A 57671-nucleotide genomic window follows, 5' to 3' on the forward strand; every position below is an offset into this window, starting at 1 on the left:
GCCCCAGCCGACGACGGGACAGGACAAGCGCCGGTTCCGGATCGGCGAGACCCTGTACGACCTGGCCTCACCGCTGCGCGACGGGTACGGGGGCGTCTGGTACTTCGAGGGCCGCCGAAGCAGCGACGGCATGCCTCTGATGGCCCTCGACGGCCGGCCCGAGCGGTGCTCCCTCGCCAACGTGGCTTTCTACCTGGGGCCGTTGTCGCCGGTGCGGCCCGACGACGACGCCACGGTGAGCGGGCCGGCGGGCATCTCGTCGCCCCCGCCGGCGCCGTCGGACGTGGTGGTGCCGCGGACGCTCCCGGTCGCGGCCGTACCGCACGTGCTCCCGACCGCGGCCGTACCGCGGACGCTGCCGGACGATCCGGGGTCGTGGGCGATGGTGGACGTGTCGGAGGCCGGCGTGCTGCCGGACGTGCCGCGGCCGCGGGTGACGTCGGACCTGCAGGACCTGTGGACGGCCTCGGGGCTGCCGGAACAGGAACATGCGCATGCGCAGGAACAGGCGCAGGAACACGCGCGCGACCATGCACAGGACCACGAGCAGTACGACGCGCAGGCACAGGAGCCAAAACCGGTGGATCCGGTGGATCCGGTAGATCCGGTGGGTCCGTCGCACCGGCCGGCCTGGGGCGAACCGTTCGGGCCGCTCGTCCCGTCGGTGCCGACGGCCGGCCCTGCGGGGCCGGTCCGATGAGCGCCGGTCGGTCGAGGGGGCCGACCGGCGCCGGGGGAGAGGGGGACGGGGGGAGCCGGGCATGGGAGTCGAGTGCCGCCTGCCGGTACCAGGACGCGGAACTCTGGTTCTCCCGCCGGTCCTCGCCCCGTGCCGTGGCCATCTGCGCGGCTTGTCCCGTGCTGGCCCAGTGCAGGGCCGCCGTGCTCATACGTGAGAAGGGACTGCCCGAGTGCCATCGAGACGGTGTCATCGCCGGCCTGACCGGTCCTCAGCGCTATGCCCTGGAGCGTCAGGCGGACGGGTCGTGGCCGGGGCCGGCCGCCGATCCCGGGGCGTCCCGCGCACCGGTCGGCGCGCCCCGGGGACAGCCTGCCCGGTGCGGGACCCGGGCGGCCTACCAGCGGCATCTGCGCCTGCGGGAGCCCGTCGACGAGGCCTGCCGCCTCGCCAACGCGCGCAGCGTCGGCCGTTACCGCCGCACCGGCACCACCCGTGCCCGGAACGAAGCCGCCAGGGACCCCGCCGCCGCGAACACCGAGGTCCCGCTGCCGCCGGACAGCGTGCGGTGCCCTTCGGAGGGCTCCCCGGCACCGGTGTCGGCCGCACCTCGCGGCGCCACGCAGGCCCGGCCGGGCACGGCGGACGGATCGGCGTCGGTCCTGGTCGGGGCGGGGACCGGTGCCCGCGACCGGCTGTGGGGCACGGCCGGGACCACCACCCTTACGCCCCGGAAGTGACCTCTCGTCCACCGCCACCGGAGTACTTCATGTCCACATCCCCGACGGGCCGTCCGCCCGAAGAGCCCCTGTCCGATGGCTCCCGGAACCGCCGCTCCCGAGTCGCCCGCCGCGTCGGCCGCATGGCCGCCCTTCGCCGCCTCTTCCGACCGCCAGGCCGAACTGCCCGGCCGGAGACCGTGTTACGACACGGACCTTCCCCGGACCTGGACGACTGCCGCCAGGAGCTGGCCCGCTGGCAGCGCCACGCCGACTCCTTCGAGCGCGAGCTGACCCGCGTCTCCTTCGAACGCGCGCACCTCCTCGCCTGGCTGGCGGCGCTGCACCCGTCGAGCGCGGTCGTCGCGCCGGCCGTCGGCGCCGGGCCGGACGGCACGCACCTGCTGCGACTGGTGGCCGGGGGACGGCAGTTGTCCTGGCGTCTTCCCCCCAGGGACATCCCGCTGTTCGCGCATGTCCCGTACACGGAGCGCGCCACCGGGCACCTGCAACGGGACGGTCCCACCGCTGCGGAACAGGCCGCCCACATCCGCAGTCACACCCGTCTGCTGGCCATCGAGGGAACTCTCTTCGCGGCCCCCGCCGAGAGACGGCCGCAGGCGCGATCGACCGAGCACTGACACCGCTCGGGACGCGCTGCGCGGCCCACCCCGCGAGACTCCGGTCGACAGGCTCGGGAGGCACGTCGGCCGGACCCACAGTGCTCCCCTGCCGGGGGACCTCCAGCAGGGGAGCGCTGTCCCGTCCGCACCGCGCGCTTGCCGCGCGACCGGGCCGGCGGTCCACCTGCGGCCCGGCGGCCTGCGTTCCGGCGGCTCGCCTTCCCCCGCTACAGCCAGCTCGCGAACTCCAACAGCAGTTCCGCGTCACGGGTGCGCCCGACCCGCCGCGCCCGGACCCCCGACTCCACCGCCCGGAACAGCGTCCAGCCGCGCAGCCGCTCCTGGTCGAGCTCCAGCGACTCTGCGAGCCGCTTCACCCGACGCCGGGTCGTCGCCGCCCCGGACGGCGAGGCGATCAGGTCCTCCACCCGGTCGCGGACCAGCCGGGCCAGGTCGAAGGCGCACTCGCCGACCACCGGATCCGGCCCCACCGCCAGCCACGGCATCCGCTCACCCGCCAGCACCTTGCTCTGCCGGAACGTGCCGTGCAGCAGCCGGTGCTCGGGCGGTCCCGCCAGCAGCTCCGCACGGGCGGCGAGCGCCGCGTCCACCAGGACGGCCACCTCGGGCTCCGTCTCGGCGCTCGCCCGCATCGCCCGCGCCTGCCGCCCGGTCCGGTCGGTCACGGACTCGAACGAGTGACCGGCCGGTGGCTCCACCCACAGCCGCCGCAACGTGCCCGCCGCCTCCAGCAGGGCCTTCGCCTCCGCCAGCGACCGCACCGACACATCGGGATGCAGCCGCTCGAGCAGCAGTGCTCCCGCCGTCTGCGGCTCTTCCAGCAACTGGACGGCGCCCAGGCCGTCCCAGTGCGTCAGCGCGGCCCGCTCCGCCTCCGGCCGGAACCGGGGTGGGGCAAGCTTCAGCACGGCGGGCGTCCCGTCCGCGCGCCGCACGAGCACGACCATGCTGCTCCGGCCGCCCGGCACCTGCACCCGATCGACCGTCAACTCGCGCAGGGCGACGGCCTGCCGGGCCGCCTCCGGCAGCTTCTCCAACCAGCCGTCACCGTCCGGTGCCGTCTCACCGAGCGCCCTGACCAGACGCTGCGGCGGTTCGAAAGCCATGCGCGAGTCGTTCCCTTCCTGCTTCGGGTCAAGCCGCCGGTGTACCCGAGGGCGCTGCCGCCGCCGGAGGCGTGGCCGCTGCCGGTACGGACGCCGAGCCCGTGGCCGGATCCGTACCGGTCCGCTCGGCGAGACCAGGGAAGGCTACGCTCCCGCCGCGCCAGCGCACCGCACGGACCGCCGCGTCCCGCAGCGCGCCCGCGGCCTCCCGGCGCCGTGCGTCCCCGGCTGCCCGCACCAGGTCGGAGTACACCCCGGCCACGCGCTCTTCCAGCTCGGTCGCGAGCCGGACCGCCGCCGCGGAGTCCGGCACCGGGAACGGCAGCGCGTATCCGGCGCTCGCGGCGACCGGCTCGGCCCCCAGGTCGCGCACCTCGCGCACCAGCGCGTCCCGGCGCGCCCGGTGCGCGTCGTAGGCCGCCCGCGCCTCGGCGCTCCGTGCCTCGCCGATCCGCCCGCCGACGACCCCGTACCCGTACACGGCGGCGTGTTCGGCGGCCAGCGCCGCCTGGAGTGCCGTCAGCTCCGCGCTCGTGGCCTCACTCATCGCGCCCCCTCCGTCAGCAGATAGGCGTGTGCCGCGCCGGCCGCCGCCACCGAGGCCAGCAACCGGGCCAGTTCGCCCGGGACGTCCAGCAGCTCCGTCGCCCTGCGGTCGGCGAGCGCCCGCTCCGCCGCGGCCAGCCCGGCGAGCGCGTCCGTGTCGGTGACCGGCACGGCGGACGGCGCGGCCGAGGGATCGGCCGGCGGAACCGAGGCGGAGCTCGTCGAGGAAACCGTGGGGGAGGCGGAGGTGGGGGAACCGGTGGCGGAACCGGTGGCGGAGGGGGACGCCTTCGCCGCGCCTCCGAACGCCTCCACGTGCCGTAGGACCTCCGCCCGCAGCGGCCCCAGCCGCCCCGTCAGCGCCGGATGGACGGCGAGCACGGCGTCGTACCGTGCCACCAGCTCGCCGCTCTCCCCGGCCGCACGCGCGCGTGCCCGTTCGGCGACCGACGGGCTGCCGCTCGCGCTCTCCTCGGGCTCCTCCGTACCGGACGAGCAGCCCACGAGCAGCACCGCTCCCGCGGCCGACGCGAGCAGGGATCTTCTGCGCGGCCCCGAGGGGGTTCGCGAGGGGAGGGGCAACGGCACGGCAGGCGTCCTCGGGGGAACTCGTACGGAACTGGCGTCCTGGTGGGCGGCGGGCCCGTGATCACCGTACCCGCGCGGTCGCCCCGTACCACTCAGCGGCACCGCCCCGCGAGGGCCCGCCACCCTCCGTGCACAGGTGGACGGCAACACACCTTGCGACCGGATACCCTTTGACCAGACACGAGCCCCATCCCACAACAGCACACGCGGCCGAGGAGTCACCCGGATGAGCACCACCCAGAGCGAGAGGCTGCGAGAGCTCCTGGAACCGCTCGTCGCCTCCCAGGGACTGGACCTCGAAGAGATCACCGTGGACTCCGTCGGACGCAAGCGGGTGCTGAGCGTCGTCGTCGACTCCGACTCCGGAGCGGACCTGGACCAGATCGCCGATGTGAGCCGCGCGCTCTCGGCGAAGCTCGACGAGACGGACGCGATGGGCGAGGGCGAGTACACCCTCGAGGTCGGCACCCCGGGCGCGGAGCGCGCGCTCACCGAGCACCGCCACTACGTACGTGCCGTCGACCGGCTGGTGCGGTTCCATCTGACCGAGGGCGGCGAGCTGGTCGCCCGCATCCTGACGGTCGACGACGAGGGACTCGATCTCGAGGTCCCCGGCGTGAAGGGCCGCAAGGCCACCACCCGCAGACTCCCCTTCGGCGACATCGACAAGGCCCGCGTGCAGGTCGAGTTCAACCGCAAGGACAAGAGCGACCAGCACGCCAAGAACGAGAACGACGAGAACGAGATGGAAGAGGAGGCGTAGCCGTGGACATCGACATGAGTGCCCTGCGGGGCTTGGTGCGGGAGAAGGAGATCTCCTTCGACCTGCTGGTCGAGGCGATCGAGTCGGCCCTCCTCATCGCCTACCACCGCACCGAGGGAAGCCGCCGTCACGCGCGCGTGGAGCTCAACCGGGAGACCGGACATGTGACCGTGTGGGCGAAGGAGGACCCCGAGGACCTCGAGGAGGGGCAGGAGCCCCGCCCGTTCGACGACACCCCGTCCGACTTCGGCCGGATCGCCGCCACGACGGCCAAGCAGGTGATCCTCCAGCGTCTGCGCGACGCCGAGGACGACGCGACGCTCGGCGAGTACGCCGGCCGTGAGGGCGACATCGTCACCGGTGTGGTCCAGCAGGGGCGCGACCCGAAGAACGTGCTCGTGGACATCGGCAAGCTGGAGGCCATCCTGCCGGTGCAGGAGCAGGTCCCCGGCGAGACGTATCCGCACGGCATGCGCCTGCGGTCGTACGTCGTCCGGGTGGCGAAGGGCATGCGCGGCCCGTCCGTGACGCTCTCCCGCACCCACCCCAATCTGGTGAAGAAGCTCTTCGCCCTGGAGGTGCCGGAGATCGCCGACGGTTCGGTCGAGATCGCCGCCATCGCACGTGAGGCCGGTCATCGCACGAAGATCGCCGTCAGGTCCACCCGTTCGGGTCTGAACGCCAAGGGCGCCTGCATCGGCCCCATGGGCGGCCGGGTGCGCAACGTGATGGGCGAGCTGAACGGCGAGAAGATCGACATCGTCGACTGGTCGGACGACCCGGCCGAGATGGTGGCGAACGCGCTGTCCCCGGCCCGGGTCTCCAAGGTCGAGGTCGTCGACCTCGCGGCCCGCTCCGCGCGCGTGACGGTGCCGGACTACCAGCTGTCGCTGGCGATCGGCAAGGAAGGGCAGAACGCCCGGCTCGCCGCCCGGCTGACCGGCTGGCGCATCGACATCCGTCCGGACATCGAACAGCCCACCGAGTAGCCCGGCGGGTACGTCACCTGCCAGGTCACCCGGCGGCGCCGAGCGCGGAGGAATAGATCTCGGCCTGCCGGGGCTCAGATCACGACAGATGTAACGCGGCAACTGTTCGAATCCTGACCCAAAGGGGTGAGGTCGCCGCGGGGAGGTAGACTTAAGAGTGTCTGGCCGGACGCACACCGGAGCATGCCCTGAACGCACCTGTGTGGGGTGCCGGGAGCGGGCGGCCAAGACGGAGCTGCTGCGCATCGTGGCGATCAAGGACGCATGCGTCCCCGATCCACGCGGTACGCTGCCCGGCCGGGGTGCGTATCTGCATCCCGCCCCGGTCTGTCTCGACCAGGCGGTACGCCGCCGGGCGTTCACGAGGGCGTTGCGAGCCCCGGGAGCGCTCGACACAAAGGCGTTGCGCCAGTACGTCGAGCAGACGACCGTTGCCGAACAGGCAACACCGTAAGAAGGCGTCGCACGGAACCTCCGTGCGGCTCTGGTACCCCGCGAGTTGGAAGTAGGTCGAGATTGCGATGAGCACTCGATGAGCACGCGATGAGTACGCCCATGAAGTAGCGACGGTCCGGACACACCCGGACCTAAAAGGAGCGAAGTGGCTAAGGTCCGGGTATACGAACTCGCCAAGGAGTTCGGGGTTGAGAGCAAGGCCGTCATGGCCAAGCTCCAGGAACTCGGTGAATTCGTCCGTTCGGCGTCTTCGACCATCGAAGCGCCCGTTGTCCGCAAGTTGACAGATGCCTTCCAGGGCGGCGGCAAGCCCGCCCCGCGCAAGGCAGCCCCCAGGCCCGGCGCGCCCTCCCCGGCGCAGGCGGCCCGTCCGGGCCCGGCCGCACCTCGGCCGGCCGCCCCCAAGCCTCCCGCGGCGCAGACGCCCGCGGCTCCGGCGGCTCCCGCCGCCCCGGCCGCCTCGTCGGCCCCCGCGCCGGCGGCCTCCGGTCCGCGTCCGGGCCCCAAGCCCGCGCCGCGTCCGGCCCCGGCCGCCCCGGAGTTCACCGCTCCGCCGGCTGCTCCGGCCGCCCCCGCCGCTCCGGCCCAGTCGTCCGGCCCGCGGCCGGCCTCGCAGGGCCCGCGCCCCGGCGCGCCGCGCCCCGCCGGCCGCCCCGCGCCCGGTCAGGACCGTGGCGACCGCGGTGACCGTGGCGACCGCGGCGATCGTGGTGACCGCGGCCAGCGTCCGGCCGCCGCTCAGGGGCCGCGCCCCGGTGGCGCCGGTGCCCCGCGTCCGGGCGGTGCCCGTCCGTCGGGTCCGCGTCCGGGCAACAACCCCTTCACCTCCGGCGGCAACGCCGGCATGGCGCGCCCGCAGGCGCCCCGTCCGCAGGGCGCCCCGCGTCCCGGCGGCCCCGGTGGCGCTCCCGGCGCCGGTCCCCGTCCGCAGGGCCCCGGTGGCCAGGGCGGCGGTCCTCGTCCGCAGTCTCCGGGCGGCTCCCGTCCGTCTCCGGGCGGCATGCCCCGCCCGCAGGGCGCAGGCCCCGGCGGTCCGCGTCCCGGCGGCGGTCCCCGTCCCAACCCCGGCATGATGCCGCAGCGTCCCGCTGCCGGCCCGCGTCCCGGCGGTGGCCCCGGTGGCCGCGGTCCGGGTGGCGGCGGCGGTGCGGGTCGTCCCGGCGGCGGCGGTCGTCCCGGCGGCGGCGGCGGCTTCGCAGGTCGTCCGGCCGGTCCCGGTGGCGGTGCCCGTCCCGGTGGCGGCGGTTTCGCCGGTCGTCCCGGTGGCGGTGGCCCCGGCGGTGGCGGCGGCTTCGGTGGCGGCGGTGGCCGTCCCGGATTCGGCGGTCGTCCCGGCGGTCCCGGTGGCCGTGGTGGCACGCAGGGCGCCTTCGGTCGTCCCGGTGGTCCCGCGCGTCGCGGTCGCAAGTCGAAGCGTCAGAGGCGCCAGGAGTACGAGGCCATGCAGGCCCCGTCGGTCGGCGGCGTGATGCTGCCTCGCGGCAACGGACAGTCCGTCCGCCTGTCGCGCGGTGCGTCGCTCACCGACTTCGCCGAGAAGATCGGCGCCAACCCCGCGTCGCTCGTCGGCGTGATGATGAACCTCGGCGAGATGGTCACTGCCACGCAGTCCGTCTCCGACGAGACGCTGAAGCTCCTCGCGGACGAGATGAACTTCGTCCTCGAGATCGTCAGCCCCGAGGAGGAGGACCGCGAGCTGCTCGAGTCCTTCGACATCGAGTTCGGCGAGGACGAGGGTGGCGAGGAGTTCCTCGTCGCGCGTCCGCCGGTCGTGACCGTCATGGGTCACGTCGACCACGGTAAGACCCGACTGCTCGACACCATCCGCAAGACGAACGTCATCGCGGGCGAGGCCGGCGGCATCACGCAGCACATCGGTGCGTACCAGGTCGCCACCGAGGTCAACGGTGAAGAGCGCAGGATCACCTTCATCGACACCCCGGGTCACGAGGCGTTCACCGCCATGCGTGCCCGTGGTGCCAAGTCGACCGACATCGCGATCCTCGTGGTGGCGGCCAACGACGGTGTGATGCCCCAGACGATCGAGGCGCTGAACCACGCCAAGGCGGCCGACGTGCCGATCGTGGTCGCGGTCAACAAGATCGACGTCGAGGGCGCGGACCCGACCAAGGTGCGCGGTCAGCTCACCGAGTTCGGTCTGGTGGCCGAGGAGTACGGCGGCGACACGATGTTCGTCGACATCTCCGCCAAGCAGGGCCTCAACATCGAGAGCCTGCTGGAGGCCGTGGTCCTGACCGCGGACGCCTCGCTCGACCTGCGGGCCAACCCGGAGCAGGACGCGCAGGGCATCGCGATCGAGTCCCACCTCGACCGTGGCCGCGGCGCCGTCGCGACCGTCCTGGTTCAGCGAGGCACCCTGCGGGTCGGCGACACCATGGTGGTCGGCGACGCGTACGGCCGTGTCCGCGCGATGCTCGACGACAAGGGCGAGAACGTGGAAGAGGCGGGTCCCTCGACTCCGGTCCTCGTCCTCGGTCTCACCAACGTCCCGGGCGCCGGCGACAACTTCCTCGTCGTCGACGAGGACCGCACGGCCCGTCAGATCGCCGAGAAGCGCGCGGCGCGTGAGCGCAACGCCAACTTCGCCAGGCGTGGAGTCCGGTTCTCCCTGGAGAACCTGGACGAGGCGCTCAAGGCCGGTCTGGTGCAGGAACTCAACCTCATCATCAAGGGCGACGCGTCCGGTTCGGTGGAGGCTCTCGAGTCCTCGCTGCTCCAGCTCGACGTCGGCGAAGAGGTCGACATCCGCGTCCTGCACCGCGGTGTGGGTGCGGTCACCGAGTCGGACATCGACCTGGCGACCGGCTCCGACGCCATCGTCATCGGCTTCAACGTCCGTGCGGCCGGTCGTGCCGCGCAGATGGCGGAGCGCGAGGGCGTCGACGTCCGGTACTACTCGGTGATCTACCAGGCCATCGAGGAGATCGAGGCGGCCCTGAAGGGCATGCTGAAGCCGGAGTACGAGGAGGTCGAGCTCGGCACGGCGGAGATCCGCGAGGTCTTCAAGTCGTCCAAGCTGGGCAACATCGCCGGTGTCCTGGTCCGCTCGGGCGAGGTCAAGCGCAACACCAAGGCGCGCCTCATCCGCGACGGCAAGGTCATCGCGGAGAGCCTCACCATCTCCGGGCTGCGTCGCTTCAAGGACGACGTCACCGAGATCCGCGAAGGCTTCGAGGGCGGTATCAACCTCGGAAACTTCAACGACATCAAGATCGACGACGTCATCGCGACGTACGAGATGCGCGAGAAGCCGAGGGCGTAAGCGCCCAAGGTCCGTACCGGCCGGCGGGGGATCGCTCCCCGCCGGCCGGTACGGCGTCCGGCGGACGCATGAGCGAGGTAAAACCCCGTCGAGCCACCGCCCGGATCGTTGTACCGTTCGTGATGTCCCTGTCCCATGGACGGCAGGGCCATCGATCCCGTACCGGCGGGTGAACCGGTTACACATGTACGTGGGGACTCTGTCCTTCGACCTCCTCCTCGGCGACGTACGGTCGCTGAAGGAGAAGCGCTCCGTCGTCCGTCCGATCGTCGCCGAGCTCCAGCGCAAGTACGCGGTGAGCGCGGCCGAGGTGGACGACCAGGACCTCCACCGCAGGACCAGAATCGGTCTCGCCGTGGTCTCCGGTGACGCGGAGCATCTGACCGATGTACTGGACCGGTGCGAACGGCTGGTCGCCGCCCGCCCCGAAGTGGAGCTGCTGTCGGTCAGACGCCGCTTCCACGGCGAAGACGACTGACCGACCACAGAACGCAAGAGAAGAAGAAAGAACGGGAGACGGACCAGTGGCCGACAACGCGCGTGCCAAGAGGCTGGCGGACCTCATCCAGCAGGTGGTGGCCCAGAAGCTGCAGCGCGGGATCAAGGACCCGCGGCTCGGCTCCCACGTCACCATCACGGACACCCGGGTGACGGGTGACCTCAGGGAGGCGACGGTCTTCTACACGGTGTACGGGGACGACGAGGAGCGGGCGGCCGCGGCCGCCGGGCTGGAGAGCGCCAAGGGCGTCCTGCGCTCCGAGGTGGGCCGCGCGGCGGGCGTGAAGTTCACGCCGACGCTGGCCTTCGTCGCCGACGCCCTGCCGGACAACGCCCGCACCATCGACGACCTCCTCGACAAGGCGCGTGCCGCCGACGAGAAGGTCCGCGAGGTGTCCGCGGGTGCCGGGTACGCCGGCGATGCCGACCCGTACAAGAAGCCCGGTGACGAGGACGAGACGGACGACTCCGCCTGATGAACCGCAAGCAGACCCCGCCCGACGGCCTTGTCATCGTCGACAAGCCGTCGGGCTTCACTTCGCACGACGTCGTGGCGAAGATGCGCGGGATCGCCAGGACCCGCCGCGTCGGCCACGCCGGCACGCTCGACCCGATGGCGACGGGCGTCCTCGTCCTCGGCATCGAGAGGGCGACGAAACTCCTCGGGCACCTGGCGCTCACCGAGAAGGAGTACCTGGGCACGGTCCGGCTGGGCCAGACGACCCTGACCGACGACGCGGAGGGCGAGATCACGGGGTCCACGGATGCCTCGAAGGTCACCCGGGACGCGATCGACGCGGGCGTCGCCAAGCTGAGCGGCGACATCATGCAGGTGCCGTCCAAGGTCAGCGCCATCAAGATCAACGGCGTCCGCTCCTACAAGCGGGCCCGCGACGGCGAGGACTTCGAGATCCCGGCCCGCCCGGTCACCGTCTCCTCCTTCTCCGTGTACGACGTCCGTGACGCGGTCGCCGAGGACGGCACCCCGGTCCTGGACCTGGTCGTGTCCGTCGTCTGCTCCTCCGGCACCTACATCCGGGCCCTCGCCCGCGACCTGGGCGCCGACCTCGGCGTCGGCGGCCACCTCACCGCCCTGCGCCGCACCCGCGTCGGCCCCTACAAGCTGGACGCGGCGAAGACGCTCGACCAGCTCCAGCAGGAGTTCGGCGTGATGCCGATCGCCGAGGCGGCCACCGCCGCGTTCCCCCGCTGGAACGTGGACGCCAAGCGGGCCCAGCTGCTCACCAACGGAGTACGCCTGGAGATGCCCGACGCGTACGTCGGCGCGGGCGCCGTGGCCGTCTTCGATCCCGAGGGCCGGTTCCTGGCCCTGGTCGAGGAGCAGAAGGGCAAGGCGAAGAGCCTGGCCGTGTTCGGCTGAGCGGCGGGAGGCGCGTCGCGTGCTGCTGTCCGGCGGCGCGAGGCGCGTCGTGTGGTGCCCGTGGAGCGGCGAACACGGGGTTGTGCTGCGCCGCCGCTCCACGGTCCCCCCTCGGTTCCCCCACCCCTAGGGTGTATCCAGCGGCCCCCGTTCATTCACCCGTCCGGGCAGGCGCTCGGAGTGAATCCGGGGAGTGCAGGGGGGCGCGTTCGCCTCGTGATCTGTCCCGCTGATCATCCCGCCCCTACCGTCGGACACAGGGCACGCGGGCGCGGCGGGAGGTACCACGATGGCGGGACGAGGCCCGCGGACACCGCGGCACGACTCCCTGCGGGGCGTGACCCGGAACCGCCCGGCGGATCCCCCGGGCCCCCCGGATCCCATGGCTCTTCCGGACGCCCCGGATCCCCGGGACGAGGACTTCGCCCCGGACTTCGCCGCCGGCGTCGGCGTCGACGGTTCGCTCGTCCGGATCCGCGACCTCGCCGGCCGGCCGCGCGGCACCGGGTTCTTCGCCGACCACCATGGCACGGTCGTCACCAGTCACGAGGCCGTCGACGGCCTGTCCCGGCTCGTCGTGTACGCCGCCGGCGACCGCAGCTGCGTCGTGACCGACGAGGCGGTCGCCCCCCTGCCGGGACTCGACCTGGCTCTCGTCCGCACCGAGGGCCTAGGCGGGGTCCCGCTGCCGGTGACCGTGCGGGACGGCGTCGAGACCGGCCGGTACGTCCGGCTGGCCGCCGGCTGCTGGCGCGAGGCGCGGGTGCTGGCCGAGACGTCCGCGACGTACACGGCGACGGACCGCTTCCACCTCCTCGACGACGCTCTGGAGCTGGCGATCGGCACGGCGGGCCGGGACGCGCTGCGGCTCGGCGGTGGCGCGGCCGGGGGACCGGTCCTCGACGCGGAGACCGGCGCGGTCGTCGCCGTCCTCGGCACCGCGCTCCAGTCCGGCCACCGCGACGTCGGCTTCGCGGTGCCGCTGCGACCCCGGATCCGGACGACCGACGCCATTCCGGCGATCGACGATCTCCCGCCGACCGACGACAACTCCGCCGGGCTGCCGCCGAGCGACCACGTGAGCGACGGCGACGCGATGAGAGCGCCGCTCGCGGGAGCGGGTGAGGCTCTGGCGGGTGCGGGTGCGGGTGCGGGTGCGGGTGCGGGTGCGGGTGCGGGTGGCGCTTGCGGTGGTCGCGGTCGTGGCGAAGGCGGCGGTTCTGCGGGGACGGGGGCAGGGGCCTGGGCGGCCGGGATCGGGGCGGGGATTCCGGCCGACGGTCCGCTGGCCGAGCTGCTCGCGCGCAACGCGGCCACCGTGCCCGCCTACGGCGCCGACCTCAACCTGGCCGGTCTCCTCGAGCTCACCGTCACGTCGGTCGGCTCGGACGGCCCGCCCGGAGCGCTCTCCGGCCACTGCGGCCGCACCGCGACCGGCTCCCTCGCAGCCACCGCGGAACCGATCGAACGCGCCTTCCCGGCAGGGGAGTTCGCCGCCTTCGCAACGAGCCCGGCGGCCGTCCTCGGCCTCGTCGGCGCACCGGGCAGCGGCCGTACGACGGAACTCGCCGCCCTCGCTGCGCGCCGCGACCGGGGTGCGCGGCCGGCCCCCACCCTGTGGCTGCGCGGCGCCGACCTGAGGGCCGGGGACGACTCCCTCGCCGACGCGGCCCGCCGCGCACTGAGCCGCGCGGCACGCATCGTGGCGGCCTCGGGTTCGGGCCCGGACTCGGGTTCGGCCCCGGGCTCGGCAGCGGCTCCCGGGAGGGGGCCGGGGGCCGGGCTGTCCGCGGCGTCCGGGGCGGCCGGTCGGTCAGGGGAGGTCAGCCCCTGCGGCCTCGGTGATGTCACCCCCGAGCGGCTCGCCCGCCTCGCCCGGGCCGTCGGACGCCCCCTGCTGCTGCTTCTCGACGGGCCCGAGGAGATGCCCCCGGTCCTCGCGCACCGGCTCGCCGAGTGGACCGAGGGCACGGCCGAATGGTTGCGGGAGACGGGCACGCGGCTGGTGGTGGCGTGTCGGGGGGAGTACTGGGAACGGGCCGGCGCGGAGTTCCCGCCGGAGCTGCTGTACGGGGCCAGGGCGGCCGGGGACCCGCTCCCGCCGTGCGTCCGCCTCGGCGATCTCACCGCCGACGAGGCGCGCGAGGCCCGCGTCCGCTACGCCCTGCCCGAGGGCGCGCTCGCCGCCCCCGACGACCGGCACCCCCTCACCCTCCGCCTCCTCTCCGAGGTCTGTGCCGCCCTCCCCGGTCCGCAGTCCCCGGCGCCCGTCGACCGCGACGACGTCCTGTCCGCGTACCTCGACCTGATGTGCCTGCGGGTCGCGGTCCGTCTCGCCGCCGAGAACGGGCTGCGCGGGACCGCCGTACGCCGTCTCGCGGCGAAGGTCTCCGGCCAGGTGCACGAGGCCGCCCGCCGCAGCCTCGGACCAGGTCAGGGCGAACTGGACCGGGCGTCGTTCGAGGCGGTGTTCCCCTGGGGCCAGGCGCCGGCCCGCCTCGGTGGCGGTGTCGGCTGGGCGTCCGCCGTGCTCACCGAAGGCCTCCTCGTGCCCGCGGGCCGCGGCTACCGCTTCGCCCACGAGGAACTCGCCGACTGGATCCAGGGCATCCACCTCGACCTGGACGAGGCCCTGCGCGCCCTGGTCCACCGCCGTCGCGCGCCCGACGGGGGACATCCGCTGCCCGTCCCGCACCACCGGGTCGGTCCCGTCGTCCAGGCCCTGCTGCTCCTCGCCCGCCAACAGGGCCCGCACCGGCTCGCGCTGCGGCTGCGGGAGTTGGTCCACGCCCTGGACGCCGACCCGGAGTCGTGGTGGGCCGCCCGGCTGCTCACCGAGACCCTGCTGGGCGTCCCGGACGCGACGCCGTACACGGGCGTCCTGCGCCTGCTGGCGGACCTGATCGGCGCGGGGGCCCGGTCGCACGGCCGGTTCGTGGACTTCGGCCCCGCGTTCTGGACCGGGCTCGCCCTCCCCGCCGACGCCCGGCTCGACCTGCTGCGCCGTCTGGTCCTCGCCGACGGCGCCCCGCACGACGCGGACGCGCCCCGCCACCTCGACGCCGTCGCCCGGCTCCTCGCCGCCGACCCCACCGCCGTACAGCCGTGCCTCACCCACTGGTTCGACGACGAGCGGCCGCTGCCCGCGACCCCGCACGCCACGGTGGCGACGGCGGCGCAGGCGCTGCTGCACACCCACCGGCACCGGGGGCTGGACGACCTCACGGAGGCCCTCGTCGACTGTGCGCACCCCCGCGCCGACGAGCTGCTCGCCGTACTGGCGGAGGAGGAGCCGTCGGCGCTGTGCCGGGCCGTCGACCGCTGGTCGCACGACGAGCGGCCGCCCCGGCGGGCCGCGGCGATGACGTACGGACTGCGCGTCGCCCCCCACATCCGGACGGAGGCCGACCACCGGCTGCTGCGCTACGCGGCCCTCGTCCTGCTGGCCCGCCCCGCCGACCACGCCCTGCACGGTGGCGCGCTCGCGCTCCTCGTCCGGGACCCCGAGACCCGTTCCCGGCACCTGCCGCAGGCACTGGAGCGGTTCACGGCGGGGGACCCGCAGCTGCCGCCGAGCGCGCTGCTCGCCGCCCTGGGCACCCATCCCGAGCCGGTCCTGGACGCCTGCCGGTCCCGCCTGCACGGGCCCGACCGCGCGGACACCGGCAGGGTCCTGCGCGCCCTCGCCGACGTCACCACGCCCGCCCTGGCCCAGCGGGTCGCCGCCCTCGTCCGGGAGGCGGTGGAGCGCCGACCGGAGGCCGCCGGGCAGGTGGCCGCGTACGTCGACCGGCGCCTCGACCACGGCCCCGCCTCCCGGGCCGTCCTCCTGCCGCTGGTCACGGGACTGCTGGACGGCGGCGGGCCCGAACAGGTGCGGGCCGCGCTGGCCGGTGTACTGGCCGCCCCCGGCGCCCCGGAGTCCCGCCCGCTGCGTGACGAGCTGCTGGAGCACCTCCTCACCCACGAACGCGCCCCGGAGGTCCTGGACGCCGTACTGCACGGGGCCGCAGGGCGCGAGGGCGAGGATCTGCGGGCTCTCGTCCACCGCACCGGCCTGCTCCTGGTCCGCACCCCCGACGGCGCGACCCGCTTCGACCGCGGTCTGGTCGAGCTGGCCCGGCATGTCCCGGGCTTCGCCGCGCGGGTGGTGGACTGGCTCACGGACGCGCCGGGGGAGTGGGCGGTGGTGGTCGGCCCCAGCGCCCGCCGGACGATCGAGAACCTGGCGGGGGCGCGGGTGCCCGCGTGACGCGCCGTGCCGCGTCGCCAGGGTGGTCCGACCCCTGTGCCCAGACTCCCGTGGTCCGACTCCTGTGCCCAGACTCCCGTGGCTCGATTCCTGTGGTCCGACTCACGTGGGTCGGGTCACAGCCCCCATGCCGATGCGGGCCGGGAGCACCCGGCATGGCACCCTTAGTCCTGCGCAAGAGGCAATGGTAGATACGGACACGGGTTCGAGGAGCGGTCACAGTGCAGCGCTGGCGTGGCTTGGAGGACATCCCCGAGGACTGGGGACGCAGCGTCGTCACCATCGGGTCCTACGACGGGGTGCACCGCGGGCACCAGCTGATCATCCGGCACGCCGTGGACCGGGCCCGTGAACTGGGCGTTCCCGCCGTCGTCGTCACCTTCGACCCGCACCCCAGTGAGGTCGTCCGGCCCGGCAGCCACCCGCCGCTGCTCGCCCCGCACCACCGCCGCGCCGAGCTGATGGCCGAACTGGGTGTGGACGCGCTGCTGATCCTCCCCTTCACCACGGAGTTCTCGAAGCTGTCCCCGGCGGACTTCGTGGTCAAGGTCCTGGTCGACAAGCTGCACGCCAAGGCGGTCGTCGAGGGCCCCAACTTCCGCTTCGGCCACAAGGCGGCGGGCAACGTCGAGTTCCTCACCGAGCAGGGCAAGGTCTACGACTTCGACGTCGAGGTCGTCGACCTGGTGCTCTGCGGTGAGGCGGGCGGCGGGCAGCCGTTCTCCTCGACGCTGACCCGACGGCTGGTCGCCGAGGGCGATGTCGCGGGCGCAGGGGAGATCCTCGGCCGCCCGCACCGGGTCGAGGGGATCGTGGTGCGCGGGGCGCAGCGGGGACGGGAACTCGGTTTCCCGACCGCCAACGTCGAGACCCTGCCCCACACCGCGATCCCGGCGGACGGCGTCTACGCGGGCTGGCTGCACGCGAACGGCGAGGCGATGCCGGCCGCGATCTCCGTCGGCACCAACCCGCAGTTCGACGGGACCGAGCGCACGGTCGAGGCGTACGCCATCGACCGGGTCGGCCTCGACCTCTACGGCCTGCACGTCGCCGTCGACTTCCTCGCCTTCGTGCGCGGCCAGGCGAAGTTCGAGTCGCTGGACGGGCTGTTGGAGCAGATGGCCGAGGACGTGAAGCGCTGCAAGGAGCTGGTGGCGGCGCGCTAGCCGCCCCGCCCCCCGGTAAGACCGACGAACGCCGAAGGGCGGCCGGTGTCCCAGGACACCGGCCGCCCTTCGGCCTTTCACCGTTTCACTGCTGCGGAGGCTGCCCGGGCTGAGGGGCCTGGGGGGCCTGCGGGTAGCCGTAGCCGGCCGGGGGATACCCCGGGTTCTGCTGCTGTGGCGGCTGCGGCTGGGCGTACGGATCCTGCCCCGGCTGGGGTTGCGGCTGCGGATACGGCTGCCCCGGCTGCTGCTGCGGATACGGCTGGCCCTGGGGCTGACCCTGCTGCGGCGGGTACGGCTGCCCGGGGCCGGGCTGAGGCGCCTGCGGGTACGGCTGTCCCGGCTGCTGCGGCGGATACGGCTGCCCGGGCACCGGCTGGCCCGGCGTCTGCTGGCCCGGCATCGGCGGGGCGGCCACCGGCGGCGGGTTGCCGTCGCTGGTCCACAGGCCCTGGCGCTGCTGGTGGCGGATGAAGTCCTCCGCGACCATCGCCGTGAGGTTGAAGTACGCCTCCCGGACCTTCGGCCGCATCATGTCGAGGTCGACCTCGGCGCCCGCGGCCAGGTGCTCGTCGAACGGCACGACGACGACACCGCGGCAGCGGGTCTCGAAGTGCGACACGATGTCGTCGACCTTGATCATCTTTCCGGTCTCGCGCACCCCCGAGATGACGGTGATGGACCGCGAGACGAGCTCGGCGTATCCGTGCGCGGACAGCCAGTCCAGCGTCGTGCTGGCGCTGCTCGCACCGTCCACGGACGGCGTGGAGATGATGATGAGCTGGTCGGCGAGGTCGAGCACCCCGCGCATGGCGCTGTAGAGCAGACCGGTACCGGAGTCGGTGAGGATGATCGGGTACTGGTTGCCGAGCACGTCGATCGCGCGCCGGTAGTCCTCGTCGTTGAAGGTCGTGGACACGGCCGGGTCGACGTCGTTGGCGATGATCTCCAGGCCGGACGGCGCCTGGGAGGTGAACCGCCGGATGTCCATGTACGAGTTGAGGTACGGGATCGCCTGGACGAGGTCACGGATCGTCGCCCCGGTCTCGCGCCGCACCCGGCGGCCGAGCGTGCCGGCGTCCGGGTTGGCGTCGATCGCGAGGATCTTGTCCTGGCGTTCGGTGGCGAGGGTGGAGCCGAGCGCGGTGGTGGTCGTGGTCTTGCCCACGCCGCCCTTGAGGCTGATGACGGCGATCCGGTAGCAGGACAGCACCGGCGTGCGGATCAGCTCCAGCTTGCGCTGCCGCTCGGCCTCCTCCTTCTTGCCACCGAGCTTGAAGCGGGAGGGAGCGGCGGCGGGCCGCCCGCTCTTCGCCTTCTGCCTCTTGTTGTTGAGCAGCCGGTCGGAGGACAGCTCCACGGCGGCGGTGTAACCCAGCGGCGCCGCACCGGGGTTGACCGGCTGCCGCTGATCGTGCTGGATCGGCTGCGGCCAGGCGGCCCCGGCTCGGGGGTCGACGGGCGGCTGGTGCTGCTGGGGCGGCTGCGGACCCTGCGACGCGTCGGGAGCGGGCGCGTGCGGGGCATGCGGTGCCTGCGGATGGGGCTGCGGCTGGGGCTGGGGCTGCCCGGGGAAGCCCTGAGGCGGGCCTTGTGGGGCTCCCTGCGGGAACCCCTGGGAGGCGGCCGCCGGGGGCTGCCCGTCCGCCTGCTGAGGGATGCCGGGCTGCGGGAAGCCGGGGTGCGCCTGCGGCGCCTGCGGCTGTTGCGGCTGCGGCGCCGGGGGCTGAGGGAAGCCGTAGCCGCCGGGGGCGGCTGGTGCGTCGGCGGGCTGGGGGAAGCCGTAGCCGGCGGGTGCGTGGGCGTCGGCGGGCGGCTGGGGTGCCGGAGCGGCCGGTTGCGGCGCGGGGGTGGGTGCTGCGGGTCCCGTGTTCTGTTGGGGGAAGCCGTAGCCGCCGGGGGCGGGTGGCGCGTCGGTGGGGTGGGGGAAGCCGTAGCCGGCGGGTGCGTGGGCGTCGGCGGGCGGCTGGGGTGCCGGAGGAGCCGGTTGCGGCGCAGGGGCGGAGGCCGGAGCGCCACCGGGGTGCGGGAAGCCGTAGCCCGGCTGCGGGGCGGGAGGCTGCTGAGCCGCCGGGGCGGGAGCGGGGGGCTGGGGGAAGCCGTAGCCCGGCTGGGGTGCGGCCGGGGTCGGCTCCGGGGCCGGCGGGTTCCAGCCGACCGGCGCGGGCGGAGCTGCCTGCGGCTGGACGGGCGGGTGAGCGGGCGGCTGTTGGACAGGCGCCGCGGGCGCGGGAGCGTGCGCAGCGGCATCGGCGGGCTGCGGCTGGACCGGCCACTGGGCCGCCGGTGCGGGTGCCGCGGGCTGGTACGACGGCGGCAGCGGAGGCAGCTCGCCCTGCGGGGCCGGCGGAGGAGTCCAGGCGGGCTGCGCCGGGGGAGCGGGGTGAACGGCGTCCTGGGGCACGCTGTCCTGCGCCTCGGCGGGGTCGGTGGGGACGGCGTCCGAGGGCTCCTCGACGACGGGCGCCGACTGCGGGGCCGCGTCCTCGGTGACGGCGGCGCCCTCGGGTGCGGGACCCGTCACGTCCTGGGCGTGCTGGGCGTCCTGGATCGCCGCATCGTCGCTCGCGGGAGCCTCGGGGGCGCCTTCCCCGCCCGGTGCGGTACCGCTTTCGTCGGCCGTACCGTCGGCGGGGGCTTCTGCCAGGGCCTCGGTCTCGGCACCGGTCTCGGTGGCAGCGGCCGCAGCCTCGTTGCCGTCCGATACGCCCGCATCGGCGGATGCGTCTGCCGCATGCGCGGCCTCGGAGGGCACAGAGCCGGGCGAGGGGGACTCGGCGGCCTCGGCCTCCTGCTCCGCGGGCGTCTCGGGCTCGGCCTGTACGGCAGCGGCGTGCTCCGCGATCTCCCGCTTGAGGGCGGCCGCGGAGAAGCGCATGGTCGCACCGCTCTCCAGGTCCCCGTTCCCGGAACCGCTCTCCTCGTCACCCGCCGAAGCCCCCGCGGCCCCCCACTGGGCCGCGGCTTGATGCTGGTGAGGCTGCGGTTGTTGCTGTGGCTCGAATCCGCTGCCTGCCGGAAGGCCCGGCACGGCGACCGACCCCGCGCCGGGAGGCGCGGCGGGAGCCGCAGGAGCGGGCGGGGCGGGCGGCGCCGGAGGAGCCACCGGAGTGACCGGCGCTCCCGGTGCGGCCAGGGGGAAGCCCCCGTCCGGCACGGGGGGTGCAGCCGGAGCGAACGGAGCCTCAGGCATCGGCGGTGCCGGGGGTGCGGCTGGGGTGAACGGAGCGTCCGGCGTGGGCGGTGCCGGGGGTGCGGCTGGGGTGAACGGAGCGTCCTGCGCTGCCGGGGGTGCTGGTGGCGTGAACGGAGCGTCCGGCGCAGGCGGAGCGACCGGCGCTGCGGGCGTACCCGTCGCCCCCGTGCCGACTTCCGCGCCTGCTCCCGGCCCTGGGTTCGCGCCGGGTGTCACCCCGGGTCCCGCGCCGGGTGCCGGACCCGGCCCGCCGCCCGTGTTCTGCGTGTACCAAGCCGGCGGCGCGTAGTCGATGGTGAACTCGCCCGTCGCCTCGACGGCGGACTCCGCGTCGGGCTGGTCATCGCCGGGTGTGGCCCAGCCCCCGCGGATCCCGTCCCGATCGCTGCTCACAATTCCTCCTGGTTGGTCGAGCACCCTCATGCCGTGCCGGGGCGACCGTTCGCTTCTGTCGTTCTTGAGTGGTTCGAGGCCGTCTGACGTCGTCCGATGCGGCTTTCCCCCGGGAGACGCCGACGTCCACCCCATGGTTTCCGGCATCGCGCCCCGTACCAGCCTAATCATCAGACGGCCCACCTCGGCAGGCCCGCCCACTCCTCAGCACCAGTCCACCACGTCACGCACCCCCCGAAGAGGCCGCAAACGCACTCAAGGCCACTCGACAAAACAGCCATAACAGCTGAAGTGCCGCACAGGTGAGGGGAGGTGAAAGGAGATGAGAGAGGTGAAAGGAGATGAGGGGAGAAGCCGCCGCGTCAGTCCATGCGTCTCGGTGTGCCCAGCAACCCGATCTCCGCATCCGTGGGTTGCGTCATCACGTACTGCCGGTCGCGGTCGGCGCACCACAGGGTGAACCCGTCGGCGAGCGTGGGCAGTGCCTCCACGTCCCGGCGGGGCAGCGACAACGCGCGGCCCAGTTCCGCGGCCTCGTCCGGCGAGATCCGCTGGACGCCGACGAGCCGGGCCTGCCGGACCAGCCGTGGGGCGACCGGACTGAGATACGGCAGCAGCGTCAGCACGGACTGCCAGGGCCCGGAGGTGACCCGGCCGCGCGGCGGGCGCATCCCGCAGTCCCGCACCACCAGCACCGGCGTGCCCGCCGAAGCGCCCTGCGGAGGCACCCGGCCGACCTCGTACACGGCCAGCCCGTTCTGCCCGCCGCCCATCGCGTGCACCATCTGCACCCAGGCCTGCGGCCGCCCCGTCTCCACGGCCACCCGGGCCCCGGTGGCGGCCGTCCTCAGGGCGAGGACCTGCGCGGTCCACAGCCCGCCGATCAGGACGACGTCGTACGGCGTGGGCCGGTTGATCCCCAGTACGGCCGGCCGCCCCTCGGCGCCGACGCCGATGACGACACCGTCGTCCCCGATGGGCAGCGCGAGCGCGGCCAGTTGGTCCGTGGACACCGAGTGCCGTCCGTGCCGCGGCCCTCTCAGGCCGAAGCCGCTGCGCGGCGAGCGGCCTGCGGGCCGGCCGGCGGACGGCTCCGGTTCGCCGGAAGCGGAGGCTCCGTGTGTCGTCGTCGCCGTCATCGAGCACCTCCGAGCGGCAGCGTCGCGAGCATGCCGGGCACCTGCTCCCGGTCGAGACGGGCGAGTCCGGCACCGGTGTGCCGGGCCGCGCCCTGCACCGCCCGCCGGGCCGCCACGAGTTCGTCGTCGCTGCGTCCGGTCACCCGGATGTGTCCGGACAGGGACACCTCCTGCCGGTCACCGCGCGCGAGGGTGACGCTGAACGTGGTGGCGAGCGCGGGAACGGCCGTGACCAGGGCGACGAACTGCGGGAGCGACGGGCCGTCGCCGCCCAGCGCGGGCCACCGGCGCAACCAGTACGTGGTGTGACGGCGGTTGTCGCAGCGCCAGCTCCGGCCGGTCTCCTCGGTCCGCCGCTCCACCGTCCCGGTCCGCCCGGCCTCCGCCGTCACCAGCGGGTTGGCGCAGGCGGACGTGGCGAAGGCGGCCGTCAGCTCCTCCTCGTCGAGGACGGTCGCCCGGAATCCGGCGCCGGTCAGCCGGCTCGCGAGGTGATCCACCGCCCGTACGACGCACTTCTGCGCCCCGACCGCACCGCCGCCGCGGACGGCGACGGCCTCCGGACACAGCTCCGGATCCAGCTTCAGGGCGATCCAGGTGATGCGTACCGCCGGTGCTCCGGTCTGCTCCTGCAAGGGCGCGTAGTTGGCCACGGCCACGGACTGCGGGGGCAGGTGCAGAGCGGGCGCGGGCTGGGTGTGCAGCACGATCTGCGCGGACTCCAGCCGGATCCCGTCCACCTCGAGGGCGTCCCGTACCAGGGCGAGCGGCAGTGGGTGCCGGCCGCGCTCGGCCCGCATCGCGGTCGTGTCCGCCTCCACCTGAAGAACGGCGGTGACGAACGTGCCGTCCCCGACGATCCCCACGGGCCGCCGGTCACGGCCGCCGTACGCGTACGTCCGCAGCCCGGGGTCGCATTCCACGGCAGGCCCGAACCCCGGTTCCGTCCCCGGCGGGATCTCCAGCCGCGCCGCCAGCCGGCGACGGGACTTCAGCTCCCGTGCCGTGGCCAGCCACTGCGGAAGCGAGCGGCCGCGACGGCGAACGAAGGCGAGGGTCACCAGCAGCGCGGCGACGACCACCGCCGCCACCAGCACGACAGGACCGCTCACCCAGCCGACGAGCAGGACGGCGGCCGCGATCTCCAGCAGGACGAGGCGTTGCAAGCGGAATGTCCCGCCCTGTCCCGCGCGCGTCCTGAGGTGCGGTGTGCCCGGTGCCGACGACCGGTCGGGCCGTTCTGGCGGCCGCGGACCGGCCGACGCGGAACCCCGCGTCCGCGACCGGCCGACGGAGCGCATGCCCGTTCCCGAAACCCTCACTCCGTCCCCCCGTTCCGCTCACGAACCGCCCGTGTTCCAGCACCGCACAGGGCACTCGACGGCCCGGGAACCCTACCCGCTCCTCAAGTCCCCATGGTTACCGGGCATAGTAGGTGGCCGCTCTGACATCGGAGACGGGGAGCCGGTCAACCGCGCTGCGGACCACGCGGATCGGCCGGAAATCGGGGAGAGACGGGCACAGATGGCATCTCGGCGGGACCAGCTCAACGCCTACACCTTCGCGAAGCGCCGCATGCTCGCGGCCTTCCTCCAGTCGTCGCCCGACGGCTCGGAGGAGGGGGCGCCGCGGCCGTTGCGCTCGATCCTGCCCGGAATCGTCGTCGGGGTGCTCGTCATGGCCGTCTTCGGGGCGTGGGGCATGTTCCGACCGACCGCGCCGAAGGGCTGGGACACGCCCAACGCCAAGGTGATCGTCGCGAGCAAGTCGACCACCCGCTATGTCGTGCTGCGGACCGGCGACGAGGTCCAGCTGCACCCGGTCCTCAACATGGCCTCCGCGAAACTGCTGCTCGACGAGGGGCAGGGTCAGGTGGTGACCGTCTCGGAGTCCGTCCTGGACAGCGGCAGGATCCCGCACGGCGTCACCGTCGGCATCCCGTACGCCCCCGACCGGTTGCCCTCGGCGTCCGAGGCGGGCAAGTCGAAGCGATGGGTGGTCTGCGAGCGGCCGAGCGCGGGGGGCGGGGACTCCGTCCAGAAGGCGGCGCTGGTCCTCGCCGCCCGCGAGAAGGACGTGACCGAGGGCGCGGGGCGTCTGCACGACGGCCAACTGCTCTATGTGGCGGACCCGGACGGCAGACGCTACGTCGTGGACGGGGGCGGCACGGCGTACCCGGTGGGCAAGAGCGACGAGTTGCTGCTGCGGGCGGTGGTCGGTTCCGGCCGGGAACCCCAGCGGGTGTCGGCGGAGTGGCTGGCGACCCTGCACCGGGGCGATCCGATCGCCTTCCCGGACGTCCCCGGACAGCCGGGCGAGGCGGCCGGCGCACCGGGCCAGCTGGACACGTCGGCGGACCGGGTCGGCATGGTGCTCAAGGCGTTCGACAACAACACCGAGCAGTACTACGTGGTGTTGAGTGGCCGCGTCGCTCCCGTGTCCGCCTTCGTCGCCCAACTGCTGCTGTTCAGCAAGGAGCTGGCGCCCCTCGGCCAGGCCGGGCACGCCCGCGAGCTGAGCCCCGGCGCGATCGTGCCGGGCGAGGCCTTCGGCACCGAGCATCGCTGGCCCAGCGGTGACCCGGAGCCGGTCAACGAGGCGTCGGGGGCCGCCGGGAGCCGCAGCACGATCTGCAATGTCCTGCGCGGCGTGAACTCCGGCTCGGGCGCCACGACCCTCAGCACCTGGGCGGGCACGGACTTCCCGGCCAAGCTGCCCGCCGGCTCCTCCAGCGCCTATGTGACGCCGGGCTCCGGCCAGCTCTACCGCCAGTTCCAGGGTGAGGCGACCAAGGACGGCCCGGTCTTCCTCGTCACCGACACGGGCCTGCGCTACGTGCTCCAGTCCAACGGCGACAGCGCGACGGACGACGCGGGCATCGGCACCACCGCCGAGCAGCGCGCACAGCAGCAGCAGGAGGCGCAGCAGGCCCAGACCCTGCTGGGCTACAAGGACGTCGACCCGGCGCCGATCCCGGCCGCCTGGTCGGAGTTCCTGCCCACCGGCCCCCGCCTGTCGACGGCGGCGGCCCGCCAGCCGCAGGGCTCGTGAGGAGGACGACGGTGCGGCGGACGGCGACGACACCCCGGACGGCGGCAGTGCCGCGGACGGCCCCGGTGCGGTGTACGGCCCTGGTGCCGTACACCGCTACCGCTCCGGCCCCGCGTACGGCTCCGGCCCCGCGTACGGCTCCGGCCTCGCGTACGGCTCAGGCCCTCCGTACCGCTCTGGTGCTGACCGCGACCCTCCTCACCACGGCCACGGCCACGGTCCTCGCGCCCCCCGTCTCGGCGGCGGACAAGCTGCCCTACTCGGACCAGTGCACGTTCCCCAACGGCGAGTACCCGGGCCGCCCCTGGGCCCTCCAGCGGGTCCTCCTGGACGAACTGTGGAGCCGCTCCAAGGGCAAGGGCGTCCGCGTGGCCGTCATCGACACGGGCGTGGACGTGAAGAACCCGCAGCTCACCGAAGCCGTGGACGCGAAGGCCGGCCGCAACCTCCTCCCGAAGAACCTCAAGGACGACGACGGCGACCCGATCGAGCGGGGCGCCGAGAACGGCACCACGGACACCGTCGGCCACGGCACCAAGATCGCCGGCATCATCGCGGCCCGCCCCCTCGACGGCACCGGCTTCGTGGGGCTGGCCCCCGAGGCGACCGTCATCCCGATCCAGCAGAACGACGCCGAGGGCCACGGCGACACCGAGTCCCTGGCCGCGGCGATCCGCTACGCCGTGCAGGCAGGGGCCGGGGTCATCAACATCTCCCAGGACACGTCCAACGCGGTCCGGCCGACCTCCGACCTGGAGCTGGCCGTCGACGAGGCCCTGGACCGGAACGTCGTGGTCGTGGCGTCGGCGGGCAACGACGGCCTGGGCGGCAACGTCAAGGAGACCTACCCGGCGTCCTACGAGGGCGTCCTCGCGGTCGCCGCCTCCGACCGCAACAACGAACGCGCCTCCTTCTCCCAGTCCGGCGACTTCGTGGGGGTGGCCGCCCCCGGCGTCGACATCGTCTCCACGGTCCCCCAGGGCGGTCACTGCTCCGACAACGGTACGAGCTTCTCGGCGCCGTACGTGGCGGGCGTGGCGGCGCTGCTCAAGGCGAGGCACCCGGACTGGACCGCACGCGAGATCGTCGCCCAGATCGAGCAGACCGCGGAACGCACCATCGCGGGCCACGACCGACTCGTCGGCTGGGGTGTCGTCGACCCGGTCCGCGCCCTGACGGAGGACGAGCGCCCGATCGAGTCCCCGACCCCCCGGAACGGCCTGGGCGCCGCCGAGGCCCCGAGCCCCGCGAAGTTCCACACGGGCGAGACCCCCGACGAGCGCAACATCCGCCTCGCCACCTATGTCGTCGTGGCAGCGGCGGTACTGGTCGCCGGCCTCGGCGGCACGGCGGTGGCGATCCGGGACGCACGGCGACGGGGGCGGAGAGTCTCGGGGGGCGCGGGGGTGCGGTAGAGGGCAGCGGCCATCTCACGGCGCCTCGCGGTGAGTTGAGGCGTGCAGTGGCCAACGATTTGTAGGATCATCGCAATCGCAAGGGGCTTGTGATGCCGACGCGACGGGGGAGGGATGCGGTGTGGGCGTGCCCGGAGCAGGCTCGGGGCAGGGAAGCGGCCCTGAGCTGAGGGTGTCCGCGCAGGACCTCACCAAACTCGCCGACGACCTCGATGACATGCAGGACCACCTGGACAAGCAGGTACAGCGCATGGACTCGGTCGTCGACAGCATCGAGGCGGGCTGGCGTGGCCCGGCGGCGTCGGCGTACCGCGACTTCCACCGGGCTGCGGCCGAGGACGCCGTACGCATCCGTGAAGTGATGAAGCTGCTGGAGGAGGCGGTGAGGCTGAGCCGCGACGGCTTCTCCCAGGACGACCTCGAGGTGCTCGCCCGGATGCGGCGGATCCAGGTGGACGTCGGGAGCGAGGTGGCGAGACTGTCGACGCCGAACACCGACGTGACCGCGTCGGTGCCGCGCAGCAGCCTCGACGACCTGTAGCCCTTTTTCGAACCGCAGTCGCCGAGACGAACACGGGGGAATCATGTCGACCGGCACCGCTCCTGACGACGAGCCCATATCCGTTTCCTTCGCCACGCTCGAGGTGCTGGCCGCCGACCTGGAGGACATCCTCAAGAAGCTCAACGGCAAACTGGACGACCTCTACGACCGGGTCGTGCCCGTCGTGCTGTCCTGGCGGGGCGAGACCCGTGAGGTCTTCGTCGACAAACTCGACGAGTGGGACCGCTCCGCCCAGGACCTGCAAGCGGCCCAGAAGTGGTTGCACGAGTACGTGACCACCGGCCACACCGACTACGCGGCCGCGCACCTCGCGGTGCTGCGAGGCTGGGGCGGTGCCTGATGGCCGAAGGGCGGCCCACGGACGAGGAGCGTGCACAGGAGCGGTCGGACGCCCGTACCCGTTCGCCCAGGACCAGCGGCGGCGGATTCGACGTACAACCGCAGCACGTGCACTACACCGCACTGGTGGTGCGTGACGGGCAGTTCGACTACGACAAGGGTGCCAGGGCCCTCGTCGATGTGCTGAACCAGTACAGCCAGTCGGCCGGAACCGGCTGGGGCGCGGACTCCTTCGCGGCGGCGTACAGGTCGGTGAGCGAGAAGTTCCTGGAGCTCTGGGCGAAGAGCGTGGTCAGCGTGGGCGGTGTGGCCGTCGGCCTGACGGACACGGCCAACAAGTACACCCAGGCCGACTGGTACGCCCGCAGGATGTACGGTCCGCCGCCCGTCGAGAAACCGCCGCCCGTCGTCATCGAGAAGGAGCCGGGGTACGGCCCGGTCAACGACATCAAGTGGTCCGGCACCGGTGAGGACGCGGACTCCTGGGACATCTCCGGAATCCTCGGCGAGGTCCCGGACTTCCTCGCCGACGTCATCCGGCCCGCGATCGAGCACGGCCTCAACCTCGGCAAGATGCACGAGATCACCCCGGGAGCCAGGGACGAGGAGCTCAAGGGCATGGCCACGGCCTGGCGCGCGGTCGAGAAGGACGCGAAGGCGGCATCGGACAACTTCAACGGCGCCATCAAGTTCATCACCAACAACAAGGGCAACGACGAGTGGCAGGGCGCGATGAAGGCGTTCTGCCAGACCATCTGGGGCACCACCGAGTGGGGCAGGACCTACGACGCCCAGATGAACAGGGTCTCCATGGGCCGCAGTTGGAAGACCAACCGCAACGTGGTGCCGGCGAAGCAGCGGCCCGTCATCGAGATACTCCGCCAGGCAGCGACCACCGTGCAGGAGACCCTCGACCATCTGGCCGCCGTCCGCCTCAAGACCGCGGAGACGACCACCCGGCTCGGCAAGGAGGCCGCGAAGGCGACGGTCAAGGACCTGACCACCGGCCTCGACCTGTTCGAGCTGACCCGACTCGCGGCGACCATGGCGTTCGGCGAGATCGTGCTGACGTTCCGCTCGCACATGGACAAGGGGGCGGCCGACAGGGCGGTCGAGGAGTACCACCAGGCCTTCAGCGACGCCGCGACCAAACTGAAGGCGTTGGAGCCGGAACTGAACGAGGCGCTGCTCAGCGTGCCGACCTTCCGTGCGGAGGCGGCGCGCGCCGAGGCGTACGGCGCGCGCACCCTGAACGACTTCAAGAAGGAACACAGCTGGCGGCGCACGGAGAGCCAGATTCCGTACAAGTACTCCATCGACCTGGCCACGGAGGAGGAACTCTACGGTGGACACAGCATCGATAGGCATGTCGGACTGACGGATGCGCAGCTGACGCAACGGTTGAGGGACGAGGCGGCCGGGTCGGGCAAGGTCGATATTCCCGCGGCTTCCTCCTTCACCGACCTGGAATCGGCACAGTATTACACTCAGCACAATGTCCGAACAAACACGGAAGAAATCGACAAGTGGATTACGGGCCCGCCGCCTCCGGCGCCGGGTGAAAAGAAGGACTTCTCCGTGGATGCGGTGCCCTCGGGGCCTCTGGGAATTCCGGCGGTGACAGGGCGTACGGCGCCGGTGGTGAACGATCGGGCGACGCCACCGCAGGACGCTCACGGTGTTCTGACCGTACTCAAATACGAACCGAACGTGGACCCGCCGTTCGTGGTCCTGACGTCCATGCCCCAATGATGAGTGAGGAGACGACGATGGCCGAACTCGACGAGCGTTCGTGGTCCGATGCGATCGACATGTACGAGCGTCGGGCGACCATTGCCAAGGTGACGCGCAGGGAGCACGAGAACTGGGTGCTCGACCTGTCCACCCTGATGCGCGGCGACACCCGCGACGTCCGCGGCTGGCGCACGGTGGACATATGGGACGACGAACTCGACAGGCTCGATGAACCGTCCTACCCCTTCGTCATGCCGCCGGAGGTCGTCGCGACGGCGGACGCCTGGAAGCCCTACCTGCATGAGATCCCGCGTTCTCAGGCCGTACGGTTCCTCGTGGCCCTTTCCACGCCCTGGATCGATGTCACAAAGGAACCGGATTTCGAGGAGCGCAGGGAGGCCCTTGAAGCGAAGGCCCGTGTCATCCTGTCGCGATTCCCCGAAGGCTCGCACTTCTATGCGAACACCGGGCACGGCAGCGATACCCGCGACTACTACCAGCGGGTTTCTCGGTGGTATTCCTTTTCTGTGCGCACCTTCGACTTCGGCTTGGTACTCGTGTCGGAGACGGAAGTCGGGATGGTCTGGTCATTCCGCTGATGTGACGCGATCCCCCGTGCTGCCCCGACCCTCCGTTCTGCCCACGATGGAGAAGCCCCCTTGCGCACCCGTACCGCCACCTATCCCGACCGTGCGACCGCCCAGTGGGCGACCCAGCACGTGGTCACCCGCAACGAACAGGTCGTCCACCGCTGGCTGGCACAGTCCACTCGGCAGCGGCTGGTGATCGAGGCGTCGTGGCCGTCCCGTGAGGAGCCCGTCGGACGGGTCCTGCTGCAGGCGATGATGCTGGCGGGGCGTGGCGCCATCGATGTACGGGCCGCTCGGGTCGTCCTGCGCCGCGAGCCGTCCGCCGCGCACGGGTTCGCCGTGCACGCCACCTTCCCGGTCTATCTGTAGAGAACCCAGAGGCTGCCCACCGTGTCCTTGAGTCCCCTCGAACACGACCGCCGCTACGGCGAGCTGGACCAGGTGATCCGCGCCCACGCAGGCCGGCCGGCGGACGACACCCCCGACAAGCCGGGCCAAGCCCTGACCGCCTACCTGCGGCAGACCTGGCACACCCGCCCCTGGGCGCTCGCCGTCGCCGAGCGGCAACTGCGCGAGTACGCCGACAGCCCGCCCGGGCGACTCCGGCTCCGCCTGGGCGAGTTCTACGCGATCCCTGACGTGGGTCTGCCCGAGGGCGAGATCCAGCAGTGGCTGTACCGCCTGGCCGATCACATCAAGCACAGCATCGAACAGGGCGAGGTCCCGCCCCCGGCCGTTCCGGCCACCCACTGGGAGTGGCACGCCCGCTTCCCTGAACTGGGTCAGTTCCTCGGCGGCTGGTTCTCCCAGGACATGCCGGACGAGTTCGACGACCATGACGCGGCCGTCGACGACTACCGCGCCACGACCGACCGGCACCTCGTGGCCCGCCTGGTCGGCGAGCTGCGCGAGCTGCTCGCGCTCTCCCTGGACGAGTCCGACTACGCCGTGGCCGTCGCCGAGTTGGGTATGGAGGTCGACCCGCCGGCGCCGTACGCACCCAGCGGCTGGCTTGCGCTGACCGCCGACCGGCTCACCTCCCCGGACCGCGGACCTGGGCCCGGAACGCCACCCCCTGGTCATCCCCCGGTCAAGCACTGACCGCACCCCGGCCAAACCCCCGTATGGGTTCCGCATACCCCTGCCCCGTCCACCTGAAATAGCCGGACTTGCCCGGAAGTTCGCTGGCTACGGTGGTGCCGCCACATCATCCGCGGGTCCACGGGGAACAGGAGACGGCGGTGGGCATACCGATCCGTTCGCGCCTTCTCGACTATGCCGACTGTGTCGACCGTGTCGAGACGGAACCGCCCGCCTGCGCTGCCTCGGCTCCGGTGCCTCCGTCGGCACAGGAGCCCCGCAGGTCGCGCCTCCTGGAGTACGTCGAAGCCGTCGCGGCCGCCGAGGTGGCGCCGTCCGTGCCGTCCGCGCCACCCGGCCCCAGACCCGGCGTACCCGCGTACCACACCGCGGTGTTCGTCCCGGCCCACCCACGCCACACGCCGACCACGGAACCGACCGAGGCACCCGCATCCGCCCCCGCCCCCGCACCCGCCTCCGTCCTCGCGCCCGTCATCGCCTACGAACTCTTCGAGCACCCTGACCACGGAACGGTGGCCCTCGCCTTCACCACCCTGGACGGGCTCGTGGCCGCGCTGGGGGAGGCGCAGCCGTGGGTCGCGACCTCGCTCGGGCCGCTGGCCGAGGGAGTGGCGGAGCAGGGCGTCACGGTCCACGTCGACCCGTGGATCGCGCCCGGGCGGCACAACTGGCAGCCGGCCGACCTGGCCGCCTTCGCGCGGGAGGCGCGCTGATGACGGTGGACTTCAAGGCGGTGCTGAGCGACCTCACCTCCATGTCCAGGACCTTCCACGACGAGGCCGTCAACTACCGCAAGCTGCACGCCGACGTGGCCCCGCCCCTCGTCGGCGGCGGTGACGCGGGGCTCGACCACGCCGTCAAGGAGGTCGCCGACCTCATCGTCGCCCTGCACATGGGCTTCGCCGACCGTCTCGACGACCACGGCGACAAGGTGACGTACGCCCGCGACTCCTTCCGACGGCACGACATCGACGTACACGGACTGTTCGAGGACCTGATGGCGGGTGACGGCTGATGGCCGACAGCTGGGTCGGCGGAGACATCGGCGGACTGCGCACGATGGCCGACACGTACAAGAACGCCCGGCAGAAGCTGGAGGAGGTCGTCCACCCGCTCGGCCAGGCCGTCGAACGGCTGGTCGGCGACACGAGCTGGAAGGGCGAGGCGGCCGAGACCTTCCGCGCCGCCTGGAGCGAGGACGCGCTCGCCGCGGGAGCCTTCGCGAGCCTCGTGCACAGCGCGGGTGACATCCTCGACACCCTCGTCGGCGCGCTCTCCGCCTGCGAAACGGCGCTCCAGAACGCCGAGCACGTCGCCGCGGGCAAAGGTGTGCCGACGGGGGACAAGGGCGTCCCGCTGGAGATCCTGACCGCCGACCCGCCCAGCGCCGACGACCGGAAGACGATCGCCGCGCTCCGCGAGTACGGCAAGGTGCGCGACGAGATCCTGCACACCGCCCAGCACGCCCGGCTGGTCGCCGCGGACGGACTGCGGGGCCTGTACGCGCAGGTGACGGCACCGGTCTCGACCGGCGACAAGATCACCCTCGCCGACGCCCTGCGGGGCCTGTACGCCTACGACGCCGAGGACGCCCGGGCCGGCGGCAAGGAGGCCCGCCGGCTGATCGACGGCGCGAAGGCCGAGGAGCGCGCCGCCAAGAAGGAACTGCGCGCCGAGCGCAAGGCGTTCCAGAAGGCGGGCCGCGCACTTCCCGACGATCTCCCCGCCAAGGGCGCCTACCGCGACGCGGTGACGCAGGTGGACTCCCTCGAGGACGCCATCGCCCGAGCCGACCACGGCAGTACCGCCCTGCCCTACGACCGGGCCCTGAACGTCAAACTGGCCGACGCGGCGGACGCACTGCGCCTGGGTGAAGGCGTGGGCAGGCTCCCGGAGTTCCTCCGGGAGATCCCGGTGCTGGACGTCGCCGCGGCCGCCGCCTGCGGGCTGGTGGAGGCGAAGGACGACCACGACAAGGGCTGGTCCTGGCAGCACTCGGTGGTCGTCGACGGCGGTGCCGCGCTCGGCGGCGTGGCCGTCGGCGCGGGGGTGGTGGCGGCCCTGCCCGTGGAGGGCGCGGCCGCGTTGGCGGGGGTGGGGGTGGTGGCCGCGGTGGGCGCGACCAGCCTCCTCGACCACTCCTTCCACGAGCACTGGAGCGAGGACATCCACGACCACGGGGTGGTCGGCGGAGTACTGACCGGCACGGGCCACGTCCTGACGGGGACCAAGGACGACGGCGTACGCATGGCGAAGGACATCTGGCATGGCGTCACCAGCATCTTCTGAGCCCGCCGAGGCCATGACCGCCCAGATCCCCGCGCTGCCCAAGCTGGGCAGGACCTGGTACCGGCGCGGCCCGCTCTACTGGCTGTGCCGCGCCCGCACGACCGTCTTCCTGCTGCTGGTGATGGCCGCGGTCTGCTTCATGGCCATCGCCCTCTACGAGGGGTTCCGCAGCGAGATGCCGCCCACCGTGCGCACGATCTGCGACGGCGTCCAGGTCGCCATGTCCTGCGCGGCCCTGGTCCTGGGCTGGGTCAAGCAACGCCGGGGCCATCACGAAGGCCTCCTGAACCCGCCCACTCCCGAGCAGACCCGCCAGGCCAAACGCGACCACAACAGCCGCGCGCCGGGCCGGGCCGCCGCAGGCCGCGGTCTGGCCCTCCTCGCGGCACCCGTCATGCCGGCCTTCGCCGCGTACCTCGTCGGCTGGCTGACCGCCTGGCTCACTGTCCGCGAGTACCCGAGCGAAGTCGGCGCACGACGCTGGATGCAGGAGAAAACAGCCCGAACGTGAGGAATGGGCCGCTTGTGCTTCAGCGGTGGCAGGGTTGTTGCATAAGGCAGTTGGGGCTGTCAGAGGGAGTCATTACAGTGGTTGCGTTGCGGTCATGAACACTTGAAAGGCGTGGGCGGTTCCGTCCGGGACGGGCGGCGGAAAAACGGGGAGAGTGGTTGGCGTGATTCCTGCGGACATGGGCGGGGGCCCCACCGACGTACGGCGCGGATATATGGCGCTCTCGACGTTCAAAAAGCGGGTGGACGACCTGCTCACGGCCTTCGAGAAGTCGGCCGGCGGCTCGGCGAAGGTCGGCGGGCACAGCCTGTCGGAGGCCACGTTCGGAGCGGGGCAGTTCCCGGAGGCAAAGGATCTCCACCTCCAGTACGAGCGCGTCCACGAACGCATCACGACCCTCTCCAGGTCCCTCGGGCTCCAGTTGGAGGCCATGCAGATCGCCGTGCACGGCGTGGACGTCACCTTCGACAACCTCGAAGAGGACCTTCGGTACCGGTTCCACGAGATCCGGACCGAGGTCAACCGCGACCGGGAAGAGGCGCTCGACAAGCAGACCGAGCGGACCAACGACGCCGACCACACCGACGCGGGGTACTGATGGCCGACCACGACAAGAAGTCGGACCACTACCGGACGGAACGCCAGGAAGCCGCCCAGCAGAACACCGGCGTGGACGACGCGGTGAACAAAGCCGTGGTCATCAGCCCCGGGTCCCTCAGCAGCCCTGGCGGCTTCGGCAGGACCAGCTTCGAGGGCTACGACCTCAACGCCATGATCGACATCGTCGAGTCGGCGAACCCGGAGACCCTGGAGAGCGCCGCCACGGCCCTCGTCGACGCCCGGGACGCCATCAACGACGCCGCCAACGAACTCAGCCGCAACCTGGGCAACGTCGACTGGGAGGGCGAGGCCCACACCGCCTTCTACACCTGGGGCATGAACCTCACCACCACCGCCCTCGCGCTCGCCACCTACACCGACGAGGTCGGCACCCAGGTCCTGGCAGCAAGCTCCGGCCTCGCCTCCGTACGCAAGTCGATGCCGCCGCGTGACAGCCGCGTCGACCCCAAGAAGGTCGACGACATCCCGACACCCCAACGGGTCGAAGGCAACGAGGAGTACACGGCAGCGGTCAAGGCCGAGAAGGACCGCCAGGAAGCCATCAACCAGATGTACCGGCTGGCGTCGTTCTACACGGTGTCCAGCGGGATGATGGAACTGGCGGAGGAGCCGGTTTTTCCCCAGATGCCTGCGGTGGGGGTTCCGGAGCCGGATCCATCGCTTCGTGACCCCATCGAGCCGAGAGGCGACCAGGGTTCACTCTCAGCCCAGCAAGGTTCTGTGGGCACGCACCGAAGCTCGGCCGAGACGGAAGTGGTTCGGGCGCGTTCAGACCAACAGTCGTCCCACCAAACTGTGGTCGACTCGGTCACGTTGCCCGAACAGCACGTCGGCACGGAGATCGACAGCGTCGGCACGCTGCCGCCGCAGCAAACCGTGACGCCGCAGACCGTCACATCGCCTTCGGCGACAGGCCCCAACGCCAATCCGGTGAGTACGGCTCCTTCCTTCCCTACCGTCGGGGTGCCCCCTGCCTTGAGGGGGCCGGCCGGGCGCACGTCCGGGTTCGGCGGCATGCCTGGAGCCAAGACGCCGAACTCGGCCCAGGGGCGAGTCGGCGGCGTGACGGGCCGCACCCCCACGGGGCGTACGGGGACGGGCCCCATGGGCTCGATGGGACGTACCGCCGGACCGGGCCAGGCAGGAAGCCGTGCGGTCGGCCCTCTGGGACGCGGCGTCGTCGGTGGGACAGCGAAAGCCGGAGGAACAGCAGCCAAGCAGGCCGGTGGTGTCCCCCGGGGTCCGGTCTCCGGCACGGGCGCCGCGAACACTGCGCGTACAGGCGCCGGGCGCGCCAATGGCGTTGTCGGCGGTAAGCCCGTCACCGGGGCCGCCCCTGGCACCAACGGCCCCAGGCTGCCGCGCGGCACGGTCATCGGCGGCGAAGGCACACCTGCCTCACGCGCCACGGCGGAGAAGCCCGGCCAGCGTGGAGTGATCGGGGCCCCCGGTTCGGCGGCAGGTGCGGGCCAGGCGTCGCGCCGCTCCGGCAAAGGCAGCAGGAACAGCGGACATTCGCCCGGCGGTACCGGCAGTGTGCGTGGCCAGACAGGTAACCAGGGGTCTGGCAAGACGCGTTCACGCCGTGACGAGCGGCGCGACGAGGCGTCGTCAACCGACTGACCGGACAAGAGCGAGGGCAGACAGAAGCATGGTGGCAGGAATCAGCCGACGCGGCGGGTGGAGCGCGCCTTCCGCGGGACGGAACGGGAGACGGGTTTCCGCCGTCTGCTCAGCGCTCGGCGCTTTGGCCGTGCTGTCGGCTGGCCTGGCTCCGAACGCGGCAGCCGCCGACGTTCAGTCTCAGCAGTGGTACCTGTCGGCGATGAAAGCCGATGAGATGTGGAAAGTGAGCACCGGCAAGGGTGTCAAGATTGCCGTGGTCGATTCGGGAGTCAACCCCAACACGCCGTCACTCAAAGGGCAGGTGCTCGCCGGCGAGGTACCGAAAGCTCTTGCTTACAAAGCGACTGACGATTACTTGGGCCACGGGACGAGCATGGCGGAACTCATCGTCGGCACAGGCGCAGGAGGTGGGCTGAAAGGCATTGCCCCAGGTGCGAAGGTCGTTCCGTACCGTATCGCGCTCAAAGGCCTGACGAACAAGGACGACAAGGAGAAGGCGCCTGATGAGGCGGCGGTGATCAAGGCTGTCGCCGACAGTGACGTCAAGATCATCAGTATGTCCTTCACCATCGACGTGTCTTATCCCGAGGTGGAAGCGGCGGTCAAGTACGCCCAGTCCAAAGGGAAGCTACTGATTGCCGGTACGGGCAACGGCGCAGAAGAGAAGAACTTCATTGGATACCCGGCTGCGTACCCCTATGTGGTCGGCGTTGCCGCTTCGGACGAGTCCGGAAAGGTCGCGAAGTTCTCGGAACACGGCAACTATGTGGACCTGGCTGCCCCAGGAATCGGTGTACCTACCTGGTGTGACGAGACATTTCGCTCGTACTGCGACGGTGAGGGAACGAGTATCGCCACCGCCATCGCCTCCGCCTCCGCCGCCCTCGTCTGGTCCGCCCACCCCGACTGGACGGCCAACCAGGTCCTCGCCAGCCTGATCGACACCGCCGGACGCGACTGGGCGAAGGACGACCCGAGCACGTACCTCGGTTACGGACTGATCCGCCCCCGCATGGTGCTGGAGCAGAGCAACTTCAACCCCGGCGCGGCCAACACCGATCCGCTCGCCAGGGAGAACGCGACGGGCGTCACGGACGAGGCCGGCAACTCACCCTCCGCATCCGCGCCAAGTTCCTCCCCGCCCTCGAAGACCACGTCGGGCGGCCGGACCTCGGCGGCAGCATCAACCTCGGACACCTCCGACGACAGCACGATGTGGATCGCGCTCGGAGCGGCGGCGGCCGTCCTGGTGATCGGGGGCGGAGCCTTCGCGGTGATCCGCTCTCGGCGAGCCACATGACCCACGCATGACGAACCACAGCTCACGAAAGGGAGTGCCGAAATGGTCGACCGCAAGCTGAACGACGGCGATGTACAGAAGCTCCAGAAGGAAGTCATCGATCGCTACGACAACATCCGGGGCTCCCTCGCGAAACTGCAAGGCACGATCGACATGATCGAGAGGGCGTGGACTGGCCAGGGTGCCAACGCCTTCAACACCAAGCAGACGGAGATCAACGGCCATATGGTCGCGATCGGCAAGATGCTCGACGACTTCCTCGACGGCATCCACATGACGAAGACCGACAAGCAGAACCTCGAAGACCAGATCACCGCCGACATGAACAAGATCTCGGTCGAGGATCTCGGCGGAAAGACTTCGGCGCTCAACAGCTACTGACTGACCGATCCGGCGAAGCCCGGCTGAAGTCTTCACAGAAACGAGGGGAATCATGTCCGGAGCCCATTACGAGGAACTCGCCGTCACCTACGGCACCATGGACGCGCTCGCCACCGAGCTCGGCGACCAGGCCAGGAAGCTCGAGGAGGACCTCGAAGCGCTGAGGCAGGCCGTGCTCAACGTGTCCTCGGGCTGGGGCGGCGAGGCGTTCCAGCAGTTCCAGAGCAAGAGCGAGGAGTGGAACAAGCACGCGCGTGGCATCCACGCGGCGCTGCTCCAGATCTCGCACCAGGTCCACGGTGCCGGCGGTGACTACCGAGGCGGCGACCTGAAGGGCGCCAGCTACTTCATGTAGCAGCACATACTTCGCAGCAACAGGGTGGGCACGCACGGGAGGTGCCCACCCTGTGCTGTGCTGTGCTGCGCCGTGTCTCCTCGTCGTTCACCGGCCCACGCCTCTCGGCCCCTCGACGTCTTTCTGTGGGGGTAGTACTCCAGCCGTGGTTCGTGATCTCGATGGTGAGTGGCGCGTCTCCGCCTACCCGAGGTCACCGAGACGGAGGGCGTCCTCAATCTCGCTGAGCTTCGCGGAGGACAGGACGCCCGCCCGCTCGATCAGGTCGTCCTGGGACACGGTGGTCAGCCACGTGCAGGGGGTAAAGCCCGGGCGCGGGAACGCGAACCGCAGCACGCCTTCAAAGGGCAGTCCTTCCGCGACACCTACTTGCACTTCGACGCCCAGACCGCTGATGTCGACGCCCGCAGGAGCGACGACCTGCATCGCCCGGATCCTGGACGCGTCGTCTGCCGCCAGCAGTACGACCAGCCGCCGCTCGTCGAACTCCACCCACCAGACTTCGCCACGTTGCACATGTCCTCCTGACTCAGGACGGCAGGCGGAACTGCGCGACCCTGACGCGTTGTGGAGACGGGTGCGGCCACCGTTGATCATCGTGAGTTGTGTGGACTGACGAAGAGACGGTGGCCGCGGGTCACAGCATAGAACCGGCCCGTTGGCGGGACGCGTTCGAGGGCCTGATGGGCCGGATCGCGGGGCGCTTCGCCCGGGTCGAACCCTGGCGCGGGGCGGCGCGGTTGGTGCTCGGTCCATTGGCCGACCTGCCGCGCAAGAACTGCTGGACCATCGCCGAGTGGGCCGGCGAGACCACTCCGGACGGCATGCAGCACCTGTTGGGCAGGGCCAAGTGGGATGCCGATCAGGTCCGCGACGACGTGTGCGGCTACGCGGTGGAGCACCTGCACGACGACCGGGCGGTGCTGGTCGTCGACGTGAGCGGCGATGTGAAGAAGGGCGGCCCTGGCGCGGCCGGCGTCCAGCGCCCATACGCCGGTACTGCCGGCCGGATCGAGAACTCCCAAGTCGACGTCTACCTGGTCTACGCAGGCAAGCGCGGCCACGCCGCAGTGGACCGGGACTCTGCGTTCCGCGCTCCTGGACCTCCGACCCCGACCCCGACCGCTGCCGCTCGTCGCCCGGTTCCTGGACGCCGGCCACCAGGCACGAACTACGGCCGGAGTACCAGCCCTAGCCCTAGCCCTAGCCCTTGCCCGAAGCCACGGATCCGATGGCTTCCCGGGCTCCGTGACGGGTGGAGGCGGCGGCGCCTCCTCAGCATCGAGTTGGGGCCGAGATCGAGATCAGGTGCAGTCGCTCCCCTTCTGCACTTGCCCGGTGTATTCGGTGATGAGGCGCTTCATCGTGGACGAGTTCTCCCGACCGGAGGCGAAGACCTGGAGAACGGTGAAGAGAGCCTGGTCCGGGTGAGCCGAGTCCGTGCATCCTTCGACCTTCCCGACCGCGCCGGTGCCCGAATAGAGAATCGCGTCGCCGGTGATCACGTCACCCTCGTTGACCTGAGCGTGCACGGCGGCGACGTCGACCAGGCTTCCTGTCTTCTCCCACCACAATCGGCCTGCCACAAGGGCGAGTTCACCGTCGACGCTCACGTTGCAACGCTGCGTTCCGCCGTTGGGTGTGGTCTGCCGGGTGGAGACCTTTTCTCCGGGTGGCAGGAACGGTGCCAGAAGGTCGGGGTCCACGGACACCCCGCACAGGGACTGCGGGAGGGAATACTCCCGCTCCTCACCGCTGGAGCATCCGGACAAGGCGGTTCCGACAGCGAGCGCCGCCGTGAGGATTGCAAGACGTCGAAGCGTGGTGGAGAGCGGGAGCGGTGCGTACTTCAAGGTCAGGGACCTCTCTGGACGGGTGGATCCTTGCGCGGGCGTGAGGCTGGGGCGGCCGGGGTCCCGCATCAGACGTCCGTCTTGAGGTCGGGAGCCATGGCAGTGACGTTCGTCCCCGAGTCCTTGAATCCGCGCTCTGCACCGACGCGGGCCCATTCTCCGACGTCCGGGAGATCGGCCCTGCTGCGGTTCTTCGCCGCGGTCTCCGCTGCCTTCTCGGTGTAGCCGTTGTTGCTGTCGAGGCCGCTTTCCCAGTACTCGCCCATCAGGGGGCCGGCATTGCCCTTGGCCTTTCCTTCCGCGTCCTTGAAGAGCTCTTCCAGAATCACGCTGGTCGCTGTGCCTGCGATACCGCCGGCTGCCGCACCCCCGACCGGGCTGACGATGAACGTTGTTCCCACACCCGTCACGGTGCCGACCGTCCCGGAGATCACGTTCTTCCACTGGGCCACGGAGTGCTCGTAGGCCTTGTCCTTTGCTTCGCCCTCCTGGGCGACGACTTCGGCGCGGCCTTGAGCGAGCGTTCCCGACACTTCGCCCGATCCGCCGGCGATCTGTTCGACGACGAACTGGGGATCGTTGGAATAGCGCTCGCTCGCCGGGAGGTGGGGGTCGAGGTGGTACTCCATCAGATTGCCCATGTAGGCCTTCTGGCCCACCTCCACGGCGGCGTATCCCTCGGGGTTCTGTCCGACGGTGAACAGGAACCGGGTCACGTCACGGTGCTCGAACGTTGCCTCGGCGCCGGCGATCGGGAAGAGCCGGTCCGTGTCACCGTCGGAGTCGTCGGTCATGGCCCGGTTGATGTCCGGAAGGTATTCCGAGGCGATCTGACCGATGCTGTCGCCCATATAGCCGTTGTCGGTGATGCGTGACGGCTCCTCCGAGACGGACGACACCAGGCTCTGCATCAGCTTCGCCTGCTCCGCATTGTGTGCAGGCGTGTCCGCCGTCGGCATCTCTCCCGCCGGGTGGCCCGTGGTAGCCGCCTCCAGCGCAAGAGCCAGGTTGTTCCGGCCGGCCACGCTGTCCTCGCCCTTGTCGTCCTGGTCCTGCGGCCAGTCGCGTTCCTCGAAGAGGTAGTCGAAGTTGGTCAGCGACTCCCGCTTGCCCTTGTCGTCCTTGAAGTCGTGATCCTCGTCCTTGGTCACGAACGTGTCGTTGAAGAACTCCGTGGCCGCGTCAGGGCTGTTGGAGAGAGCCTTGAGGTAGCCGGTCATCGGGTCCCAGCCGGAGTCGGTGCCGGTGTGGTTGAGGAGCGGGTCCATGCCCATGCGCTGCCAGGCGCCGTGACGGCCGTTGCCCGTGAACTTCTTCTCCGTCTCGATCAGCTTGTCGCCGTAGTCGACGAGGAACCGGTCGTCGAAGTCACCCCACCGCATGAGGTTGGTCATGACCTGTCCGCCGAGGGGGAAGCCGCCGCTCCGGCCGACCGGCTTGTCGACCAGGTCGATCATCGTGGACTTCCACTGCGTCATGTCGGCGTTGTCGCTCTGCGACGCGGTGGCGAGCGTGAGACCGAGGTTCTTCTGGAGGTCGTCGTACTGGTCGACCCGCTGCTGTCCGATCTTCCACGCGCTGTGCGGGTCGTTGATGCCCGTCCAGAAGTCGAGGGTTCCCTGCGGCCCCAGTCGCGTGGCGAAGCGTTCCGCGAACAGTGCGTCGTCGGCGTACTCCTCCAGACCCTTGTTGAGCCGGTCGAACTCCTCGACCGACAGGTCCTCGGGCTTCTGCTTCGCGAGGTCCGCCAGTTCCTCGGCCTCCTTCAGCGCCTTGGCCGCGGAGTCCCGGTCGGCGTAGTCGACGTCCGAGAAGCCCAGTGTGCTCTGGTCGGCGATCGCCATGAGGACGCTGTTGGCCGAGGTGTCGCTGGTGGTGGCCTGTTCCAGGATCGTCTGGATCTCGTCGCGCAGCGCGGTGATGGCGCCCTTGTTGTCCTGGTCCTGTCGGCCGCGGCCCTCCGGCGGCACGTTCGTGGTGACCGTGAAGCCGCCCTCGTAGCCGATGACCGTCAGGTTCTGCTGACGACCACGCTCGATGGCGTCGTCGAGCTGTCCCTTGTACTTCTTCAGCTCGTCCCGCGTGTCCTGGAGGATCTTGTGGATGGACGAGGCCTGGCTGTGCGCGTCCGCGAACTCGCCGGCCGTCTTGCCGATGAACTCCTTGGAGACGGTGGCGTTGTACCCCGCCCAGCTCGCCTGGTTCGCGGCGCCGCGCAGACCCTTCTCGGCCGCGTCCATCAAGGTCTCCAGATCGCCGACCATCGTCGACCAGTCTTCGACCGCGTCGTCCAACAGGCTGAGGTCGGCGTTGCGAAGGGCGTCGAGATCCATCAGCTCTTGCCCTTTTTGTCGTCCTTCTCGCCGTACACCGGGTTGTGCTTGCCGGGTTCACCGACGCGTTCGTCGAAGCCCGCGTCCAGCACGTCGATGCTGCTCATCTGACGGCGGATGTAGTGGTCGTCGCCGGCATGCAGCTTCTTGGTGACGGTCATGTGGTTCGAGATGTGCGCGCACGCGTCCCTCAGGGAACCCAACTGCTCGTCCCAGCGCAGCGCGACATGCTGGAGTGCGCTGCCGAGGGCGAAACCGCCCTTGCTGAGGGTGCCGGCGGCGCTTTCACTGGTGGGCACCGCCCTGCGGCCCTTGTCCCAGAGGTCGTTGTACAGCTTGAACGCGTGGGTGCCGATCCTCGCAAGATCACCCTGATTGGCCCGCAGCTCGCCGTACTGACCGGGATCCGGCGCGGGGCGTACCGGACCGCTCCCGGGATCCAGCTGGTTCAGCCGCATGTGGGGCGCGGTGCCCGAGGCCGCGTCCGCCTTCAGTTGCTCCCACTCTTCCCACGCCATGCGTGAACCCCTTCCCCGTGTCCCCGTGAAGCCCGCACCTCGGGCGGGCCGGTTCCCTCAGTCACCAACAGGCCAGACCCATGAACCCCGTTCAAGTGAGTTCACAGATCTCACCCTACTTTCCCCAATTCACCGCCGTACGGCTTGACGGCGGCGAAGCGGAGCCGCCGATTGCAGCGCCGGACAAGTCCTGCGGACGGCCCTCGGACGGTCGGCGAATACGTCCGCCCGTCACACCCCCTCCGGCGCCAACCCCACCTGCACCAGCGGCTTCCCCCGCCGCCGTGAGACGAAGACCCCGCGCCCCGCGGGCATCGGCCGAGGCCGTACCCCGCCGAGGAGGTCCCCCTCTCCGGGGTCGCCCGCCAACACCACACCCTGGGCGCCCAGCTCCTTGATCCGCTGCATGAAGGCCTCGTACGACGCCCGTCCCGCGCCCGCCGTCGACCGGGCGATGATGAACCGCACCCCGACGTCCCGGGCGAACGGCAGGAGTTCCGTCAGTCCGGCCAGCGGATTGCCGCTCGACGTCGCCACGAGGTCGTAGTCGTCGATGACGACGAACACCGTCGGTCCACGCCACCAGCTGCGGTCCCTGAGCTGTCGCGCCGTCACCTCGGCCGTCGGCGCCCGGCGCTTCATCAGGTCGGCCAGCGCGGCCATGTGGTGGTCCATGGCGTTGGACATCGGGATGTACTCGGCCAGGTGGGAATCCGGGGTCACGTCCAGCAGGGAACGCCGGTTGTCGACCACGAACAGCTTGCACTCGTCGCCCGAGTAGCGCTCCGTCAGCTGCTTGATGAGCAGCCGCAGCAGGTTCGACTTGCCGGACTCGCTCTCGCCGAAGACGAGGAGGAACGGATCCTGCTCGAAGTCGACGTAGACCGGCTCGAGCCGGTCCTCGTCGAGCGCGAAGGCGACCCCGCGGCGCGGGAAGCTGTCGCCCGGCGGCAGCGAGTCGGCCGGGAACTCCCGTGGCAGCAGCCGGACTTCCGGCGCGGGCGCCGCCTGCCACTGCCGGGAGACCTCCGCGGTCAGCGCCTGGGTGGCGTCGGCGAGGTCCGTGTCGGAGGCGAGGCCGTCGATGCGCGGCACCGCCCCCATGAAGTGCAGCTTCTGCGGCGACTGGCCACGGCCCGGCACGCCCGCCGGGACGTTCGCGGCGACCTTGCGGTCGATCTCGGAGTCCATCGTGTCGCCGAGCCGCAGCTCCAGCCGGTTCATCAGCTGGTCCTTGAGAGCGGCCCTGACCTCCATCGAACGCGAGGCGGTCAGCACCAGGTGGACGCCGTAACCGAGGCCGCGCGCCGCGATGTCGAGGATCACCTGGTCCATCGCCTCGTACTCGGACCGGAAGTTGCCCCATCCGTCGACGATCAGGAACACATCCCCCCAGGGCTGGTCCGTGACCGAGATGTCCCCGCGGGCCCGCCTGGCCCGGAACTCCGCGATCGACGGGATGCCGGCCGAGCGGAAGTACTCCTCACGGCGGGTCAGCACGCCGTACACCTCGGCCACCGTGCGCCGTACCCGCTCCGGGTCGAGCCGGGAGGCGACCCCGCCCACGTGCGGCAGGCCGGCCACCGACGCCATCGCGCCGCCGCCGAAGTCGAGGCCGTAGAACTGGACCTCGTGCGGCGTGTGGGTGAGGGCGAAGGCGCAGATCAGCGAGCGCAGCAGGGTCGACTTGCCGGACTGCGGGCCGCCGACGATCTGCATGTGGCCCGCGGCGCCGGAGAAGTCCACCCACAGGGAGTCACGGCGCTGCTCGAACGGCTTGTCCACCAGACCCACCGGCACGACCAGCCGGCCCGCGCCCTCGTACCCCGGCTGCGTGAGGCCGCGGCCCGGCACCGCCGTGAGCCCCGGCAGCAGCGCGTCCAGCGACGGCGGGCTGTCCAGCGGCGGCAGCCACACCTGGTGCGCCGCCGGGCCCTGCGCCTCCAGCCGGCGCACGATCACGTCGAGCACGGTGTCCGCCAGCGCGTCGTCGACCTCCGCATCGCCGGAGGGGCGGGCCTGCGGCACCTGCGCGTACCGCACCGGCACCTCCGCCGAGGTGAACAGCACCGGCCGCCGGTCCACCGGCAGCGGGCCGCCCCCCTGCGCCGTCCGCTGGGCGCCCGAGCGGTAGACGCCGGACACGTACGCCGCCTTGAACCGCACCATCTCGTCGGTGCCGAACTTCAGGAAGCCGGAACCCGGCACGTTCGGCAGCGAGTACGCGTCGGGCACACCGAGCGCCGCCCGCGACTCCGCCGCCGAGAAGGTACGCAGACCGACGCGGTAGGACAGATAGGTCTCCAGGCCGCGCAGTCGGCCCTCCTCCAGGCGCTGCGAGGCCAGCAGCAGGTGCACGCCGAGCGAGCGGCCGATCCGGCCGATCTGCACGAACATCTCGATGAAGTCCGGCTTCGCCGTCAGCAGCTCGCTGAACTCGTCGATCACCAGGACCAGGGAGGGGATCGGCTGCAGGGCGGCTCCCGCGGCCCGCGCCTTCTCGTAGTCGTGGATGTTGGCGTAGTTGCCCGCGTCCCGCAGCAGCTCCTGACGGCGGTTGAGCTCACCCCGGATCGAGTCGCCCATCCGGTCCACCAGCGTCAGGTCGTCCGCCAGGTTGGTGATCACGGCTGCCACGTGCGGCATCTGCGCCATGCCGGCGAAGGTCGCGCCGCCCTTGAAGTCGGCGAGGACGAAGTTCAGCGTCTCGGAGGAGTGGGTGACGGCCAGGCCCAGCACCAGCGTGCGCAGCAGCTCGGACTTGCCGGACCCCGTCGCGCCCACGCACAGACCGTGCGGGCCCATGCCCTCCTGCGCCGCCTCCTTGAGATCCAGCATCACCGGACGGCCGTCCTCGCCCACCCCGATCGGCACCCGCAACCGCTCCGCCAGCGAACGCGGCCGCCAGGTGCGCCGGGTGTCCACGGACGCGGCGTCCCCGAGGCTCAGCAGGTCGGTGAACTCCAGGTTGGCCAGCAGCGGCTCGTCGTCGTCCCCGCCGGACGCCATCCGCAGCGGGGCGAGCTGCCGGGCGAGCGCCTCGGCGGACTCGGGGGAGAGCGCGTCGGGCGTCCCCTCGTAGACGGCGCCGTGCCCCGACTCCAGCCGCAGCACGCCGGGCTGTACGACGATGTCGAGCTCGCCGCCGTCCCCCGTCGGCTCACCGGGGACGATCTCGAGGACCGTCACGCCCTGGAGCCCCTCGGGATTGGCCAGGACCGAGTCCGGGGGGAGGGAGACGCCGTCGAGGACGACGACGATGTGCGGCTCGTCGGGCAGCGGCGTCGCGTGCGGATGGAACCGCGGGCGGCCCGTCAGCCGAGCCCCGAGCAGGTTCTCCAGCTCACGGGTGTCGGCGCCGATCAGTCTGCGGCTGCCCGCCCCGTCCACGGCCCCCGACGCCTGGACGTGCGGCAGCCACTTCGCCCACTCCCAGTGCGGCAGTTCCTCCCGGCCCGCCGCGACGACGAGCACCAGGTCCTCGGACGAGTGCAGCGCGGCCAGCGAACCGGCCAGGGCACGGGCGCAGGAGCGCACCGACCGCGGCTCACCGCTGACCGTGACGTGGTAGAAGGCGCGCAGAGAGACGGCCATCGGCAGGTCGTCGAGGCTGTCGTGGACGGCGAGGAAGCGCTGGAGCGCGCCCGCGGTCAGCGGCTCCAGCTGCTCCACCGGGCCGGTGTCGGGAGCGATCAGCGGGGTGGCGAGGGCCTGGGCGCCGAGGCCGACGCGCACCTGGGCGAAGTCCTCGTCCCCGGGCCGCCGTTCCCACACCCGGCTGCCCTCGGCGACCAGGGCCCACAGCTGCTCGGGGGAGGGATGCAGGTAGTACTGCGCGTCACGCTGCCTCCGCGCGGTGTCGAGCGCGGTACGCCGGGTCTGCGCCAGGTAGCTCAGGTAGTCGCGGCGCAGATCCGCCAACTGCCCTTGCGAGCCACGCCGGAAGCGCACCACCATCGCGATCGACATGGCCACCGTCGAGGCGATCATGACCATGCCCATGATGCGCATGAACGGCTGCCCGCTCGTGAAGAAGAAGACCACCGAGCCGCCCATGCCGAGCGTCGGCAGCAGTTGCATCAGCACGCTCTCCTGATGGCCCCGCGGCAGTTCCGGTGGAGGCTGCAGAACGACCTCACCGGTGGGCACCTCGGACGGCAGCACCCGTGGCTGGCGCTTCACGACGATGTGGCTCACTGCTCACCAATCCCCTTGCGAGGCCCCGAATCCCCTTGCGCGGCCCCGGAAGACCTCGTCCGCCGCCCCGTGCCGGACGGACGCAGGCCGCCGCGTGATCCTACTGACTGCCTGTCCGACCAAGGGGCGGTAGGGTGCCGGATGTTCGCGTGAGCACACCCGCGGGCCGCGCCGCGCACCAACCGGCGCGGAACCTTCACACCGCCGACCGACGCCGAACACGTGGACACCGCACATGCCGACGCGGAACCATCACTGAGGGGGAGCAGCAGGTGAGTATCGCGGCCTCCGCGGCAGCCACCGGAGAAGGGCGCGGCACCGGAGCCGCGCCCGCGGCGGGGACGGGGCTCGGCTTCTGCCGGGTCACCATCGTCGCCCCCGACAGCCGGATCGACGTGGCGCTGCCCGACGACGTCCCCGTCGCCGACATCCACCCGGAGATCCTCAGGCTCTCCCGGCAGAGCCCCGCCGAGGGCGCTCCGGTCGGCTACCACCTCGTCCGCCGGGACGGCACCGTCCTCGACAGTTCCCGTTCGTTCGCCGCCCAGCACATCCTCGACGGCGAGCTCCTCACACTGCGCCCCTTCTCCGAGTCGCTGCCGCCCGCCGTCTTCGACGACGTGTCGGAGGCGGTCGCCTCGGCCGTGACGCGTGAGCACACCCTGTGGAGCGGCGAGCTGACCCGCGCCGCGGGCCTCGTCGGCGGAGGGGTTCTGCCGGCTCTGCTCGCCTTCGTCGCCTGGAGCGGCGACCCGCGTCACGACATGCACAGCCTGCCCGGCATCCTCGCCGCGGTCGTCGGTGTCCTGCTGGTCGCCCTCGCCTGCGTCCGGGCCCGCGTCTACGACGACCGGGACTCCGCCGTCGCCCTCGGGCTCGGCGCGCTGCCCAACGTGGGAGTGGCGGGCTCCGGGCTCCTCCCGCTCGCCGACGGCCAGGGCATCGGCAGGCTGGCGTTCCTGCTGTCCTGCGCCGCGGTGCTGCTCGCCGCGGTGCTGCTCACTCTGTGCTCCCCTCGTGGGGACGGCCCGTTCGTCGCCTTCGTGGTCGCCTCCGGCGTCGGCCTGGCGGCGGTGTTCGCGGCGATCCTGGCGCACTGGACCCCGGCCGAGACCGCCGCCCTGTGCGCCCCCGTCGGCGTGGGCGCCCTGGCCTTTCTGCCCGGCCTGTCCATGCGCTTCGCCCGGCTGCCGATCGGCTTCGACGCCCCGGCCACCGCTCCGCGCAGCGCGTACGGCGCCGATCCCACCCCGCGGGAGCCGGTCGACGCCGAGCGGATCGCCGCCCAGGCCCGCCGCGGACACGAACTCCTGGTCGGCCTGGTGGGCGGCTGCGCGGTGATCACGGTCGGCGCCTGCGCGGTCCTCGGGTTCTCCGACGACGTCTGGGCCCGGCTCCTCGCCCTGGCCGCGGGCATCGCTCTGCTGATGCGCGCCCACCTGTTCCGCTACACCGCCCAGGTCGCCCCCGTGCTGGCCGCGGGCCTCGGCTCCCTCGTCCTGCTCGGGCTCGGTCTGGCGCTGAACCCGCCGCACTCGGTGATCCGCGACGCGCTGACGGGTGACCGCACCGATCTGGACATCCGTACCGTCTGGCTCGTCGCGGCGATCGCGGCGGCGTCCGCGATCGTCACCGCGATCGGCCTGATCGGCTCGCGGGGCGGCCTCACGCCGTTCTGGGGCCGCTTCATGGAGCTCGCCGAGGGCTTCGTCCTGCTGACGCTCGTCCCGTTGGCCCTGGCCGTCTTCGACGTGTACGCGGCAGCCCGGTCGATGACGGGCTGACCCGCGGGCGGCCGCGACGGAACGCCGGGCGCGAGCCGCGGCGCACCCGCCCGGCCACACGGGTCCCCGACTCCGGCCCGGGCTCAGCGCCGCACGCGGTGCGGACGAGCGGCGGCCGACACCTGCCGGCCGCGCCCCGTAGGAGTCGGCCGGCAGGAGTCGTACCGGCCGCCGGCCCGGCTACCGCGCGGCAGATCCCCCGTTGTGCGGCGCCGGCTCCAGATCGAACTCGCCGTCCCGGGCACCCAGCACGAAGGCCCGCCACTCCGCCTCCGTGTAGCGCAGCACCGTCTCCGGGTCGAGCGACGACCGCATCGCCACGGCCCCCGCGGGCAGGTGGGCGATCTCGACGCGCTCCTCGTGCTCCTCCGTGCCCGGGGCGCACTGCCACTCGACGCCGGAGATGTCGAGCGCGTACAGCTCGTCCCGCTCCCGCTCCTTGCGCGCTTTGACGTCTTTGTCCTCGGCATCGGCCATGTCGGCTCCGACCCTTTCCCCTGGGTTCCCGCTGTTCCAACGAGCTGTAGCGCCAGCCTACTTGCCGGCGTTCCCCCAGCTCAGAGGTTCTTCTTTTACGTTCCGGTCCGGCGTCGTCGCCCGTACACTGCCCCCGCGCGGCGCGGCGCGGTACGGGCCGAGCGCCGGCCGCGATATCCCGGACGGGCCCGCTGCCCCGGCCTGCTACCCTGGCTTTCGGCCGTTTGTGTACGCACCCCCGGAAACACCCTCAGGGAGTCCCTGAAGGTTCCGGAGGCCGCGCCCAGCGGATCCCGCCACCCGAGTAACGGAAGCTCCCCCGAGACCAAGACCGGGGGCACTCGGTGGCCACTCAAAGACTACGAGGAGTACGCGTGCCGCTCGATGCCGCTACGAAGAAGCAGCTCATCACGGAGTTCGGCCAGAAGGAGGGCGACACCGGCTCCCCCGAGGTCCAGGTCGCCATGCTGTCCCGCCGGATCTCGGACCTGACCGAGCACCTCAAGACGCACAAGCACGACCACCACTCCCGTCGTGGTCTGCTGATCCTGGTCGGTCAGCGTCGCCGCCTTCTCCAGTACCTGGCCAAGAAGGACATCCAGCGCTTCCGTGCGCTGGTCGACCGCCTCGGCATCCGCCGCGGTGCGGCGGGCGCCAAGTAGAACGCCGTGAGGGGGAGCGGTTCCCGGACCATCGGGACCGCTCCCCTTTGCCGTACGTACCGGTACACAGCGGTACGTACGGCGCATATGGATACACCCCGACGACGGGGCCGTCGTACGCCCTGTCGCCGTGCGGAAACGTGCGGAGTGTCACCAACGCTTTGTAGTGTGGTAGCACAACGCCATACGTACGACACAGCGTGATGACGTGTACTCGCTGCGGGTAAACGTCACCACGCCCACCGAACGAGGAGAAGCGCGCCTAGCCGCCGCCGGTCCTCGGTAGTGGCCCCCGGGCAAGAGAACCCCGGGTGCTTCGATCGAAGACCGGCCCGCACCGAGCGTTTCTCCGCAACCGTCCCCCTGCCACACGGGCAGCGAGGGACGAAAGACGACAAGTAACGGAGAAAATGCTAGTGGAGAACGAGACCCACTACGCCGAGGCCGTCATTGACAACGGCACCTTCGGCACCCGCACCATCCGCTTCGAGACGGGCCGCCTGGCCAAGCAGGCCGCCGGCTCCGCCGTGGCGTACCTGGACGACGACACCATGGTGCTGTCGGCCACCACCGCCTCCAAGAACCCCAAGGACCAGCTCGACTTCTTCCCCCTCACGGTGGACGTCGAGGAGCGGATGTACGCCGCCGGCAAGATCCCCGGCAGCTTCTTCCGCCGTGAGGGCCGTCCCTCCGAGGACGCCATCCTCACCTGTCGGCTGATCGACCGCCCGCTGCGCCCGTCCTTCAGGAAGGGCCTGCGCAACGAGATCCAGGTCGTCGCCACGATCATGGCGCTCAACCCCGACCACCTGTACGACGTCGTGGCGATCAACGCCGCCTCCGCGTCCACCCAGCTGGCCGGTCTGCCCTTCTCCGGCCCGATCGGCGGCGTCCGCGTCGCGCTGATCAACGGCCAGTGGGTCGCGTTCCCGACGCACACCGAGCTCGAGGACGCCGTCTTCGACATGGTCGTCGCCGGTCGCGTCCTGGAGGACGGCGACGTCGCGATCATGATGGTCGAGGCCGAGGCCACCGAGAAGACCATCCAGCTCGTCGCGGGCGGCGCCGAGGCGCCGACCGAGGAGGTCGTCGCCTCCGGTCTGGACGCCGCGAAGCCCTTCATCAAGGTGCTCTGCAAGGCCCAGGCCGACCTCGCCGCCAAGGCCGCGAAGCCGACCGGCGAGTTCCCGGTCTTCCTCGACTACCAGGACGACATCCTGGAGGCGCTGTCCGCCGCCGTCCGCCCGGAGCTCGCCTCCGCGCTGACCATCGCGGGCAAGCAGGACCGCGAGGCCGAGCTGGACCGCGTCAAGGCGCTCGCCGCCGAGAAGCTCCTGCCGGAGTTCGAGGGTCGCGAGAAGGAGATCTCCGCCGCGTACCGCTCGCTCACCAAGCAGCTGGTCCGCGAGCGCGTGATCAAGGAGAAGAAGCGCATCGACGGCCGCGGCGTCACGGACATCCGTACGCTCGCCGCCGAGGTCGAGGCCATCCCGCGCGTGCACGGTTCGGCGCTGTTCGAGCGTGGCGAGACCCAGATCCTGGGCGTCACCACCCTGAACATGCTCCGGATGGAACAGCAGCTGGACACCCTCTCCCCGGTGACCCGCAAGCGCTACATGCACAACTACAACTTCCCGCCGTACTCCGTCGGCGAGACCGGCCGTGTCGGCTCCCCGAAGCGCCGCGAGATCGGCCACGGCGCCCTCGCCGAGCGCGCCATCGTGCCGGTCCTGCCGACGCGCGAGGAGTTCCCCTACGCGATCCGTCAGGTGTCCGAGGCCCTCGGCTCCAACGGCTCGACGTCCATGGGCTCGGTCTGCGCCTCCACCATGTCGCTGCTGAACGCCGGTGTGCCCCTCAAGGCCCCCGTCGCCGGTATCGCCATGGGCCTGATCTCCCAGGAGATCAACGGCGAGACGCACTACGTCGCCCTCACCGACATCCTCGGTGCGGAGGACGCCTTCGGCGACATGGACTTCAAGGTCGCCGGCACCAAGGAGTTCGTCACCGCCCTCCAGCTCGACACCAAGCTGGACGGCATCCCGGCCTCCGTCCTGGCCGCGGCCCTCAAGCAGGCCCGCGACGCCCGCCTCCACATCCTCGACGTGATGATGGAAGCGATCGACACGCCGGACGAGATGTCCCCGAACGCTCCGCGGATCATCACCGTCAAGATCCCCGTGGACAAGATCGGTGAGGTCATCGGCCCGAAGGGCAAGATGATCAACCAGATCCAGGAGGACACCGGCGCCGAGATCACGATCGAGGACGACGGCACCATCTACATCGGTGCCCAGGTCGGCTCGCAGGCCGAGGCCGCCCGCGCCACGATCAACGGCATCGCCAACCCGACCATGCCGGAGGTCGGCGAGCGCTACCTGGGTACGGTCGTCAAGACCACCACCTTCGGTGCGTTCGTGTCGCTGCTCCCGGGCAAGGACGGTCTGCTGCACATCTCGCAGATCCGCAAGCTCGCCGGCGGCAAGCGCGTGGAGAACGTCGAGGACGTGCTCGGTGTGGGCTCCAAGGTCCAGGTCGAGATCGCCGAGATCGACTCCCGCGGCAAGCTCTCCCTGATCCCCGTGATCGAGGGCGAGGAAGCTGATGAGGACACGAAGGACGACACCGACAAGTGACGTCGAGTAGCTCGCAGGCGACGGCCCGCACCTCTTCGGAGGCGCGGGCCGTCGCCCGTACCCAAACCCTGATCAAGGGCACGGCCGGCATCGGTGTCGTCCGCAAGACCACCCTCCCGGGCGGCCTGCGCATCGTCACCGAGACCCTCCCCTCGGTCCGCTCCGCCACCTTCGGCATCTGGGCGCACGTCGGCTCCCGCGACGAGACGCCGTCCCTGAACGGCGCCACGCACTACCTGGAGCACCTCCTCTTCAAGGGGACGAACCGCAGGTCCGCGCTGGACATCTCGTCCGCGATAGACGCCGTCGGCGGCGAGATGAACGCGTTCACGGCGAAGGAGTACACGTGCTACTACGCGCGCGTGCTCGACGCCGACCTGCCGCTCGCCATCGACGTCGTCTGTGACATGCTCACGGGCTCCCTCATCCGCGAGGAGGACGTCAACGTCGAGCGCGGCGCGATCCTCGAGGAGATCGCGATGACCGAGGACGATCCCGGCGACTGCGTGCACGACCTGTTCGCGCAGACGATGTTCGGCGACAACGCCCTCGGCCGCCCGGTCCTCGGCACCGTCGACACGGTCAACGCCCTCACCGCCGACCGCATCCGCCGCTTCTACAAGAAGCACTACGACCCGACCCACCTCGTGGTCGCGGCCGCCGGCAACATCGACCACAACAAGGTCGTACGCCAGGTCCGCGCGGCCTTCGAGAAGGCGGGCGCCTTCAAGAACCCGGACGCCACGCCCATCGCCCCGCGCGACGGCCGGCGCGCGATCCGCTCGGCCGGCCGCGTCGAGCTGATCGGCCGCAAGACGGAACAGGCGCATGTCGTCCTCGGCATGCCGGGTCTGGCCCGCACGGACGACCGGCGCTGGGCGCTCGGCGTGCTGAACACGGCCCTCGGCGGCGGTATGTCCTCCCGCCTCTTCCAGGAGGTCCGCGAGAAGCGCGGCCTGGCCTACAGCGTGTACTCGTACACCTCGGGCTTCGCCGACTGCGGCCTCTTCGGCGTGTACGCGGGCTGCCGCCCGAGCCAGGTGCACGACGTGCTGAAGATCTGCCGGGACGAACTCGACCAGGTCGCCGAGCACGGCCTGTCCGACGAGGAGATCGTCCGCGCCATCGGCCAGCTGAGGGGCTCCACGGTCCTCGGCCTGGAGGACACCGGCGCGCTCATGAACCGCATCGGCAAGAGCGAGCTGTGCTGGGGCGAGCAGATGTCGGTCGACGACATGCTGACCCGGATAGCGGCCGTGACCCCGGACGAGGTCCGCTCCGTGGCCCGCGACATCCTGGGACGGCGCCCGTCGCTGTCGGTCATCGGCCCGCTCAAGGACAAACAGGCCGCCCGGCTGCACGACGCGGTCGCCTGACCCTCTTCGACAGGCCTTCGGCAACTTCGGTAAGGAAGCACAACAGATGAGCAAGCTGCGCGTGGCGGTCCTCGGCGCCAAGGGCCGGATCGGTTCCGAGGCGGTACGGGCGGTCGAGGCCGCCGAGGACATGGAGCTGGTGGCCGCCCTCGGCCGCGGCGACAAGCTCGAGACGCTGGCCGAGAACGGCGCCCAGGTCGTGGTCGAACTGACCACGCCCGCCTCGGTCATGGACAACCTCGACTACTGCGTAGGGCACGGCATCCACGCCGTGGTCGGCACGACCGGCTGGACCGAGGAGCGCCTCGCGCACCTGACGGGCCGGCTGGCCGAGTCTCCGGAGACGGGCGTGCTCATCGCGCCCAACTTCTCCATCGGAGCCGTCCTGACCATGAAGTTCGCGCAGATCGCCGCGCCGTACTTCGAGTCCGTCGAGGTCGTCGAACTGCACCACCCCAACAAGGTGGACGCCCCGTCCGGCACCGCCACGCGCACCGCCCAGCTCATCGCCGAGGCCCGTCGCGAGGCGGGCACGGCCCCGGCGCCGGACGCCACGGAGACGGGCCTGGACGGGGCGCGCGGCGCGAACGTCGACGGCATCCCGGTGCACGCCGTCCGGCTGCGCGGGCTGCTGGCCCACCAGGAGGTGCTGCTGGGCGGCGAGGGCGAGACCCTCACGGTCCGCCACGACTCGCTGCACCACAGCAGCTTCATGCCGGGCATCCTGCTGGGCGCCCGTCGGGTGGTGTCGACTCCGGGCCTCACCTTCGGCCTGGAAAACTTCCTCGACCTCGGCTGAGGCTGACATGCGCGCCAAGCTCTCCTACGCCGTCACGGCCGCCGTCCTGGTCTTCTACTTCGCCCTGGTCGGCAGCCGCGGCGTCATGCTCATCCAGGCCGGCACACTCCTGACCGTCACCTTCGGGGTGGCGGTGCTGATCCTGCCGGTCATCGGCGTCTGGTTCCTGTGGAAGAACACCCAGTTCGTCCGCCGGGCCAACGCCCTCGCCGCCGAACTCGACGCCGAGGGCGGACTGCCCGTCGACGAACTGAAGCGCACCGCGAGCGGCCGCGTCGACCGCGACTCCGCCGACGAGGTCTTCGACCGGCGCAAGGCCGAGACCGAGGCGGCCCCCGACGACTGGCGCACCTGGTTCCGCCTCGCCGTCGCCTACCACGACGCCCGGGACACCCCGCGGGCCCGCAAGGCGATGCAACGCGCGATCAGCCTGCACGACGGCAAGCCGGTGCAGACCGTCTGAGCCGTACGTCGAAGGGGCCGGCCCGCACCTGTGGCGGACCGGCCCCTTCGACGTACGGCCGGATGTCGGATCGGTGTCCGGGGGATCAGCCGCGCCGGTTCTCCGCGGCCCACGCCTCGATCGCGTCGGCCGCCCGGTCGAACGCCTCGGCACGCGCCAGGAAGTCCGCGCCGTGCGTGGTCAGCAGCTGTGTGGCCTCCTCGGGGCGGTCCCGCCGTCCGACGGTCAGGGCCTGTCCCTGGACGGTCCGCGGCAGCCCCAGCCAGCGCACCGGCTGCTGCACGGTCCGCACCGCCACGACCCGGTCCCAGGGCAGCGTGCGGGTGAGGAGGAAACGCACGTGCCGCAGCCCGCGGTCGCTCACCCAGACACCCATACGCAGCAACCGCAGGGCGGCGGCGATCACGAGCAGGGAACAGCCGAAGACCGCGCCGGCCTCGGACATCGACCCGGTCAACGCGATGATGACGGCCGCGAACAGCACGTACGAGGCGAGCAGCAGCGCCAACGCGGCCACCCCGACCCGCCAGGGTCCGGGCCGGTAGGGGCGCCGCCAGCGCTCACGGTCCTCGAAGGGCAGCGCGACGTCGTCCGCTGCCTCGAATGCGCGGTCGGCCGTCAGGAAGGGCAGGGGCACGGCTGGTCCTCACTCGTCCATGCGTGGGCTGTGCCCGGTGAGGTTATCCGTCTGTGTCCCGGCTCACCACCATCGGGGGGCCGGATGGCGTCAGCGTCCCTGGGACGCCTGCGACTGCTGTGTCTCCGTCGAGTGGTCCAGGCTCAGCGCCGGCATCCCGATGACCAGGGAGCCCACCAGCGCGGCCACGACGGTGAGCCCCAACAGCCATCGTCCGGCTATCTGACCGGCGGATGACCGTTCGGAGGGCGGGGGAGCGACATTGCTACGGAACCGGTCGGCCTCGGCGAGGAAGGCGAAGGGTACGGGCTCGCGCCGGCGGAACATGATGGGTACTTCCTCCTGGGGCTTTCGATCGGGCTTCACTGATACAGACGAGCGGGTGCCCGAAAACGTGCCCCATATCGGCAGACGTCCCGCACGAATCCGGCGGCACGCCCGTGGCCGACCCGCTCGTCCGCCCCCGTAGAGTTGGCGCCGCTCCGAAGACGCGATGGAAGGACCCCCGCACAGTGACCGACAGCCCCGCCGACGACCTCAAGCCCGGCTTCCGCAGCGACGTCACCGTCGAGCTGGTCAAGCACACCGCGTCCGACGCCGACGTGCTCTTCGCCGCCCGCGTCTCGACCGCCGGCGAGCAGTCCCTGGACGAGCTGGGCAAGGACCCGGAGCGCTCCAAGGGCCTGATCAACTACCTGATGCGGGACCGGCACGGCAGCCCCTTCGAGCACAACTCGATGACGTTCTTCATCAGTGCCCCGATCTTCGTCTTCCGCGAGTTCATGCGCCACCGCGTGGGCTGGTCGTACAACGAGGAGTCCGGCCGGTACCGGGAGCTCCAGCCCGTCTTCTACGTCCCCGGCGAGTCCCGCAAACTCGTTCAGCAGGGCCGTCCCGGCAAGTACGTCTTCGCCGAGGGCACGCAGGCCCAGCAGGAGCTCGTCGGCCGCACCATGGAGGACTCCTACCGCCGGTCCTACGAGGCCTACCAGGAGATGCTCGCCGCCGGCGTCGCCCGCGAGGTCGCCCGTGCGGTCCTGCCGGTCGGCCTGTTCTCCTCGATGTACGCCACCTGCAACGCCCGGTCGCTGATGCACTTCCTCGGCCTGCGCACCCAGCACGAGCTGGCGAAGGTCCCGTCCTTCCCGCAGCGGGAGATCGAGATGGTGGGCGAGAAGATGGAGGCCGAGTGGGCCGCGCTCATGCCCCTCACGTACGCGGCCTTCAACGCCAACGGCCGAGTGGCGCCCTGACGGACGCGACGGAGAAGAGCGCAGGCGACGAGCCGACGGAGACGTATGTACGGATCATTCGTGCGAAGTGTCCGTATTGCGGCATTTAGAGAAGTTCATCTAGCCTGATCAAACGGACCCGGCACTGCTTGAACCCCCGAGCAGGCAGTGCCGGGTTCCACCTTTGTCATGACTTTCCGCACCCCCCGCGGGCAGACCCCACGGTGAGCAACGAGTAGCGTGTCACCCATGGCTCCGACCTCCACTCCGCAGACCCCCTTCGGGCGGGTCCTCACCGCCATGGTCACGCCCTTCACGGCGGACGGCGCACTCGACCTCGACGGCGCACAGCGGCTCGCCACCCACCTGGTGGACGCAGGCAACGACGGCCTGATCGTCAACGGCACCACCGGCGAGTCCCCCACCACCAGTGACGCGGAGAAATCGGACCTGGTACGAGCCGTCCTGGAGGCCGTCGGAGACCGTGCCCACGTCGTCGCCGGCGTCGGTACCAACGACACCCACCACAGTGTCGAGCTCGCCCGCGCGGCCGAGACGGCAGGCGCACACGGCCTCCTGGTCGTCACCCCGTACTACAACAAGCCCCCTCAGGAGGGCCTGTACCGGCACTTCACGGCCGTCGCCGACGCCGCCGAGCTGCCGGTCATGCTCTACGACATCCCCGGCCGCAGCGGTGTCCCGATCAGCACCGAGACGCTGGTCCGCCTCGCCGCGCACCCCCGGATCGTGGCCAACAAGGACGCCAAGGGAGACCTGGGCCGCGCGAGCTGGGCCATCGCGCGCTCCGGGCTGGCCTGGTACTCCGGTGACGACATGCTGAACCTGCCGCTGCTCTCCGTGGGCGCGGTCGGCTTCGTCTCCGTCGTCGGCCACGTGGTCACCCCGGACCTGCGCGCCCTCGTCGAGGCGTTCACCGCCGGGGACGTCCAGAAGGCGACCGAGATCCACCAGAAGCTGCTCCCGGTCTACACGGGCATGTTCCGTACCCAGGGCGTGATGACCACCAAGGC

The 57671-nt window shown here is 71.5% G+C and carries 51 protein-coding genes and 1 pseudogene (2 of these 52 only partly in view); 38 read left to right on the top strand and 14 right to left on the bottom strand.

Annotated features, from left to right (window positions below):
* From OG736_RS31470 to OG736_RS31480, 3 genes are all read left to right on the top strand, one after another.
* Positions 1 to 700 carry the 3' portion of a BN159_2729 family protein gene (locus OG736_RS31470; RefSeq protein WP_327185368.1) on the top strand. Its footprint begins 485 nt before the window's first position, so only the last 700 of its 1185 coding nucleotides appear in the window; its start codon lies beyond the left edge, outside the window; it ends in the stop codon at positions 698 to 700.
* The gene (locus OG736_RS31475) at positions 697 to 1419 is read left to right on the top strand and encodes a WhiB family transcriptional regulator (RefSeq protein ID WP_327185369.1); all 723 of its coding nucleotides are present in this window, start codon (positions 697 to 699) and stop codon (positions 1417 to 1419) included. Before OG736_RS31470 ends, OG736_RS31475 begins: the two co-directional genes overlap by 4 nt.
* Before the next feature lie 179 nt (positions 1420 to 1598).
* The gene (locus OG736_RS31480) at positions 1599 to 2039 is read left to right on the top strand and encodes a hypothetical protein (protein WP_327185370.1); all 441 of its coding nucleotides are present in this window, start codon (positions 1599 to 1601) and stop codon (positions 2037 to 2039) included.
* A gap of 209 nt (positions 2040 to 2248) precedes the next feature.
* Here the strand turns inward: OG736_RS31480 and OG736_RS31485 are convergent, their stop codons facing one another.
* The 3 genes from OG736_RS31485 to OG736_RS31495 are packed head-to-tail and all read right to left on the bottom strand — an operon-like array spanning position 2249 to position 4282.
* Positions 2249 to 3148 (bottom strand): aminoglycoside phosphotransferase family protein, encoded by a 900-nt coding sequence (locus OG736_RS31485; RefSeq protein WP_327185371.1) that lies wholly within the window; start codon positions 3146 to 3148, stop codon positions 2249 to 2251.
* A gap of 28 nt (positions 3149 to 3176) precedes the next feature.
* On the bottom strand, positions 3177 to 3695 hold the full coding sequence (locus OG736_RS31490; RefSeq protein WP_327185372.1) for a ferritin-like domain-containing protein: 519 nt from the start codon (positions 3693 to 3695) through the stop codon (positions 3177 to 3179).
* Positions 3692 to 4282, bottom strand: coding sequence for a hypothetical protein (locus OG736_RS31495; protein WP_327185373.1), 591 nt, complete (start codon positions 4280 to 4282; stop codon positions 3692 to 3694). The genes OG736_RS31490 and OG736_RS31495 overlap by 4 nt, the downstream gene beginning before the upstream one ends.
* Positions 4283 to 4508: 226 nt before the next feature.
* On the opposite strand from OG736_RS31495, the gene rimP reads away from it, so the two are divergent.
* The 9 genes from rimP (at position 4509) to OG736_RS31540 (ending at position 17070) form a co-directional block, all read left to right on the top strand.
* Positions 4509 to 5045: a ribosome maturation factor RimP gene (rimP, locus tag OG736_RS31500; protein ID WP_327185374.1), complete on the top strand. Its 537-nt coding sequence runs from the start codon at positions 4509 to 4511 to the stop codon at positions 5043 to 5045.
* 2 nt (positions 5046 to 5047) lie between these two features.
* Positions 5048 to 6034 carry a transcription termination factor NusA gene (gene nusA, locus OG736_RS31505; RefSeq protein WP_171399834.1) on the top strand — a complete coding sequence of 329 codons (987 nt, stop codon included), beginning with the start codon at positions 5048 to 5050 and terminating at the stop codon, positions 6032 to 6034.
* Between the two features lie 157 nt (positions 6035 to 6191).
* Positions 6192 to 6488 carry a YlxR family protein gene (locus tag OG736_RS31510; RefSeq protein WP_078615640.1) on the top strand — a complete coding sequence of 99 codons (297 nt, stop codon included), beginning with the start codon at positions 6192 to 6194 and terminating at the stop codon, positions 6486 to 6488.
* A 147-nt stretch (positions 6489 to 6635) separates the two neighbouring features.
* Complete coding sequence (infB, locus tag OG736_RS31515; protein ID WP_327185375.1) at positions 6636 to 9773, top strand: translation initiation factor IF-2; 3138 nt, start codon at positions 6636 to 6638, stop codon at positions 9771 to 9773.
* Between the two features lie 184 nt (positions 9774 to 9957).
* Positions 9958 to 10251, top strand: coding sequence for a DUF503 domain-containing protein (locus OG736_RS31520; protein ID WP_020128606.1), 294 nt, complete (start codon positions 9958 to 9960; stop codon positions 10249 to 10251).
* 46 nt (positions 10252 to 10297) lie between these two features.
* Positions 10298 to 10747, top strand: coding sequence for a 30S ribosome-binding factor RbfA (rbfA, locus tag OG736_RS31525; protein ID WP_054239652.1), 450 nt, complete (start codon positions 10298 to 10300; stop codon positions 10745 to 10747).
* On the top strand, positions 10747 to 11652 hold the full coding sequence (gene truB, locus OG736_RS31530; protein WP_327185376.1) for a tRNA pseudouridine(55) synthase TruB: 906 nt from the start codon (positions 10747 to 10749) through the stop codon (positions 11650 to 11652). The genes rbfA and truB overlap by 1 nt, the downstream gene beginning before the upstream one ends.
* A 382-nt stretch (positions 11653 to 12034) precedes the next feature.
* Entirely contained in the window at positions 12035 to 15904 is a 3870-nt protein-coding gene (locus OG736_RS31535) for a trypsin-like peptidase domain-containing protein (protein ID WP_442817097.1), read from the top strand.
* Between the two features lie 221 nt (positions 15905 to 16125).
* Positions 16126 to 17070, top strand: coding sequence for a bifunctional riboflavin kinase/FAD synthetase (locus OG736_RS31540; RefSeq protein ID WP_054239650.1), 945 nt, complete (start codon positions 16126 to 16128; stop codon positions 17068 to 17070).
* 85 nt (positions 17071 to 17155) lie between these two features.
* Here the strand turns inward: OG736_RS31540 and OG736_RS31545 are convergent, their stop codons facing one another.
* The 3 genes from OG736_RS31545 to eccE all read right to left on the bottom strand — a co-directional run bounded on the left by OG736_RS31545 (position 17156) and on the right by eccE (position 23099).
* Complete coding sequence (locus OG736_RS31545; protein WP_442817098.1) at positions 17156 to 20689, bottom strand: SCO5717 family growth-regulating ATPase; 3534 nt, start codon at positions 20687 to 20689, stop codon at positions 17156 to 17158.
* Positions 20690 to 21021: 332 nt separating this feature from the next.
* Positions 21022 to 21798: a hypothetical protein gene (locus OG736_RS31550; protein WP_327185379.1), complete on the bottom strand. Its 777-nt coding sequence runs from the start codon at positions 21796 to 21798 to the stop codon at positions 21022 to 21024.
* Positions 21795 to 23099 carry a type VII secretion protein EccE gene (gene eccE, locus OG736_RS31555; RefSeq protein WP_327185380.1) on the bottom strand — a complete coding sequence of 435 codons (1305 nt, stop codon included), beginning with the start codon at positions 23097 to 23099 and terminating at the stop codon, positions 21795 to 21797. The genes OG736_RS31550 and eccE overlap by 4 nt, the downstream gene beginning before the upstream one ends.
* A gap of 223 nt (positions 23100 to 23322) precedes the next feature.
* Here eccE and eccB point away from each other — a divergent pair, with 223 nt between their 5' ends.
* The 17 genes from eccB to OG736_RS31640 all read left to right on the top strand — a co-directional run bounded on the left by eccB (position 23323) and on the right by OG736_RS31640 (position 37673).
* Positions 23323 to 24849 (top strand): type VII secretion protein EccB, encoded by a 1527-nt coding sequence (gene eccB, locus OG736_RS31560; protein ID WP_327185381.1) that lies wholly within the window; start codon positions 23323 to 23325, stop codon positions 24847 to 24849.
* A 176-nt stretch (positions 24850 to 25025) separates the two neighbouring features.
* Entirely contained in the window at positions 25026 to 26264 is a 1239-nt protein-coding gene (mycP, locus tag OG736_RS31565) for a type VII secretion-associated serine protease mycosin (protein WP_327187757.1), read from the top strand.
* A gap of 172 nt (positions 26265 to 26436) precedes the next feature.
* Positions 26437 to 26805: a WXG100 family type VII secretion target gene (locus OG736_RS31570; protein WP_327185382.1), complete on the top strand. Its 369-nt coding sequence runs from the start codon at positions 26437 to 26439 to the stop codon at positions 26803 to 26805.
* Positions 26806 to 26848: 43 nt separating this feature from the next.
* Positions 26849 to 27166: a WXG100 family type VII secretion target gene (locus OG736_RS31575; protein WP_327185383.1), complete on the top strand. Its 318-nt coding sequence runs from the start codon at positions 26849 to 26851 to the stop codon at positions 27164 to 27166.
* The gene (locus tag OG736_RS31580) at positions 27166 to 28917 is read left to right on the top strand and encodes an RNase A-like domain-containing protein (RefSeq protein WP_327185384.1); all 1752 of its coding nucleotides are present in this window, start codon (positions 27166 to 27168) and stop codon (positions 28915 to 28917) included. The genes OG736_RS31575 and OG736_RS31580 overlap by 1 nt, the downstream gene beginning before the upstream one ends.
* A gap of 17 nt (positions 28918 to 28934) precedes the next feature.
* On the top strand, positions 28935 to 29498 hold the full coding sequence (locus OG736_RS31585) for a hypothetical protein (RefSeq protein ID WP_327185386.1): 564 nt from the start codon (positions 28935 to 28937) through the stop codon (positions 29496 to 29498).
* A gap of 60 nt (positions 29499 to 29558) precedes the next feature.
* Positions 29559 to 29858, top strand: a complete 300-nt coding sequence (locus tag OG736_RS31590) for an RNase A-like domain-containing protein (protein WP_327185387.1) — start codon at positions 29559 to 29561, stop codon at positions 29856 to 29858.
* 21 nt (positions 29859 to 29879) lie between these two features.
* Entirely contained in the window at positions 29880 to 30590 is a 711-nt protein-coding gene (locus tag OG736_RS31595) for a contact-dependent growth inhibition system immunity protein (protein WP_327185388.1), read from the top strand.
* 140 nt (positions 30591 to 30730) lie between these two features.
* Positions 30731 to 31303 (top strand): SAV_915 family protein, encoded by a 573-nt coding sequence (locus OG736_RS31600; RefSeq protein ID WP_327185389.1) that lies wholly within the window; start codon positions 30731 to 30733, stop codon positions 31301 to 31303.
* On the top strand, positions 31303 to 31605 hold the full coding sequence (locus OG736_RS31605) for a DUF6317 family protein (protein WP_327185390.1): 303 nt from the start codon (positions 31303 to 31305) through the stop codon (positions 31603 to 31605). The genes OG736_RS31600 and OG736_RS31605 overlap by 1 nt, the downstream gene beginning before the upstream one ends.
* Positions 31605 to 32879: a hypothetical protein gene (locus OG736_RS31610; RefSeq protein ID WP_327185391.1), complete on the top strand. Its 1275-nt coding sequence runs from the start codon at positions 31605 to 31607 to the stop codon at positions 32877 to 32879. Before OG736_RS31605 ends, OG736_RS31610 begins: the two co-directional genes overlap by 1 nt.
* The gene (locus tag OG736_RS31615; protein ID WP_327185392.1) at positions 32857 to 33390 is read left to right on the top strand and encodes a hypothetical protein; all 534 of its coding nucleotides are present in this window, start codon (positions 32857 to 32859) and stop codon (positions 33388 to 33390) included. The genes OG736_RS31610 and OG736_RS31615 overlap by 23 nt, the downstream gene beginning before the upstream one ends.
* 163 nt (positions 33391 to 33553) lie before the next feature.
* Complete coding sequence (locus tag OG736_RS31620; protein ID WP_327185393.1) at positions 33554 to 33988, top strand: DUF2563 family protein; 435 nt, start codon at positions 33554 to 33556, stop codon at positions 33986 to 33988.
* Positions 33988 to 35634, top strand: coding sequence for a WXG100 family type VII secretion target (locus OG736_RS31625; protein WP_327185394.1), 1647 nt, complete (start codon positions 33988 to 33990; stop codon positions 35632 to 35634). The genes OG736_RS31620 and OG736_RS31625 overlap by 1 nt, the downstream gene beginning before the upstream one ends.
* Before the next feature lie 124 nt (positions 35635 to 35758).
* Positions 35759 to 36937, top strand: a complete 1179-nt coding sequence (locus OG736_RS31630) for a S8 family serine peptidase (RefSeq protein WP_234438193.1) — start codon at positions 35759 to 35761, stop codon at positions 36935 to 36937.
* Between the two features lie 42 nt (positions 36938 to 36979).
* A complete protein-coding gene (locus tag OG736_RS31635; RefSeq protein ID WP_020128584.1) occupies positions 36980 to 37318 on the top strand; it encodes a WXG100 family type VII secretion target in 339 nt (112 codons plus the stop codon).
* Between the two features lie 52 nt (positions 37319 to 37370).
* Positions 37371 to 37673 carry a WXG100 family type VII secretion target gene (locus OG736_RS31640; protein ID WP_020128583.1) on the top strand — a complete coding sequence of 101 codons (303 nt, stop codon included), beginning with the start codon at positions 37371 to 37373 and terminating at the stop codon, positions 37671 to 37673.
* Between the two features lie 183 nt (positions 37674 to 37856).
* Here OG736_RS31640 and OG736_RS31645 read toward each other — a convergent pair whose 3' ends face one another.
* Positions 37857 to 38189: a type II toxin-antitoxin system PemK/MazF family toxin gene (locus tag OG736_RS31645; RefSeq protein WP_020128582.1), complete on the bottom strand. Its 333-nt coding sequence runs from the start codon at positions 38187 to 38189 to the stop codon at positions 37857 to 37859.
* 167 nt (positions 38190 to 38356) lie between these two features.
* Here OG736_RS31645 and OG736_RS31650 point away from each other — a divergent pair.
* Positions 38357 to 38811: pseudogene (locus OG736_RS31650) on the top strand (IS701 family transposase); the annotation flags it as partial.
* Positions 38812 to 38977: 166 nt separating this feature from the next.
* Here the strand turns inward: OG736_RS31650 and OG736_RS31655 are convergent.
* The 4 genes from OG736_RS31655 to eccCa all read right to left on the bottom strand — a co-directional run bounded on the left by OG736_RS31655 (position 38978) and on the right by eccCa (position 46574).
* On the bottom strand, positions 38978 to 39286 hold the full coding sequence (locus OG736_RS31655) for a hypothetical protein (protein WP_327185395.1): 309 nt from the start codon (positions 39284 to 39286) through the stop codon (positions 38978 to 38980).
* Between the two features lie 308 nt (positions 39287 to 39594).
* The gene (locus tag OG736_RS31660; RefSeq protein WP_327185396.1) at positions 39595 to 41859 is read right to left on the bottom strand and encodes a DUF6571 family protein; all 2265 of its coding nucleotides are present in this window, start codon (positions 41857 to 41859) and stop codon (positions 39595 to 39597) included.
* A complete protein-coding gene (locus OG736_RS31665) occupies positions 41859 to 42377 on the bottom strand; it encodes a hypothetical protein (protein ID WP_327185397.1) in 519 nt (172 codons plus the stop codon). Before OG736_RS31665 ends, OG736_RS31660 begins: the two co-directional genes overlap by 1 nt.
* Positions 42378 to 42608: 231 nt before the next feature.
* The gene (gene eccCa / locus OG736_RS31670) at positions 42609 to 46574 is read right to left on the bottom strand and encodes a type VII secretion protein EccCa (protein ID WP_327185398.1); all 3966 of its coding nucleotides are present in this window, start codon (positions 46572 to 46574) and stop codon (positions 42609 to 42611) included.
* Between the two features lie 272 nt (positions 46575 to 46846).
* Here eccCa and eccD point away from each other — a divergent pair, with 272 nt between their 5' ends.
* The gene (eccD, locus tag OG736_RS31675; RefSeq protein ID WP_327185399.1) at positions 46847 to 48358 is read left to right on the top strand and encodes a type VII secretion integral membrane protein EccD; all 1512 of its coding nucleotides are present in this window, start codon (positions 46847 to 46849) and stop codon (positions 48356 to 48358) included.
* Between the two features lie 180 nt (positions 48359 to 48538).
* On the opposite strand, the gene OG736_RS31680 is transcribed toward eccD, so the two are convergent.
* Positions 48539 to 48835 (bottom strand): DUF397 domain-containing protein, encoded by a 297-nt coding sequence (locus OG736_RS31680; RefSeq protein ID WP_171399855.1) that lies wholly within the window; start codon positions 48833 to 48835, stop codon positions 48539 to 48541.
* Positions 48836 to 49209: 374 nt separating this feature from the next.
* Here OG736_RS31680 and rpsO point away from each other — a divergent pair, with 374 nt between their 5' ends.
* From rpsO to OG736_RS31705, 5 genes are all read left to right on the top strand, one after another.
* Positions 49210 to 49497, top strand: a complete 288-nt coding sequence (gene rpsO, locus OG736_RS31685; RefSeq protein WP_020128575.1) for a 30S ribosomal protein S15 — start codon at positions 49210 to 49212, stop codon at positions 49495 to 49497.
* Between the two features lie 416 nt (positions 49498 to 49913).
* Entirely contained in the window at positions 49914 to 52133 is a 2220-nt protein-coding gene (locus tag OG736_RS31690; protein ID WP_057601401.1) for a polyribonucleotide nucleotidyltransferase, read from the top strand.
* Entirely contained in the window at positions 52130 to 53509 is a 1380-nt protein-coding gene (locus OG736_RS31695) for a M16 family metallopeptidase (protein ID WP_314219139.1), read from the top strand. The genes OG736_RS31690 and OG736_RS31695 overlap by 4 nt, the downstream gene beginning before the upstream one ends.
* A 46-nt stretch (positions 53510 to 53555) precedes the next feature.
* Positions 53556 to 54308: a 4-hydroxy-tetrahydrodipicolinate reductase gene (gene dapB, locus OG736_RS31700; protein ID WP_327185400.1), complete on the top strand. Its 753-nt coding sequence runs from the start codon at positions 53556 to 53558 to the stop codon at positions 54306 to 54308.
* 7 nt (positions 54309 to 54315) lie between these two features.
* Positions 54316 to 54771, top strand: a complete 456-nt coding sequence (locus OG736_RS31705; RefSeq protein WP_020128571.1) for a tetratricopeptide repeat protein — start codon at positions 54316 to 54318, stop codon at positions 54769 to 54771.
* 85 nt (positions 54772 to 54856) lie between these two features.
* On the opposite strand, the gene OG736_RS31710 is transcribed toward OG736_RS31705, so the two are convergent.
* Positions 54857 to 55408, bottom strand: a complete 552-nt coding sequence (locus tag OG736_RS31710; RefSeq protein ID WP_327185401.1) for an SCO5741 family PH domain-containing membrane protein — start codon at positions 55406 to 55408, stop codon at positions 54857 to 54859.
* Positions 55409 to 55498: 90 nt separating this feature from the next.
* Complete coding sequence (locus OG736_RS31715) at positions 55499 to 55735, bottom strand: hypothetical protein (RefSeq protein ID WP_327185402.1); 237 nt, start codon at positions 55733 to 55735, stop codon at positions 55499 to 55501.
* Between the two features lie 185 nt (positions 55736 to 55920).
* Here OG736_RS31715 and thyX point away from each other — a divergent pair, with 185 nt between their 5' ends.
* Both thyX and dapA read left to right on the top strand, forming a co-directional pair.
* Complete coding sequence (thyX, locus tag OG736_RS31720; RefSeq protein WP_267018138.1) at positions 55921 to 56661, top strand: FAD-dependent thymidylate synthase; 741 nt, start codon at positions 55921 to 55923, stop codon at positions 56659 to 56661.
* Between the two features lie 228 nt (positions 56662 to 56889).
* On the top strand, positions 56890 to 57671 hold the 5' portion of the coding sequence (gene dapA / locus OG736_RS31725; protein WP_020128567.1) for a 4-hydroxy-tetrahydrodipicolinate synthase. Its footprint extends 118 nt past the window's final position; the window shows 782 of its 900 coding nt (coding positions 1-782); the start codon lies at positions 56890 to 56892; its stop codon lies beyond the right edge, outside the window.

It is taken from the genome of Streptomyces sp. NBC_01334, from assembly GCF_035983595.1.
GTDB lineage: Bacteria > Actinomycetota > Actinomycetes > Streptomycetales > Streptomycetaceae > Streptomyces > Streptomyces coriariae.

What these genes read in the sequence shown, in the direction of transcription:
- OG736_RS31475 (WP_327185369.1), top strand. Translation starts at nt 697, where the DNA reads ATGAGCGCCGGTCGGTCGAGGGGGCCGACCGGCGCCGGGGGAGAGGGG.
- OG736_RS31485 (WP_327185371.1), bottom strand. Translation starts at nt 3,148, where the DNA reads ATGGCTTTCGAACCGCCGCAGCGTCTGGTCAGGGCGCTCGGTGAGACG.
- OG736_RS31490 (WP_327185372.1), bottom strand. Translation starts at nt 3,695, where the DNA reads ATGAGTGAGGCCACGAGCGCGGAGCTGACGGCACTCCAGGCGGCGCTG.
- rimP (WP_327185374.1), top strand. Translation starts at nt 4,509, where the DNA reads ATGAGCACCACCCAGAGCGAGAGGCTGCGAGAGCTCCTGGAACCGCTC.
- OG736_RS31520 (WP_020128606.1), top strand. Translation starts at nt 9,958, where the DNA reads ATGTACGTGGGGACTCTGTCCTTCGACCTCCTCCTCGGCGACGTACGG.
- truB (WP_327185376.1), top strand. Translation starts at nt 10,747, where the DNA reads ATGAACCGCAAGCAGACCCCGCCCGACGGCCTTGTCATCGTCGACAAG.
- OG736_RS31535 (WP_442817097.1), top strand. Translation starts at nt 12,035, where the DNA reads ATGGCTCTTCCGGACGCCCCGGATCCCCGGGACGAGGACTTCGCCCCG.
- OG736_RS31545 (WP_442817098.1), bottom strand. Translation starts at nt 20,689, where the DNA reads ATGAGGGTGCTCGACCAACCAGGAGGAATTGTGAGCAGCGATCGGGAC.
- OG736_RS31550 (WP_327185379.1), bottom strand. Translation starts at nt 21,798, where the DNA reads ATGACGGCGACGACGACACACGGAGCCTCCGCTTCCGGCGAACCGGAG.
- eccE (WP_327185380.1), bottom strand. Translation starts at nt 23,099, where the DNA reads ATGCGCTCCGTCGGCCGGTCGCGGACGCGGGGTTCCGCGTCGGCCGGT.
- eccB (WP_327185381.1), top strand. Translation starts at nt 23,323, where the DNA reads ATGGCATCTCGGCGGGACCAGCTCAACGCCTACACCTTCGCGAAGCGC.
- OG736_RS31575 (WP_327185383.1), top strand. Translation starts at nt 26,849, where the DNA reads ATGTCGACCGGCACCGCTCCTGACGACGAGCCCATATCCGTTTCCTTC.
- OG736_RS31580 (WP_327185384.1), top strand. Translation starts at nt 27,166, where the DNA reads ATGGCCGAAGGGCGGCCCACGGACGAGGAGCGTGCACAGGAGCGGTCG.
- OG736_RS31585 (WP_327185386.1), top strand. Translation starts at nt 28,935, where the DNA reads ATGGCCGAACTCGACGAGCGTTCGTGGTCCGATGCGATCGACATGTAC.
- OG736_RS31605 (WP_327185390.1), top strand. Translation starts at nt 31,303, where the DNA reads ATGACGGTGGACTTCAAGGCGGTGCTGAGCGACCTCACCTCCATGTCC.
- OG736_RS31610 (WP_327185391.1), top strand. Translation starts at nt 31,605, where the DNA reads ATGGCCGACAGCTGGGTCGGCGGAGACATCGGCGGACTGCGCACGATG.
- OG736_RS31615 (WP_327185392.1), top strand. Translation starts at nt 32,857, where the DNA reads ATGGCGTCACCAGCATCTTCTGAGCCCGCCGAGGCCATGACCGCCCAG.
- OG736_RS31625 (WP_327185394.1), top strand. Translation starts at nt 33,988, where the DNA reads ATGGCCGACCACGACAAGAAGTCGGACCACTACCGGACGGAACGCCAG.
- OG736_RS31635 (WP_020128584.1), top strand. Translation starts at nt 36,980, where the DNA reads ATGGTCGACCGCAAGCTGAACGACGGCGATGTACAGAAGCTCCAGAAG.
- OG736_RS31640 (WP_020128583.1), top strand. Translation starts at nt 37,371, where the DNA reads ATGTCCGGAGCCCATTACGAGGAACTCGCCGTCACCTACGGCACCATG.
- OG736_RS31660 (WP_327185396.1), bottom strand. Translation starts at nt 41,859, where the DNA reads ATGGATCTCGACGCCCTTCGCAACGCCGACCTCAGCCTGTTGGACGAC.
- OG736_RS31665 (WP_327185397.1), bottom strand. Translation starts at nt 42,377, where the DNA reads ATGGCGTGGGAAGAGTGGGAGCAACTGAAGGCGGACGCGGCCTCGGGC.
- OG736_RS31680 (WP_171399855.1), bottom strand. Translation starts at nt 48,835, where the DNA reads ATGGCCGATGCCGAGGACAAAGACGTCAAAGCGCGCAAGGAGCGGGAG.
- dapB (WP_327185400.1), top strand. Translation starts at nt 53,556, where the DNA reads ATGAGCAAGCTGCGCGTGGCGGTCCTCGGCGCCAAGGGCCGGATCGGT.
- OG736_RS31705 (WP_020128571.1), top strand. Translation starts at nt 54,316, where the DNA reads ATGCGCGCCAAGCTCTCCTACGCCGTCACGGCCGCCGTCCTGGTCTTC.
- OG736_RS31715 (WP_327185402.1), bottom strand. Translation starts at nt 55,735, where the DNA reads ATGTTCCGCCGGCGCGAGCCCGTACCCTTCGCCTTCCTCGCCGAGGCC.